56 protein-coding genes and 1 other RNA gene (2 of these 57 only partly in view) are annotated in these 55,977 nt (G+C 62.0%); 23 read left to right on the forward strand and 34 right to left on the reverse strand.

Going from position 1 to position 55,977, the window contains the following annotated elements; genetic code table 11:
* Positions 1–581, forward strand: the 3' portion of a protein-coding gene (locus tag AFE_RS00885) for a class 1 fructose-bisphosphatase (protein ID WP_012536009.1). It extends 439 nt beyond the left edge of the window; 581 of the gene's 1,020 nt are visible here — the last part of the coding sequence; its start codon lies beyond the left edge, outside the window; the stop codon is at positions 579–581.
* A gap of 3 nt (positions 582–584) precedes the next feature.
* Here the strand turns inward: AFE_RS00885 and traT are convergent, their stop codons facing one another.
* A complete protein-coding gene (gene traT, locus AFE_RS16975) occupies positions 585–788 on the reverse strand; it encodes a complement resistance protein TraT (RefSeq protein ID WP_111122559.1) in 204 nt (67 codons plus the stop codon).
* Between traT and AFE_RS00890 the strand changes: the two genes are divergently transcribed.
* Both AFE_RS00890 and AFE_RS00895 read left to right on the forward strand, forming a co-directional pair.
* Positions 776–1,201 (forward strand): ClpXP protease specificity-enhancing factor, encoded by a 426-nt coding sequence (locus AFE_RS00890; protein WP_009564520.1) that lies wholly within the window; start codon positions 776–778, stop codon positions 1,199–1,201. The two genes, traT and AFE_RS00890, sit on opposite strands and share 13 nt — an antisense overlap.
* Before the next feature lie 11 nt (positions 1,202–1,212).
* Positions 1,213–1,863, forward strand: a complete 651-nt coding sequence (locus tag AFE_RS00895; RefSeq protein ID WP_012536010.1) for a lytic transglycosylase domain-containing protein — start codon at positions 1,213–1,215, stop codon at positions 1,861–1,863.
* Here AFE_RS00895 and AFE_RS00900 read toward each other — a convergent pair.
* From AFE_RS00900 to AFE_RS00930, 7 genes are all read right to left on the reverse strand, one after another.
* Positions 1,845–2,087 carry a helix-turn-helix domain-containing protein gene (locus tag AFE_RS00900; RefSeq protein WP_012536011.1) on the reverse strand — a complete coding sequence of 81 codons (243 nt, stop codon included), beginning with the start codon at positions 2,085–2,087 and terminating at the stop codon, positions 1,845–1,847. The genes AFE_RS00895 and AFE_RS00900 overlap by 19 nt on opposite strands.
* 11 nt (positions 2,088–2,098) lie before the next feature.
* The gene (locus tag AFE_RS00905; protein ID WP_009564522.1) at positions 2,099–2,731 is read right to left on the reverse strand and encodes a zinc-ribbon and DUF3426 domain-containing protein; all 633 of its coding nucleotides are present in this window, start codon (positions 2,729–2,731) and stop codon (positions 2,099–2,101) included.
* Between the two features lie 2 nt (positions 2,732–2,733).
* Positions 2,734–3,612, reverse strand: a complete 879-nt coding sequence (gene prmA, locus AFE_RS00910; RefSeq protein ID WP_012536012.1) for a 50S ribosomal protein L11 methyltransferase — start codon at positions 3,610–3,612, stop codon at positions 2,734–2,736.
* Positions 3,609–4,955: an acetyl-CoA carboxylase biotin carboxylase subunit gene (accC, locus tag AFE_RS00915; protein WP_009564524.1), complete on the reverse strand. Its 1,347-nt coding sequence runs from the start codon at positions 4,953–4,955 to the stop codon at positions 3,609–3,611. Before accC ends, prmA begins: the two co-directional genes overlap by 4 nt.
* A 1-nt stretch (position 4,956) precedes the next feature.
* Positions 4,957–5,427: an acetyl-CoA carboxylase biotin carboxyl carrier protein gene (gene accB / locus AFE_RS00920; protein ID WP_012536013.1), complete on the reverse strand. Its 471-nt coding sequence runs from the start codon at positions 5,425–5,427 to the stop codon at positions 4,957–4,959.
* A gap of 19 nt (positions 5,428–5,446) precedes the next feature.
* A complete protein-coding gene (gene aroQ / locus AFE_RS00925; protein WP_009564525.1) occupies positions 5,447–5,908 on the reverse strand; it encodes a type II 3-dehydroquinate dehydratase in 462 nt (153 codons plus the stop codon).
* 167 nt (positions 5,909–6,075) lie between these two features.
* A complete protein-coding gene (locus tag AFE_RS00930) occupies positions 6,076–6,453 on the reverse strand; it encodes a winged helix-turn-helix transcriptional regulator (protein WP_012536014.1) in 378 nt (125 codons plus the stop codon).
* Between the two features lie 336 nt (positions 6,454–6,789).
* On the opposite strand from AFE_RS00930, the gene AFE_RS00935 reads away from it, so the two are divergent.
* Positions 6,790–7,647 carry a ferritin family protein gene (locus AFE_RS00935; protein ID WP_012536015.1) on the forward strand — a complete coding sequence of 286 codons (858 nt, stop codon included), beginning with the start codon at positions 6,790–6,792 and terminating at the stop codon, positions 7,645–7,647.
* Between the two features lie 121 nt (positions 7,648–7,768).
* Here AFE_RS00935 and ftsZ read toward each other — a convergent pair whose 3' ends face one another.
* The 17 genes from ftsZ to rnpB form a co-directional block, all read right to left on the reverse strand.
* Positions 7,769–8,932 (reverse strand): cell division protein FtsZ, encoded by a 1,164-nt coding sequence (ftsZ, locus tag AFE_RS00940; RefSeq protein WP_012536016.1) that lies wholly within the window; start codon positions 8,930–8,932, stop codon positions 7,769–7,771.
* Positions 8,933–8,990: 58 nt separating this feature from the next.
* Entirely contained in the window at positions 8,991–10,259 is a 1,269-nt protein-coding gene (gene ftsA / locus AFE_RS00945) for a cell division protein FtsA (protein ID WP_012536017.1), read from the reverse strand.
* Between the two features lie 30 nt (positions 10,260–10,289).
* Entirely contained in the window at positions 10,290–11,132 is an 843-nt protein-coding gene (locus AFE_RS00950) for a cell division protein FtsQ/DivIB (protein WP_012536018.1), read from the reverse strand.
* Positions 11,125–12,051, reverse strand: a complete 927-nt coding sequence (locus tag AFE_RS00955) for a D-alanine--D-alanine ligase (protein WP_009567097.1) — start codon at positions 12,049–12,051, stop codon at positions 11,125–11,127. Before AFE_RS00955 ends, AFE_RS00950 begins: the two co-directional genes overlap by 8 nt.
* Complete coding sequence (gene murB, locus AFE_RS00960; protein WP_009567098.1) at positions 12,044–12,931, reverse strand: UDP-N-acetylmuramate dehydrogenase; 888 nt, start codon at positions 12,929–12,931, stop codon at positions 12,044–12,046. Before murB ends, AFE_RS00955 begins: the two co-directional genes overlap by 8 nt.
* The gene (gene murC / locus AFE_RS00965; protein ID WP_009567099.1) at positions 12,928–14,322 is read right to left on the reverse strand and encodes a UDP-N-acetylmuramate--L-alanine ligase; all 1,395 of its coding nucleotides are present in this window, start codon (positions 14,320–14,322) and stop codon (positions 12,928–12,930) included. Before murC ends, murB begins: the two co-directional genes overlap by 4 nt.
* Entirely contained in the window at positions 14,315–15,397 is a 1,083-nt protein-coding gene (murG, locus tag AFE_RS00970) for an undecaprenyldiphospho-muramoylpentapeptide beta-N-acetylglucosaminyltransferase (protein ID WP_012536019.1), read from the reverse strand. Before murG ends, murC begins: the two co-directional genes overlap by 8 nt.
* A complete protein-coding gene (gene ftsW, locus AFE_RS00975) occupies positions 15,390–16,562 on the reverse strand; it encodes a putative lipid II flippase FtsW (RefSeq protein WP_009567100.1) in 1,173 nt (390 codons plus the stop codon). Before ftsW ends, murG begins: the two co-directional genes overlap by 8 nt.
* Positions 16,559–17,905: a UDP-N-acetylmuramoyl-L-alanine--D-glutamate ligase gene (gene murD, locus AFE_RS00980; RefSeq protein WP_009567101.1), complete on the reverse strand. Its 1,347-nt coding sequence runs from the start codon at positions 17,903–17,905 to the stop codon at positions 16,559–16,561. The genes ftsW and murD overlap by 4 nt, the downstream gene beginning before the upstream one ends.
* A 1-nt stretch (position 17,906) precedes the next feature.
* The gene (mraY, locus tag AFE_RS00985; RefSeq protein WP_009567102.1) at positions 17,907–18,989 is read right to left on the reverse strand and encodes a phospho-N-acetylmuramoyl-pentapeptide-transferase; all 1,083 of its coding nucleotides are present in this window, start codon (positions 18,987–18,989) and stop codon (positions 17,907–17,909) included.
* Complete coding sequence (locus AFE_RS00990; RefSeq protein WP_012536020.1) at positions 18,989–20,341, reverse strand: UDP-N-acetylmuramoyl-tripeptide--D-alanyl-D-alanine ligase; 1,353 nt, start codon at positions 20,339–20,341, stop codon at positions 18,989–18,991. Before AFE_RS00990 ends, mraY begins: the two co-directional genes overlap by 1 nt.
* Positions 20,338–21,789 carry a UDP-N-acetylmuramoyl-L-alanyl-D-glutamate--2,6-diaminopimelate ligase gene (locus AFE_RS00995; protein WP_009566305.1) on the reverse strand — a complete coding sequence of 484 codons (1,452 nt, stop codon included), beginning with the start codon at positions 21,787–21,789 and terminating at the stop codon, positions 20,338–20,340. The genes AFE_RS00990 and AFE_RS00995 overlap by 4 nt, the downstream gene beginning before the upstream one ends.
* Positions 21,776–23,560 carry a peptidoglycan D,D-transpeptidase FtsI family protein gene (locus AFE_RS01000; protein WP_012536021.1) on the reverse strand — a complete coding sequence of 595 codons (1,785 nt, stop codon included), beginning with the start codon at positions 23,558–23,560 and terminating at the stop codon, positions 21,776–21,778. Before AFE_RS01000 ends, AFE_RS00995 begins: the two co-directional genes overlap by 14 nt.
* Positions 23,557–23,820, reverse strand: coding sequence for a cell division protein FtsL (gene ftsL, locus AFE_RS01005; protein WP_012536022.1), 264 nt, complete (start codon positions 23,818–23,820; stop codon positions 23,557–23,559). The genes AFE_RS01000 and ftsL overlap by 4 nt, the downstream gene beginning before the upstream one ends.
* Positions 23,810–24,775, reverse strand: a complete 966-nt coding sequence (rsmH, locus tag AFE_RS01010) for a 16S rRNA (cytosine(1402)-N(4))-methyltransferase RsmH (protein WP_009562424.1) — start codon at positions 24,773–24,775, stop codon at positions 23,810–23,812. Before rsmH ends, ftsL begins: the two co-directional genes overlap by 11 nt.
* A complete protein-coding gene (gene mraZ / locus AFE_RS01015; RefSeq protein ID WP_012536023.1) occupies positions 24,772–25,227 on the reverse strand; it encodes a division/cell wall cluster transcriptional repressor MraZ in 456 nt (151 codons plus the stop codon). The genes rsmH and mraZ overlap by 4 nt, the downstream gene beginning before the upstream one ends.
* 322 nt (positions 25,228–25,549) lie before the next feature.
* Positions 25,550–25,895: RNase P RNA component class A (gene rnpB, locus AFE_RS15405), an RNA gene on the reverse strand.
* 147 nt (positions 25,896–26,042) lie between these two features.
* Here rnpB and AFE_RS15425 point away from each other — a divergent pair.
* Positions 26,043–26,309 (forward strand): hypothetical protein, encoded by a 267-nt coding sequence (locus tag AFE_RS15425; RefSeq protein WP_009569088.1) that lies wholly within the window; start codon positions 26,043–26,045, stop codon positions 26,307–26,309.
* On the opposite strand, the gene AFE_RS01020 is transcribed toward AFE_RS15425, so the two are convergent.
* From AFE_RS01020 to AFE_RS01030, 3 genes are read right to left on the reverse strand one after another with little or no spacing between them, the layout of a single operon-like run.
* Positions 26,254–27,624 carry an HD domain-containing protein gene (locus AFE_RS01020; protein WP_012536024.1) on the reverse strand — a complete coding sequence of 457 codons (1,371 nt, stop codon included), beginning with the start codon at positions 27,622–27,624 and terminating at the stop codon, positions 26,254–26,256. The genes AFE_RS15425 and AFE_RS01020 overlap by 56 nt on opposite strands.
* A 5-nt stretch (positions 27,625–27,629) precedes the next feature.
* Entirely contained in the window at positions 27,630–29,372 is a 1,743-nt protein-coding gene (locus tag AFE_RS01025; RefSeq protein ID WP_012606522.1) for an AMP-dependent synthetase/ligase, read from the reverse strand.
* Between the two features lies 1 nt (position 29,373).
* Positions 29,374–29,994, reverse strand: coding sequence for a glutathione S-transferase N-terminal domain-containing protein (locus AFE_RS01030; RefSeq protein WP_012536026.1), 621 nt, complete (start codon positions 29,992–29,994; stop codon positions 29,374–29,376).
* Positions 29,995–30,283: 289 nt separating this feature from the next.
* On the opposite strand from AFE_RS01030, the gene lpxC reads away from it, so the two are divergent.
* Positions 30,284–31,198 (forward strand): UDP-3-O-acyl-N-acetylglucosamine deacetylase, encoded by a 915-nt coding sequence (gene lpxC, locus AFE_RS01035; protein WP_009561081.1) that lies wholly within the window; start codon positions 30,284–30,286, stop codon positions 31,196–31,198.
* Here lpxC and AFE_RS01040 read toward each other — a convergent pair.
* The gene (locus AFE_RS01040; RefSeq protein WP_012536027.1) at positions 31,138–31,650 is read right to left on the reverse strand and encodes a DciA family protein; all 513 of its coding nucleotides are present in this window, start codon (positions 31,648–31,650) and stop codon (positions 31,138–31,140) included. The genes lpxC and AFE_RS01040 overlap by 61 nt on opposite strands.
* A gap of 52 nt (positions 31,651–31,702) precedes the next feature.
* On the opposite strand from AFE_RS01040, the gene secA reads away from it, so the two are divergent.
* From secA to waaA, 13 genes are all read left to right on the forward strand, one after another.
* Entirely contained in the window at positions 31,703–34,447 is a 2,745-nt protein-coding gene (gene secA / locus AFE_RS01045; RefSeq protein ID WP_012536028.1) for a preprotein translocase subunit SecA, read from the forward strand.
* Positions 34,448–34,456: 9 nt separating this feature from the next.
* Positions 34,457–35,683 (forward strand): bifunctional glutamate N-acetyltransferase/amino-acid acetyltransferase ArgJ, encoded by a 1,227-nt coding sequence (gene argJ, locus AFE_RS01050; RefSeq protein WP_012536029.1) that lies wholly within the window; start codon positions 34,457–34,459, stop codon positions 35,681–35,683.
* Entirely contained in the window at positions 35,683–36,672 is a 990-nt protein-coding gene (locus AFE_RS01055; RefSeq protein WP_012536030.1) for a Nudix family hydrolase, read from the forward strand. Before argJ ends, AFE_RS01055 begins: the two co-directional genes overlap by 1 nt.
* Positions 36,673–37,635, forward strand: a complete 963-nt coding sequence (locus tag AFE_RS01060; RefSeq protein ID WP_012536031.1) for a glycosyltransferase family 2 protein — start codon at positions 36,673–36,675, stop codon at positions 37,633–37,635.
* Positions 37,636–37,652: 17 nt separating this feature from the next.
* A complete protein-coding gene (locus AFE_RS01065) occupies positions 37,653–38,348 on the forward strand; it encodes a polysaccharide deacetylase family protein (protein WP_049756713.1) in 696 nt (231 codons plus the stop codon).
* The gene (locus AFE_RS01070) at positions 38,345–39,424 is read left to right on the forward strand and encodes a glycosyltransferase family 4 protein (RefSeq protein WP_012536032.1); all 1,080 of its coding nucleotides are present in this window, start codon (positions 38,345–38,347) and stop codon (positions 39,422–39,424) included. Before AFE_RS01065 ends, AFE_RS01070 begins: the two co-directional genes overlap by 4 nt.
* 254 nt (positions 39,425–39,678) lie before the next feature.
* Entirely contained in the window at positions 39,679–41,070 is a 1,392-nt protein-coding gene (locus AFE_RS01075; protein ID WP_009568275.1) for an ArnT family glycosyltransferase, read from the forward strand.
* Between the two features lie 77 nt (positions 41,071–41,147).
* The gene (locus AFE_RS01080) at positions 41,148–42,371 is read left to right on the forward strand and encodes an O-antigen ligase family protein (RefSeq protein ID WP_012536033.1); all 1,224 of its coding nucleotides are present in this window, start codon (positions 41,148–41,150) and stop codon (positions 42,369–42,371) included.
* 42 nt (positions 42,372–42,413) lie between these two features.
* The gene (locus AFE_RS01085) at positions 42,414–43,367 is read left to right on the forward strand and encodes a glycosyltransferase family 2 protein (protein WP_225487400.1); all 954 of its coding nucleotides are present in this window, start codon (positions 42,414–42,416) and stop codon (positions 43,365–43,367) included.
* Complete coding sequence (locus tag AFE_RS01090) at positions 43,368–44,165, forward strand: glycosyltransferase family 2 protein (protein WP_012606527.1); 798 nt, start codon at positions 43,368–43,370, stop codon at positions 44,163–44,165.
* Positions 44,165–45,217, forward strand: a complete 1,053-nt coding sequence (waaC, locus tag AFE_RS01095) for a lipopolysaccharide heptosyltransferase I (RefSeq protein WP_012536036.1) — start codon at positions 44,165–44,167, stop codon at positions 45,215–45,217. Before AFE_RS01090 ends, waaC begins: the two co-directional genes overlap by 1 nt.
* Positions 45,214–45,894 (forward strand): tyrosine-protein phosphatase, encoded by a 681-nt coding sequence (locus tag AFE_RS01100; RefSeq protein WP_012536037.1) that lies wholly within the window; start codon positions 45,214–45,216, stop codon positions 45,892–45,894. Before waaC ends, AFE_RS01100 begins: the two co-directional genes overlap by 4 nt.
* Positions 45,891–47,144 carry a lipid IV(A) 3-deoxy-D-manno-octulosonic acid transferase gene (gene waaA, locus AFE_RS01105; protein WP_012536038.1) on the forward strand — a complete coding sequence of 418 codons (1,254 nt, stop codon included), beginning with the start codon at positions 45,891–45,893 and terminating at the stop codon, positions 47,142–47,144. The genes AFE_RS01100 and waaA overlap by 4 nt, the downstream gene beginning before the upstream one ends.
* 5 nt (positions 47,145–47,149) lie before the next feature.
* On the opposite strand, the gene AFE_RS01110 is transcribed toward waaA, so the two are convergent.
* The 5 genes from AFE_RS01110 to AFE_RS01130 form a co-directional block, all read right to left on the reverse strand.
* The gene (locus AFE_RS01110; RefSeq protein WP_009566952.1) at positions 47,150–48,058 is read right to left on the reverse strand and encodes a lysophospholipid acyltransferase family protein; all 909 of its coding nucleotides are present in this window, start codon (positions 48,056–48,058) and stop codon (positions 47,150–47,152) included.
* A 100-nt stretch (positions 48,059–48,158) separates the two neighbouring features.
* Positions 48,159–49,316 carry a pyridoxal phosphate-dependent aminotransferase gene (locus AFE_RS01115; protein WP_012536039.1) on the reverse strand — a complete coding sequence of 386 codons (1,158 nt, stop codon included), beginning with the start codon at positions 49,314–49,316 and terminating at the stop codon, positions 48,159–48,161.
* Positions 49,313–51,421 (reverse strand): 5-histidylcysteine sulfoxide synthase, encoded by a 2,109-nt coding sequence (gene ovoA / locus AFE_RS01120; protein ID WP_009563113.1) that lies wholly within the window; start codon positions 51,419–51,421, stop codon positions 49,313–49,315. Before ovoA ends, AFE_RS01115 begins: the two co-directional genes overlap by 4 nt.
* Before the next feature lie 43 nt (positions 51,422–51,464).
* Positions 51,465–51,980 carry a tRNA (uridine(34)/cytosine(34)/5-carboxymethylaminomethyluridine(34)-2'-O)-methyltransferase TrmL gene (gene trmL, locus AFE_RS01125; RefSeq protein WP_012536040.1) on the reverse strand — a complete coding sequence of 172 codons (516 nt, stop codon included), beginning with the start codon at positions 51,978–51,980 and terminating at the stop codon, positions 51,465–51,467.
* Between the two features lie 10 nt (positions 51,981–51,990).
* Positions 51,991–52,704 (reverse strand): ComF family protein, encoded by a 714-nt coding sequence (locus AFE_RS01130; RefSeq protein WP_009563107.1) that lies wholly within the window; start codon positions 52,702–52,704, stop codon positions 51,991–51,993.
* Positions 52,705–52,815: 111 nt separating this feature from the next.
* On the opposite strand from AFE_RS01130, the gene bioF reads away from it, so the two are divergent.
* The 4 genes in view from bioF to bioD are tightly spaced (each overlapping or abutting the next) and all read left to right on the forward strand, a layout consistent with a single transcriptional unit that may run on beyond the window.
* Positions 52,816–53,985 (forward strand): 8-amino-7-oxononanoate synthase, encoded by a 1,170-nt coding sequence (gene bioF / locus AFE_RS01135; protein ID WP_012536041.1) that lies wholly within the window; start codon positions 52,816–52,818, stop codon positions 53,983–53,985.
* Complete coding sequence (bioH, locus tag AFE_RS01140; protein WP_009563104.1) at positions 53,982–54,746, forward strand: pimeloyl-ACP methyl ester esterase BioH; 765 nt, start codon at positions 53,982–53,984, stop codon at positions 54,744–54,746. Before bioF ends, bioH begins: the two co-directional genes overlap by 4 nt.
* The gene (bioC, locus tag AFE_RS01145) at positions 54,743–55,621 is read left to right on the forward strand and encodes a malonyl-ACP O-methyltransferase BioC (protein ID WP_012606529.1); all 879 of its coding nucleotides are present in this window, start codon (positions 54,743–54,745) and stop codon (positions 55,619–55,621) included. Before bioH ends, bioC begins: the two co-directional genes overlap by 4 nt.
* Positions 55,618–55,977, forward strand: partial view of a dethiobiotin synthase gene (gene bioD, locus AFE_RS01150; RefSeq protein ID WP_009563102.1) — the 5' portion only. Its footprint extends 345 nt past the window's final position; only the first 360 of its 705 coding nucleotides appear in the window; the start codon lies at positions 55,618–55,620; its stop codon lies off the right edge, out of view. The genes bioC and bioD overlap by 4 nt, the downstream gene beginning before the upstream one ends.

Below are 55,977 nucleotides of genomic sequence, written 5' to 3' on the forward strand. Positions count from 1 at the left end.
CCGATTTCCTGCAGCCCGGCGTCGAACAGGTCTGCGCGGGCTACGCCCTGTACGGCTCCAGCAACATGCTGGTATACAGCACCGGCTACGGGGTCAATGGCTTCACCCTCGATCCTTCCATCGGTGAATACATCCTGACCCACAACCAGATGCGTATTCCGGAGGATACCAGTGAATACGCGATCAATATGAGCAATCACCGGCACTGGCAGAAGCCGGTACAGCGTTATATCGACGAACTCAATCAGGGTACGGATGGGCCTCGCCAACGTGATTTCAATATGCGCTGGGTGGGTTCCATGGTGGCGGATGTGCATCGCATCCTGTGTCGGGGCGGTATTTTCCTGTACCCCTTCGATCAGCGCGACCCGAAGAAGCCGGGCAAGCTGCGCCTGCTCTATGAGGCCAATCCCATGTCCTATCTGGTGGAGCAGGCGGGTGGCGCGGCCAGCACGGGCACGACCCGCATCCTGGATATCGTCCCCCAGGGTCTGCACCAGCGCATCCCCGTGATTCTCGGCGCCAAAAATGAGGTGGAGCGGGTAGTGGCTTACCACCAGGGGTCATTTGTTATCCCGTAAAATCTACAGGATGCCGGAAAGGCTGTGGACCAGTTGACCCTGCAGGGGAGGTAAGGCTTCCTTGAAGTCCGGATTGACCTTGTTGGCGGTGGAGACGATACGGGTCCGGACTTCAGGGACGTGGGCCAGGTGTTGATTGGTCTTGAGAATTTTCGAAAACCGTCTATAAACGGTTTTAGGAGTCTGGAACAGACATGGGGGAAAAATTGCTACCTGAAAGTGCCAAGTCTTATCTGCTCAATGCCGTCTATCAGTGGTGCGTGGACCAGGGGCACACACCCTATATCCTGGTAGTGGTGGCCTACCCCGGAGTATCTGTCCCGAGCGGCTATGAAAAGGATGGACGGATGATTCTCGATGTCTCTCCGCGCGCCTGCCACGGTCTCCGCATGGCGGACGACTGGATTTCCTTCAATGCCCGCTTCGGCGGGGTGGCGCGGACCGTAGACGTACCCATGGCGGCGGTAGCGGCGATATACGCCGCAGAAACGCAGGAAGGAATGGGCTTTGCCGATCCGGAAATTCCGTCCGCGCCGCCGCCTTCTTCGGCGGGCGGCGGTGCAGAGAACGCGGAGACTTCCGGGAAGCGTGAGCGTCCCGCACTGCGAGTGGTGAAGTGAAGCCCGCTCTGATGGCCGCAGCGCTGTTGCTGCTTTACGGAGGTACGGCGGAAGCCGATATTTATGCCTATACCGATAGCAGCGGGGTGGTGCATCTTACCAATGTGCCGGCCGGGAATGACCGGTACCGGATGGTCATGCGGACCCCAAAAATGGCGGTGGCCGTGGCGCGCGCCGATTTCAATCGCGTCGCCCGGAGGCGTTATCAGGGCCTGATTCATGCGGCCGCCAATCGTTACCAGGTCAGCTCGGCGCTGATCAACGCCGTCATCAGCGCGGAGTCCGGTTATAATGCGGGTGCGGTATCGCCCAAGGGCGCCGTTGGCCTGATGCAGCTCATCCCCGCAACGGCGCTTCGCTTCGGGGTGGCGAATGTGTTCAGTCCGACGGACAATATCAACGGCGGCACCGCGTATCTGGCCCATTTGCTGCGGATCTTCAGCGGCGACCTGAAACTGGCCGTAGCCGCTTACAATGCGGGATCAAACGCAGTGATCCAGGCGGGTTATCATGTCCCGCCCTTCGCCGAAACCCAGGCCTACGTACCGCGGGTGCTCGCTTATTATCAGCACTATCTGAATGGCGGCGGCACGGTATCGGGCGAGAACCGGCAGCCCGTGGCAAATGCCGCCCCGCAGTTGATTCAGGTATCCAATCCGTAGGTTTGCAGCTTCTTCCGCAGGGTATTGCGATTGATGCCCAGCCATTGGGCGGCCATGCCGCGTTGTCCACCACAATGTTGCAGTGTATGCGCGAGCAGCGCACGCTCCACTTCTTCGACGATCAGCGCATGCAGGTTGCCAGGGACTTCACCCCCCAAATCCGCCAGATAGCGGTCCATGACGTGAATGACGCAATCGCCCAGGGACATATTCGTGCTATCCATGGTCCACCCCCTCAAGGACGGCTGAGGAGGGTGATTTGATAACCCGCCGCCCTTGTCAGGGCGGGGCTGCTGAGTACAAATGGTACTGGCGTACCCGGAACGAATCCCGCACGGGCGGGGAATTCTGCGCTCAGATATTGCGTCGCGGTAAAATGCAGGTGGGCAATGGGTGCGCCGTAGACGTTGCTGAGGGTGACTTCAATCACCGGGTAAGCCTGAACCTGATTGGCGACATTTTCAATATTGCCGGTGATCCGCGCCAGGTGGTCCGCCACAGGGGTGACCTGGCTGTTGAGAATACGGATGTCTTTGTTGGGACCAGGCCAGGGAATGGTGATATCCAGTTGCTCCGCGCTACTCAGCAAGAAGCGGCGGATGGGCGCGCTGGTCGCGGCGTAACTGTAACTGCGTGTCCACCAGAGTATCTGCCCGATCAGCGCGATAACCAACAGGATGATGGCCAGGATGAGCAGAAACCGACCCAGACGGCGTCCCAGGCTGCTACCCGCACGAGCAGTCTCTGCGGCGACATCCACATGAAAAATATGGTGGCAGACGCTGCATTTCACCCGATAATGGTGCTCGCGCAGGGCCTTGTCGTCCGAGAGAAAGGTCGATTCACAGCGGGGGCAGGTAATTTCCATAATCAGACTCCAGTGTTGCGCTGGCCATAGAGGAGTGACCAGTCTTCTTCGTGTTGCGCGACTGCGAGATCAAAATAAGGCTCGTAGGCGGCGTGAATCTCCGCTTCCTGATGGTGCAGGATGCCGGATAGTGCAATCCAGCCTCCAGGACGGACGGAATGGGCTAGGGCGGGCGCAAGGGTCAGAAGGGGGGTCGCCAGAATGTTGGCGACCAGGATGTCGGCCAGGGGCAGCCTGGCGTTTTCCGGCAGCGCGAGCTGCAGACCGGCGCTGACGCCGTTGCGTTCTGCATTGGCGGCCGCTACCTGCAGTGCAACGGGGTCGGTATCCACCCCGTATGCCTGGCCGGCGCCCAGCAGTAGCCCGGCGATGGCCAGAATGCCGGAGCCGCAGCCGTAATCGATAAGGCTTTCGCCTCCGCGGACCTGTGTATCCAGGAAGCGCAGGCAGAGCGCCGTGGTGGCGTGGGCGCCGGTGCCGAAGGCTTGGCCGGGATCGAGATGCAGCACACGGAGGGCGTTGGCGGGCGCCGCATCCCAACTGGGGGTTACCCAGAGGCGGCCGAAGCAGCGTGCGGGGAAGGCTGCCTGGGTTGCCGCTACCCAGTCCTGTTCCTCCAGCGCGGTAAAGCGTGCTGCGTATGACCGCCAGTCGTTGTCTCTGACCAGGTTTTGCAGGGTTGTTTCGCTGTGGCTGTCCGCAGCAAACAGGGCTTCGCACCGGCTGTTTTGCCAGATGTCGCCCGCATCGAACACTGCTTCACTGTCATCGCCTTCCAGAAAAGTGACTGCCTCTGCGCCAGCGTCCAGCAATTGCGCCTCGACGGCTGCTGCGGCTGCTGCGGGGACGCGCATGTCGAGCTGCCACCAGGCGATTTTCATAGGGCGAGCAATGCCTCCAGATAGTGGATATGCACACCGCCCGTGGCGTATTGCGCCTCTTCCAGTACCCGCCGATGCAGGGGAATGTTGGTTTGAATACCCTCGATGGTGGTCTCGCGCAGGGCGCTGCGCATGCGCATGTTGGCTTCCTCGCGGTCACCCCCGAAGGCGATGATTTTACCGATCATGGAGTCATAGAAAGGTGGTACCCGATAACCCGCATAAATATGACTGTCGACGCGGATGCCTGGCCCACCAGGGGGGTGCCAGGCGGTAATCTGTCCCGGTGAGGGTACGAAGCGCTCCGGGTCTTCGGCATTGATGCGGCATTCGACGGCGTGACCGCTGAGTACCACGTCCTCCTGGCGAATCCCGAGAGGCAATCCCGCCGCAATGCGAATTTGTGCTTTGACGATGTCGATGCCGGTAATCAGCTCCGTGACCGGGTGCTCGACCTGCACCCGTGTATTCATTTCAATGAAATAGAAGGTCTGGTTTTCCGGATCGTAAAGAAACTCGACGGTGCCGGCGCCCCGGTAGCCCATATCCTCACAGGCTTTGGCCACGGATGCACCGATTTCAGCGCGCTGCGCAGCACTGACGCCCGGGGCGGGCGCTTCTTCAATGACTTTTTGATGACGGCGCTGCACCGAGCAGTCCCGTTCCCCCAGGTGGATGCAATGACCCTGGGTGTCACACAGTATCTGAAATTCGATGTGGCGCGGCGTTTCGAGGAATTTTTCCATATAGAGGGTCGGGTTGCCGAAAGCCTTGTCGGCCTCCGCGCGGGTCAGGCTCGCGGCGTTGACGAGGTGTGCTTCGGTGTGTACGACCCGCATGCCGCGCCCGCCGCCGCCGCCGGCCGCCTTGAGAATGACGGGATAACCGATCTCCCGGGCGAGGGCTTTGAGGGCCTCGTTATCGTCGGGTAGCGGTCCATCGGAGCCCGGCACACAGGGTACGCCAGCCTTCTTCATCGCGGCCTTGGCGGCGATTTTGTCACCCATCCGGCGGATGGTTTCCGCGCGCGGCCCGATGAAGGTAAACCCGCTGTTTTCGACCCGTTCGGCGAAGTCGGCATTTTCTGAAAGAAACCCGTAGCCGGGATGAATCGCTTCGGCGTCGGTCACCTCGGCGGCGGCAATCACGGCGGGGATGTTGAGATAACTTTTATCGCTCGGCGCTGGGCCGATGCACACCGACTCGTCGGCCAGCTTGACGTGGAGAAGGTCGCGATCTGGTTCAGAGTGGACGGCTACGGTACGAATGCCCAGTTCGCGGCAGGCGCGCTGAATCCGAAGGGCGATCTCGCCACGGTTAGCGATAAGGATTTTCTCGAACATTTCAATCCCCGGGTGCGATGATGAACAGGGGTTCACCGTATTCGACGGGCTGACCATTGCCGGCGAGAACCTTGATCACTTTTCCGGAGACGTCGGCTTCAATTTCGTTCAGCAGCTTCATGGCCTCGATGATGCATAGAGTCTGGCCGGCCTTCACCATGCTGCCTTCTTCCACGAAGGGTGGAGATTCCGGAGAGGATGCGCGATAAAAAGTCCCGACCATGGGGGATTTGATCATATAGCCCTGGGGCGGCACTTCGACCGCTGCCGCGGGGGGGGGCGCTGTCCCCACGATGGTGGGCGTGGTCGCCATCGCTGGCGCAGGCTGGGCATAGGTGATGGCCGGTGCCGGATGGGCGGGCGCGGTGTGCCGCGTGATCCGGACTTTGCTGTCGCCCTCCACCACTTCTATTTCGTCGATGGCGCTCTTTTCCAGCAGTTCGGCCAGGCGACGGATGAATTGGATATCCATGCTCTTTCCTTGGTGTCAGTTATGGGTTATGGCGTTTCATGCGCCGATGAATGGCATCCAGCGCCAGGAAGTATCCATCCGCACCCAGTCCCGCGATGACGCCCTGGGCGAGCTCGGAGAAGTAGGAGTGACGGCGGAAGGGTTCCCGACCATGAATATTGGATAAATGTACTTCGATAAACGGAATCTGGACGGCAGCCAGGGCATCACGCAGGGCAACGCTGGTGTGGGTGAATGCCGCGGGATTGATGATGATGTCGGTGACGCCCAGGGGGAGGGCCTCCTGGACCGCATCGATCAGTACATGCTCAGCGTTGCTCTGCAGACTGTGCAGTCGCCAGCCCCAGCCCTGCGCGAGTGTCTGCATCCCGGCATCGATCTCGGCGAGGGTGGTCTGCCCGTAATGGCCGGGCTCACGACTGCCCAGCAGATTCAGATTCGGGCCATGCAGTACAAGGACATGAGGAGAGGATGCAGCCATAGATCCCGCGTAACACTAAGTATATCCGCGAAGTCTGCCCCAAATGGCCGGATAAATCTAGGTCATCCGCACCGGAGGCGGGTGCCGCGACACCCCATGGACCCGGGTTCGCCTACGGATCGAGCATGGAAATCCCGGCGAATGATCGGGACGGCCGCGGGTAACCGCTAATTGGTAACAGGCAGGACCGGTTCCCGGTGGATGCTTTTCCTGCCAGCGTCTTCGCTATCCCAGCGCCGGGCCAGGGTATCCAGGGCATCCAGCACTTCCCGCAGTTCCAGTCCACGCGGTGTCAGGCCATAGGTCACTTCCGGAGGAATGCTGGGACGATACACCCTGAATACCACTCCGGCCTCCTCCAGGGTGCGCAAACGCTCCGTCAGCATCCGGGACGAAATGCCGCGCACTTCCCGCTTGAGCATCCCGAAACGGGTGGGGCCGCGTTGCCTCAGCGTCCAGAGGATGTATGTGGTCCATGGCCCCATCAGCAAGCGGAGCAGTGCATCCATGGGGCAAGTCGTTTCCTGTTTGGTTTGGCTGTTCATGGTTACTCAATCGTACCGGATCTACAAAAATACACTAAAATGATTCCATCATGAACAACCAATGCAGGATGCCGCAAGGTGTGCTTGCCGCGCAGGAACCTGGTGCTCATCTTGGTCGGTCTTCAGGACCGTTGGCGCGTACCCGGGCATACATTGTCCGGGATTCGCCCGATGCCGGGATTTGTCGTAAAATGCCAAGCACATATTTTACGAAGCCTCACGGTGTTGTCACAAGGCTTTGTGGGGGTGCCTTCGCGACTTTCGTCTGGTGGGCGGAAGGGCGCCGAGGTGCTCCGGCACCCGTTATCGAGAACGCCAGAGAGAGGTTGGTTCGCCATGTTATACCCTGAGTTGTTCAAATCGCTGGAAGCCGCGCGCTGGAACATGGCCACGGACATCCCCTGGGAGCAGTTTGACCGTAACCTGGTCAGCGATGAGCAGTTGCGCACGATCAAGATGAATGCGGTCACCGAGTGGTCGGCACTCCCGGCGACGGAGATGTTTCTCCGCGACAACCGGAGCGACTCCGATTTCTCGGCCTTCATGTCCATCTGGTTCTACGAAGAGCAGAAGCACGCCCTGGTGCTCATGGAATACCTGCGCCGCTTCGCGCCGGAATATCTGCCGACGGAAGAGGAATTGCACAATGTACGCTTTGAATTTGATCCGGCGCCAGCAATGGAAACCCTCATGCTGCATTTTTGCGGCGAAATCCGCCTGACACACTGGTACAAATGCGCGGCGCAGTGGCATAGCGAGCCGGTGATCCGCTCGATTTACGAGGTGCTATCCAAGGATGAGGCGCGGCACGCCGGTGTATATCTGAAATATATGCGGCGCGCCATTGATCGCCTCGGGGACAGCGCGCGTCTGGCTTTTGCCAAGATCGGTGTACTCATGGCCAATACCAAGACGGCGAAGGCATTGCATCCCACCAATCTCCATGTGAACAAGGCGATGTATCCCGAGGACAGTGTGCAGAGTCATCTGCCGGATCCGGGTTGGCTGGAGCAATGGCTGGATACCCAGATTCATTTCGACGCGATCTGGGAGGGCAAGGTGGTCAATGGCATTTTGCGCAATCTTTCCGCTCTGCTCGAAACGCCCATTCAGAGCATCAAGGATCTCAGCCGTTACCGCAAGGTGATGAGCGCCGCCGCCCATGATGCTTCCGGGCACTTGGTGGCGGGTTGAGCGCGCTGTAACGGTTCCTCATGGGCACGGTAGTGGCCATGGCGGCAGGCAGGCGGTCCCCCCACCAGGCGGGAAACCTGGCCGCCCGGGGTCAACGCCTGCGCTGACCCGGCCTACGCCCTTAGTCCGCCTGACGGCGCAGGAAGGCGGGAATGTCCAGGTCCGCGTAGTTCGGCGTATGGTTGCCGCCATGGGCGGGCACGCTCGAACCCGTCGGGCGTTCGGTCTGGCGCATGCCGGTGGGCTTGTCAAGGTTGCGCCAGTCTGCCGCCGTAGCCGGGATGGCTGCCGACCGTGGCCGGATATTCTCGACCGCCAGCCGCACGGGTTCCCGTTGCAATCCGGTGGCGACCACCGTAACCCGTAGTTCCCCTTCCAGTTCCGGATCCAGCACGGTGCCGACCTTGACGTTGGCGTCATCTGCCGCATAACCACGGATCAGTTCGCCGACTTCTTCGAACTCGCCCAAAGTCAGGTCCATGCCGGCGGTGATGTTGACCAGAATGCCGCGGGCTCCCGCGAGATTGATGTCGTCCAGCAGCGGGCTGGAGGCGGCGCGGGTGGCGGCATCCTTGGCGCGGTTTTCGCCGCGGCCGCTGGCGGTACCCATCATGGCCAGACCCATGCCCGACATGACGGTACGGACATCGGCGAAATCCAGGTTCATCAGGCCGGGGCGGGTGACCAGCTCCGAGATGCCCTGCACGGCGCCGAGAAGGATGTTGTCGGCGGCCTGGTAGGCGTCCTTGAGGCTGATGTTCTTGCCAAGGACGGACAACAGTTTCTCATTGGGGATAATGACTAGAGAGTCCACGTACTGGGAGAGCTCGTCGATGCCGGAGAGGGCGTGCTGCTGGCGTTTCTTGCCTTCAAAGTTGAAGGGTCTGGTGACCACGCCGACGGTGAGGATGCCCATGTCGCGAGCAATGGCTGCCACCACGGGGGCGGCGCCGGTGCCGGTGCCGCCGCCCATGCCCGTGGTGATGAAGACCATGTCGGCCTTTTCCAGGGTCGCGCGGATTTCGTCACGGCCTTCCTCGGCGGCCTTGCGCCCGACTTCGGGATCTGCGCCCGCACCGAGGCCGCGGGTGATCTGAGCGCCGAGCTGGATCGTATGGCTGGCTTGGGAGTGGCGCAACGCCTGGGCATCGGTATTGGCGCTGATGAACTCCACGCCTTCCAATCCTGCCGCGCACATGTTGTTGATGGCGTTGCCGCCCCCGCCCCCGACGCCGATGATTTTGATGACAGCGCCGTCTTGTTCACATTCATTGAGTTCAAACATTGTCTTTCTCCTTCTTGAAGTCTTGCAAAATTGTGTGCCTCAGCCCTGCAAGCAGAAATCAGCCAAAGCTCGTCTGTACCCAGGAGCGCATCTTGCGAAAAACGCCGCCGAAGCTGGTATCCATATGGTTTTCCCGGGCCGCGATGGCCGGGTTCTGAAGTGGCTCGGCCTGACTCGCCACTTGATTGTGCAGCCCGTACATGACCAGACCGACACCCGTGGCATGGCCCGGAGTCCGGACGACGGTTTCCATACCCGGCAAATGCATGGGCTCGCCGACGCGCACCGGCAGGTGGAGGATTTCTTCGGCCAGTTCGGCCATGCCTTCCAGTTTGCTGGAGCCGCCGGTAATGACCACTCCGGCGGCGACCATGTCTTCGTAGCCGGTGCGGCGCAGTTCCGCCTGGATCAGCTCGAAAAGCTCCTTGATGCGGGGCTCGATGATGTCGCCGAGAATACGCCGCGAAATGGTCCGCGGCGGGCGGGTGCCGACGCTGGGGACGGGGATTTCATCATCCTGCTCGATCAGATCACCGAGGGCGCAGCCGTAGAGCTTTTTGATCTGTTCGGCTTCGACGGGCGGGGTGCGCAGGCCGAGGGCGATATCGTTGGTAACCTGATCGCCGGCAATGGGGATGACGGCGGTGTGGCGAACGGCGCCATCGCGGAAGATAGCGATGTCCGTGGTGCCACCGCCGATGTCCACCAGACAGACGCCGAGTTCTTTCTCATCAGCGGTGAGGACGGCATCGGCGGAGGCGAGCTGTTCGAGGACCAGATCCTGTACCTGCAAGCCGCAGCGTTCGACGCACTTGGTGATGTTTTGTGCCGCACTCACGGCACCGGTGACGATGTGCACCCGTGCCTCCAGGCGCACGCCGGACATGCCGACCGGCTCACGGACGCCCTCCTGACTGTCGATCATGAATTCCTGGGGGAGGATGTGGATGACGTTCTGGTCCTGGGGAATGACGATGGCACGGGCGGCGTCCATGACCCGACCGACATCCTCATTGCTGACTTCCTTGTTCTTGATGGCGACGATGCCGTGGCTGTTGTAGCCGCGGATGTGGCCGCCGGCAATACCGACGATGGCGCCGTGAATCTGCACACCGGCCATCAGTTCCGCTTCCTGTACAGCGCGGGTGATGGCTTGAACGGTGGATTCGATGTCGACGACCACACCCTTTTTGAGGCCCCGGGAGGGATGCTGACCGACGCCGATGATCTCTGCCTCACGGCCGCCCCTGGACTGGGCGACGATGCAGGCGACCTTGGAGGTGCCGATGTCCAAACCGACGATGAGTTCCGGATTGCTGCGTTTCATTTCGTTTCGCTCCTTCGGATCGGTGATCCGTTACTGACTGCTGACGGTGGCCGCCGCGGGCATGGCGACCGCAAAGCCGTTGGTGTAGCGCAGGTCCATGGTGGCCCCCGGCACGAGGTATTCCTTGACCTGGGGGGCGATGGCCACCCAGCGTTTCAAGGCGGGAAGGATGTTTTCACTGCCCAGCAGCAGGCGCACCTGATTACTGAGAATGCAGCGCCAGCCGCCGCGCCGGTCTTCCTGAAGGGATGTCACCTTGACGCCGAGCGGGGCGACGATACCGTTGAAAGTGGCGAGTTGGGCGATCAGTTCACTACCGCTGTCGGCCGGGCCTTCGAGGTTCGGAAGTCCTGCCGGTACCTGCCGGGGGGGAACGCTGAACACCTGACCCTGGCCATCCACCATCTGTCCCGCACCGCTCAGCCAGCGGGCTACGGGTGTGTAGGATTTGATCCGGATCTGCAGCCGGTCGGGCCAGACCCGGCGGACTTCGGCATCCGCTACCCACGGGAGGGCGTCGATTGCCCGTCGCACCTGATCCGGATGGATCCAGAGAAAACCCTGACCCACGTAGGGTCTGAGGGCGGCGTTCACCTCGGGCAGCGGGATCCGCGCCGATATGCCAGAAATGGTCAAGGTGCTGATGGGCATGACCTGTGGTTCACGCACCCAGTTCCAGCCCATCCAGCCCCCCCACGCGAGGGCGCTGATACCGATTCCGCCAAAGAGCACGCGGCCATAAAGCCGCCACGGAATGGCCCGGCGTACTTTGGGCGGAGCCGCCTCGGCTTTGGGTCTGGGCGGTTTTCTGAGGGTGGCGGCAGGATGTTGCGGTTGCTGCCCATGTCGGTAATCGCGCATGACGCTAACCATGTTTCACTCTCCTCTGCGCGGTGCGCAGTATGGTGGCGCATAATTCCGGGAAGCCCATGCCGGTGGCTTTGGCGGCCATGGGAATCAGGCTGTGGCTGGTCATGCCGGGCACACTGTTGACTTCCAGCAGATGGGGTCGACCGTCGCCGCCGATCATGAAGTCGACCCGCCCCCAGTCGCGGCAGCCGAGCTCGGCAAAGGCTCGGAGCGCAAGTGCCTGCAACTGCTGCTCCAGCGGAGCGCCGAGGCCGGAGGGCAGGAGATAACGGGTATCGTCGGCGAGATACTTGGCGGTGTAGTCATAGAAGGCCCGGGGCGTTTCGATGACGATCGGCGGCAGCGCCTGGCCATCGAGGATGCCGACGGTGACTTCGTGACCGATGACGGCACCCTCGCAGAGGACTTCATCCTCGATGGCGAAGGCGCACTGCAAGGCCGCATCCAATTCCGCCGGGCCGCCGACTTTGCTGACCCCGAGGCTGGAGCCACCGTGGTTCGGCTTGATGTACAGGGGCCAGCCGAAGCGGGCGCCGAGGTCGGGCGTATGGCTGCCGCGATGCAGCAGGATGCCGTCGGTCACCGGTAAACCGGCGGCTCGCCAGAGCTGCTTGCAGCGCCATTTATCCATGGCGAGAGCGGAGGCGAGGACACCGCTGCCGGTGTAGGGCATATCCAGAGTCTCCAGGCAGGCCTGCAACAGACCGTCTTCGCCTACCGCGCCATGGCAGACGTTGAAGGCGATCTGTGCTCCGCTTTCGGCCATTTGCTGCTGGAGGATGGCCGGCTGGATGTCGACGCCGACGGCATCCATGCCCAGCCCCTGCAAGGTTTGCAACACGGCGTGACCGCTGTCGAGAGAGACTTCGCGTTCTCCGGAGGGGCCTCCGTAAAGTACGGCGATGCGGGCTAAATCAGACATCGGCCACCTCCCCGATGACCCGCATCTCCGGCTGAAGCTCGATGCCGAAGCGGTTGAGGACCTCTTGTTGTACGTTGGCCACCAGTGCCTCGATCTCCTCGGCGCGGGCGGCACCGCGGTTGATGATGAAATTGGCGTGCTGGGTGCTGACTTCGGCGTCCCCATAACGCAGGCCCTTGAGTTCCGCCGCTTCGATGAGCCGGGCGGCATGATCGCCGGGTGGATTGCGGAAGACGGAACCGCAGCTCGGCCATTCCAGGGGCTGAGTGGCGGCGCGGCGTTCCTGCCAGGCACGCAGGCGCTGCAGGACGATGTCGCTGTCTTCGGGCGACAGGCGCAGTCCCGCGGCGATGAAGCACGCAGCGCCCTGACCCTGCACCTCGCGGTAACCCACCTGGAACTCGGAGCGGGACAGGCGTTGCACCCGGCCATCGGGGTGCAGGACCTCGGCCCATTCCACCAGGCTCCAGGTGTCGCCGTCGTTGGCTCCCGCATTCATCGTCAGACAGCCGCCCAGGGTGCCGGGTATGCCGGCGAGGAACTCGGCGCCCGCAAGCCCGGCTTTGGCCGCGAAATGAGCGATCTTGACGGCGCCGGCGCCGGCGCCGGCATGAATCAGGCCGGACGCATCGAGGGTGATTGCATCCAGGGTGTTGGCCAGGCAAATGACGGTACCGCGCAGGCCGCCATCCCGCACCAGCACATTGCTACCCAGCCCGAGCCAGGTGATGGGGGCAGTGGCGAAATGCTGTAGGAAAGCCTGCAAATCTTCCAGTGTGCCGGGCAGATAGAAGCGGTCGGCCGGCCCGCCGACCCGCCAACTGGTGTGGCGATGCATGGGTTCCCCCAGGCGCAGACGGCCACCAATGGCATGCATCATGAGGGGTCCTCCCCGAAAACCTGGGGCCATTGTGCCGCCAGACTGGCAATGCTGCCGGCACCGAGGGTCAGTAGTACGGCCCCGGCGGGGAGTTCGGCGCGGATTTGTTGCGGCGCCGTGAGTAAATCAGGCAGGAAACGGACGCTCATGCCCTGGGCGGCCATGGCCTCGGCGAGGGCGCGGCCGGTGACGCCGGGCAGGGCCTTTTCGCCAGCACTGTAAATGTCCGTCAGAATCACCCGGTCCGCTGCCGCCAGGCTGCTGACGAAATCAGCGAAGAGCGCTTGGGTGCGGCTGTAGCGGTGGGGCTGAAAGGCCACCACCAGCGGCCGTTCCGGCCATACGGAGCGGGCTGCGGCGATGGTGGCGGCGATTTCCCGGGGGTGATGGCCGTAATCATCCACCACGGTAATTCCGTCGAATGTACCGACCAGCTCAAAGCGGCGGCCGACCCCACGAAAGTCGGCCAGAGCAGTGGCAATGGTGGATTCCGGTATGCCCACCTTGCTGGCGATGCCGATGGCGGCGAGGGCATTGAGGACGTTGTGGCGGCCGGGGATGCCCAGTTCTACGTCCAGCCAGTGGACATAGTCGCTGTCCACCCGTCGCCACACGGCGAAGCGACTGCCGATGCCCTGCACGGTGACATCACGCGCTTGTAAATCCGCATCGGCACCGAAACCGTAGCGCAGCACGGGGGTGCGCAATTCGGGGATGAGGCCGGCGACCACGGCTTCATCGGTGCAGAGGACGGCGAGGCCGTAGAAGGGCAGGCGCTGGAGAAATTGCAGGAAGGCGCCGCGCAGATTGTCGAGGCTACCGCCGTAGGTTTCCATGTGATCGGCGTCGATGTTGGTGACGACCGCCATGACGGGCGAGAGATAGAGGAAGGATGCATCGGATTCGTCCGCTTCTGCCACCAGATATTCGCCACTGCCGAGGGCGGCATGGGTGCCGGCGCTCTTCAAGCGGCCGCCGATGACGAAGGTGGGGTCCAGTCCGCCCGCGCCGAGGATGCTGGCCACCAGGCTGGTGGTGGTGGTCTTGCCGTGGGTGCCGGCGATGGCGATGCCCTGCTTGAAGCGCATTAGTTCCGCCAGCATCTCGGCGCGGCGGATGACGGGGATGCGCAGTTCGCGGGCGGCCTGCACCTCGGGATTGCTTTCGGGAATGGCCGAAGAAATCACGACCACATCGGCGCCGCGCACATTGGCTGCTTCGTGGCCGCTGAAGATCCGCGCCCCCAAATCCGTCAGGCGCAGGGTGGAATTGCCGGGTCGCAGATCAGAACCGGAGACGGCATAGCCGAGATTCAGCAGCACCTCGGCTATGCCGCGCATGCCGCTGCCGCCGATTCCGACCATGTGGATTTGTCGTACCCAGTTACGCATCTATGCCTCCCGCACATTCTATACATGCTGCCGCAACGGTGGCGGCGGCGTCGCCCTTGGCCTGCCGGCGTGCCGCCTCCGCCCAGCGCAGGCGGAGTTCCGGGTCGGCCAGCAAGGGACGCAGCACATCGCGCAGTTGCAGGGCGTCCAGTCCCTCCTGACGCAGCATGCGGGCCGCACCGGCCTTTTCCAGGAAACGGGCGTTAGCGGCCTGATGATCGTCCACTGCGAAGGGGAAGGGGATCAGGATGGCGCCGAGACCTGCGGCGGCCAGTTCGGCGATGGTGGCGGCACCGGCGCGGCAGAGGGCGAGGTCGGCCCAGCCCAGCGCTGCTGCCATATCGTCTATGAAAGGTTCTACCTTGGCGTCGATACGCGCCTGCGCGTAAGCCGCCCGGGTGCTTTCCGCGTGATCCCTGCCCGTCTGATGCCAGATGGCAGGGCGCTCGGCGTCGGTCATGCCGCTCAGAGCGGCGGCACTGACTGCGTTCAGTACCTGGGCACCCTGGCTGCCACCCATGATGAGCAGGCGCACCGGACCTTTGCGGTCATGAAAGCGTTCCTGTGGTGTCGGCAAGGCGTGAATGGCCTCGCGCACCGGATTCCCCACCCACTCACCGCGGGCCAGGCGGGCGCCGGGGAAGCCGAGAAAAACACGCCTGGCCAGTGGGGCCAGCAAACGGTTGCTGAGCCCGGCGACGGCATTCTGTTCGTGCAGACAGAGCGGGCGCCCCAAGGTCCAGGCGGCGATGCCGACGGGTGCGGTGACATAACCCCCCATACCCAGGACCACATGGCTCCGGGTCTGCCGCAAAATCCGGCGTGCCTGCAGAATGGCCCTGCTCACCCGCCACGGCGCGCGCAACCAGCGTCTGATGCCCTTGCCGCGCAGGCCCTGCATATCCAGAGTATGTAACGTGTAGCCACGCTCAGGCACGAGGCGCGCTTCCATTCCGGTGGCCGTCCCCGCAAAAGTCACTTCCACGCCCTGGGCGCGCAGCGCATCGGCGACCGCCAGTGCCGGGAAGACATGGCCTCCGGTGCCACCCGCTGCGATCAGGACGCTGTCAGCCATTCTGGAGTTCCTCCCGGATCACGCCTGCGCCCTTGGGTACGGCCGGATAGCGGCGGCTGACGCCGAGGACGACGCCCAGCGCGGCGCAGAGAAAGACCAGGGCGCTGCCGCCGTAACTGATCAGGGGCAGGGCAAAACCCTTGGTCGGTAAAGCGCCCAGATTCACGCCCATGGACATCACCGCCTCGCCCCCAAACCAGGTCAGCGTGCCGTAGCAGAAAAGAGCGAAGAAGGCATCTCCAGCCGCCGCAGCCCGCCGGCCGACGCGGTAGATCCTCCAGCAGGCGACGCCGTAGAGAATCGCCAGGGACCACACCCCGATCATGCCGAGCTCTTCGCCGATCACCGCCAGGATGAAGTCTGTATAGGACTCGGGCAGGTAGAAATATTTCATGATTCCATCGCCCAGACCGACTCCGAAGACGCCACCACGCCCAAAGGCAATGAGAGATTGCACCAACTGGAATCCGGCGCCGTAGGGATCTGCCCAGGGATTCTGGAAGGTCGTGATGCGGGCCAGGCGATAAGGCGCCGATACGGCCAAAATCCCCAGAGCGCTACCCGACACGATGCCGGCCAGGAGGACGTAACCCAAGGGCAGTCCACCCAGGAAAAGCATCACTCCGGTAAGGAGCACCACCATCGCATAGGAGCCGAAATCCGGTTGCAGGAGTAAAAGCAGACCCAGCAGACCCAGCACTACGAAAATCGGCCAGAGACCTTCCTTGATGCGTCCCAGCAACTCCCCCTTGCGTACCACGTAGCGGGCGAGGAAAAGCAGCAGGGCGAATTTCAACAACTCGGAGGGCTGCAGGCGGACGATCAGGAAATTGATCCAGCGGTGGGAGCCATTCACCGATACCCCGACGAATGGAATAAAAACCATGACCAGGGCGATAAGAGAAATGCCCATCAGCGGGAAAGTGATGCGCTCCCAGAAGTCCAGATCGACGCGGCTGGTATAATAAAGCACGGCGGCGGCGAGGCTGGCGTAGATGCCCTGCCTTTCCGCGAAGAAGAAAGGGTTGCCGGTTTCGTGCTGGGCAATGGGGGCGCTGGCCGAGTACACCATGATGAGGCCGAATCCCAGCAGAATCAGGATGATCCACCACAGGACCGTGTCTGCAGGCCCGTCTTCCGCCAACCACCAGTCCGGCCTGGTCATGCCAGATCCTCCGTCAGGGCCCGTACCGCCACGGCGAATTGACGGCCGCGATCCTGATAATCGGTAAACATATCGGTACTGGCGCAGGCGGGCGAGAGCAGCACCTGATCGCCACGCTGCGCCAGCACCGCCGCCTTCTCGACAGCCTGAGCCATGTTCCGGGCACTCTCGACGGGCAGTATTCCGGCGAGCAGGGCGGAGATTTGTGGCCCGTCCTTACCGAGGACGACAACGCCACGCTGCCCGCGACAGGCCTCCCGCAGGGGGCTCAGGTCGGCCCCCTTGGCATCGCCACCGAGTATCATCACCAGGGGTCCCGGCAAGCCGGACATGGCTTTGAGGGTCGCGCCCAGGTTGGTGCCCTTGGAATCGTCGTAGTAACTCACTCCGTTGATCTCGGCGATCCGGGCAAGGCGGTGGGGTAGACCCGGGAAAGTACGCAACGCCTGGCGGATGGCCGTCACAGGGACGGCCATCGCGCGGGCCAGCAGGGCGGCGGCCAGCGCATTTTCGGCGTTATGCGCGCCGCGCAGCGGGAGTTGATCCAAATCCAGCAGGGGACCATCGCTACGCAGGCAGAGCCGGTCCCCGGCGATGCTGGCGTCGTGTTCGTCAGCGCCGCCAAAGAACTGCACCCGCACGCCCGCAGGGACCTGGGGCGGTAGGGCGGCCGTAAAGGTGTCTCCGGCGTTCAGTACCAGCGTGTCCCCTGCGCCCATCGCCCGGAAAATGCGGGTTTTCGCGGCAGCATAGGCCGCATAGTCACCATGCCAGTCCAGATGATCCGGGCTCAGGTTGAGAATGGCGGCGGCGCGAGGGTGGAAATCATGACAGGCCGCAAGCTGGAAGCTGGAAAGCTCGAGGACATAGAGATCGGGCTCGGGCCCTGTTTCGGGCAGAAGGTCGAGGGCGGGAGTGCCGAGGTTGCCGCCGACGGCGGCGCGCAGCCCCGCGGCCCGTGCCATTTCGCCCACCAGGGTGGTGACGGTGCTTTTACCATTGCTGCCGGTGATCGCGACGATGGGCGCCCGGGTGATCCGGCCAAAAAGTTCGATATCGCCCAGAATTTCGATGCCGGCCCGTCTGGCGCTGACGAGAGCGGGCAGCGACGGCGCCAGCCCCGGGCTGAGCAGAAGAATATCCGCCTCCAGAAACAGGTCCTCGGGCATGTCACCAAAATGAAAATCGACTGCTGGATAACGGCGCCGCAAGTCGGCGGCGTCTTGTAGCAGACGCGTGTCGGCCACTCGGCAATGAGCGCCCAGGCGCAGGGCCGTACGCAAGAGGGAGTGTCCCGTCTTGCCCATGCCGAGGATGTATGCCTTTTTCCCGTTCATGTCCATGTCAGCGGATCTTCAGACTGGAAAGGCCAACGAGGACCAGAATCACGGTGATGATCCAGAAACGGACCGCCACCCGGGGTTCGGGCCAGCCTTTTTTTTCAAAATGATGATGCAGGGGCGCCATGCGAAAGACCCGTTTGCCGGTGAGCCGGAAGGAGACCACCTGAATGATGACGGACAAGGTTTCTACCACGAATACGCCGCCCATGATGAATAGCACCAGTTCCTGACGGGCGACGATGGCGACGATGGCCAGCGCCGCACCCAGCGCGAGAGCGCCGGTATCGCCCATGAAGACATCCGCCGGATAGGTGTTGAACCATAGAAAACCCAGCCCCGCACCCACCAGTGCCCCGCAGAATATCAGCATCTGGCCGGAACCCGGCACCCAGGGTACGTCCAGGTAGCGGGCAAAGACGGCGTTGCCCGATACGTAGGCAAATACGCCCAGTGCGCCGGCGACCATGACCGTCGGGACGATGGCCAGGCCGTCCAGACCGTCGGTCAGGTTCACGGCATTGGAGGTGCCGACAATTACGAAATAACTGAAGACGATGAAGCCGGCGCCCATCGGGATCAACACATGCGGTATAAAAGGCAGAATGAGGCTGGTCTCCACGGGATTGCTGGCCAGGGCATAGAGCACCCCCCCCGCGGCAAAGGCCACCAGCGACTGTAAACCGTATTTGGCCCGTGCCGAGAGACCCTTGCTGTTCTGGCGTCGCAGCTTGCGCCAGTCGTCGACGAAACCGATGGCACCAAAGGCCAGGGTGGTGAGCACCGCCACCCAGACCAGCGGATTGCCCAGATCCGACCAGAGCAGGGTTGTCAGAATGACCACCAGCAGGATCAGCGCGCCGCCCATGGTCGGCGTACCCTGCTTGATCAAATGGGTTTCGGGACCGTCATTGCGAACCATCTGACCGATTTTGTAGCGGCGCAGGCGGGCGATGAAGAAGGGGCCGATGAACAGCGAAAGGACCAGCGCGGTGAGGGTGGCGAGCACGCCGCGCAGGGTCAGATACTGAAAAACGTAAAAGCCGTGATAGAGGCTGCCGAGCTGCATGAAGAGGGCGTAGAGCATCAGGCATCCCCCTCGCCGAGGGCTTGCACGACACGCTCCATCCGGGCGGCGCGGGAGCCTTTGATCAGCACCACCGTTTCTTCATCCAGACGACGGTGTAGCGCGGCCAGCAGAGGAGGCAATTCGGAGAATGCCTCGGCGTTGGTCCCGAAGGCATTGGCCGCTTCCTCCGCCAAAGACCCCAGGGTGTAAAGCCGCTCAACGCCGAGCTGGCGGGCCAGCAACCCCGCCTGGTGATGATAGAGTGCGGCCTCGGGGCCCAGTTCACCCATGTCGCCTAATACCAGAATGCGCTGACCCGGCTGTGCGGCGAGCACGCGCAGGGCAGCCTCCAGGGATGCGGGGTTGGCGTTGTAGGTGTCATCCAGCATCCGGCTACCGTGCGGACCGGAGCGCCACTGCAAACGTCCGGGAATGGTTTGCAGCCCCGCCACCGCCCGTTGAATCTGCGGAATGGGAATGTCGAGCGCCAGCGCCGCGGTCGTGGCCGCCAGGACGTTGCGGCCATTGTGTTGACCGGGCAAGGGAATCTCCAGAGTGAATTGCCCTTGCGGAGCGCGCACCTCCAGATGTCCGCCACCCTGTTCGTGGGCGCGCCAGTGTCCCCGCACCCGCGTCGGGCGATGTTCCAAGCTGAAGCGCCAGACTTCGCCGGGCGCCCGTTCCGCCCAGAAATCCGCGAAGGGATCGTCGCCATTGAGGATGGTGAGACCGCGGTTGTCGAGACCGGAGAGAATTTCGCCTTTGGCTGCGGCAATGGCGGCAACGCTGCCGAGGCCTTCCAGATGCGCGGGGGCTGCATTATTGATCAGGGCCAGGGTGGGCCGCGCCAGCCCGCTGAGGAGGGTGAGTTCGCCGGGATGATTCATGCCCATTTCCAGCACCGCGTAGCGATGTTCCGGACCGAGCCTGGCCAGCGTCAGAGGCACGCCGACATGATTGTTCTGGTTACCGCGAGTGGCGAGTACCGGGCCGGACTGGTTAAGGATGGCGGTGAGTACCTCCTTGACCGTGGTTTTGCCGCAGGAGCCGGTCACTGCCAGCAGCGGCAGGCTGAAACGCTGCCGCCAGTGGGCGGTCAGTGTCTGCAACGCGACCAGGGTATCCCTCACCAGGACACCCGGTGCCGACACCGGGATATCCACCAGCACGCCTCCGGCACCCTGTGCGATGGCACCGGGTACGAAGTCCGCGCCATTGCACCGGGTGCCGCGCAAGGCCACGAAAAATTGTCCGCTCAGAACCTCGCGGCTGTCCGTAGTGACACCCTGAATCGTCTGGCTGCCATCGCTGCCGGGCAACAGCGCGCCGCCGGTAATTTCAGCTATTTCCTTCAGCGAATAGCGGATCATACGCGCAGTGCCTCCGTGGCGACGTCGCGGTCCTGCGGAACGGGTTGGCGCTGTCCCATGATCTCCTGGGTGCGCTCGTGTCCCTTACCGGCGATGAGCACCCAATCCCCCGCCCGCGACGCGGCGATGGCGGCCCGGATGGCCGCCGCGCGGTCATGAATCACCGTAGCCTGACCGGGCTGTTCCATACCGCCCAGGATGTCGTCGGCGATAGCCTCGGGCGCTTCGCTGCGCGGGTTATCGTCGGTGAGAATGACGTGGTCGGCAAGGCGTTCGGCTATCCGCCCCATTTCCGGTCGTTTGCCACGATCCCGGTCACCGCCGCAGCCAAAGACCACGGTCACGGCGCCTTTGGCAACTTCGCGCAGGTCGGTCAGCACCCGCCGCAGCGCGTCGGGGGTATGGGCATAGTCGATCATCACCTGCGCCTTGCCGGGGACGGGAGCCAGGCGCTGATAACGACCTTCCGGCAGGTCGAGTCCAGCAATGGCTGCATCGCTGACCGGCCAGCCCATACCTTCGGCGGTCGCCAGCGCGGCCAGTAGATTCTGAACATTGCTGTTACCGATCAGGGGGCTGCGTATGCGTCGCGAACCCGCAGGGGTTCGCAGGTCGAGCAGGGTACCGCTGGCGCCGGGGTGCAACGCGACCGCCTGGTAGTCTCCACTCCCCACCCCGAAGCGTAGCTGCCGAACTTCTGGCGCCATGGCAGCAGCGATCTGCCCGGTGAATGCATCATCACCGTTCAATACGGCCAGGCGGAGGCCTGGCGTCTGGAAGAGACGGGTTTTGCTGGCACCGTAGCGCGCCATATCCCCGTGAAAATCGAGGTGATCCCGACTGAGATTGGTGAATACGGCGGCGGCAAACGGTACTGCTGCCACCCGTTCCAGGGCAAGGGCGTGGGAGGACACCTCCATGGCGATGACCTTGGCGCCCTGATCGCGCAGGGTGGCCATGGTCTGCCACAAAGGGACCGGGTCTGGTGTGGTATTGGCCTGGGAGATCAGCGCATCGACGCGGCCATGGCCGAGGGTGCCGATGATCATGGCCGGCTGCGGGGCGAGTTCGGCAATGAGGCGGGTCACGCTGCTCTTGCCGTTGGTGCCGGTAACGCCAACGATGACGGGCGCCAGACCCTCGTCCCAGCGGTACCAGCGGCGCAGTGCCATACCGAGCAGGGTTCGTGCCTTCGGGCTTTGCCAGACGGGATGATCCTGTCCGCCATGCACGTCCTCGTCACTGCTCTCCAACAGGGCGGCAGCCGCACCCGCCGCCCACGCCTGTTGCAAAAATTGCTGTCCATCGCCATGACGGGTGTTCAGTCCGACATAGAGCATGCCGGGTCGCAGGCGACGGGTGTCGGTTTCAATGCCCTGCAGGGCAATTCCCGCCAGGGCCGCAGGAGCGGCCGGCAGCAGGCGGGCAAGCGTCTCAGTGCGCGGCATCACCAGCCCCCTCGGCCCAGCGCCGCTCCTGTTCCGCCGTCATGGGTTTCCCTGCGGCGGCGTTCCAGCCCTCGGCACCGATATCGGGTTGTACGCCCATTTGGTGCAGGGCGGTGCCCATGGTTACCCGAAATACCGGCGCGGCGACCACGCCGCCATAACGCCATCCCCGAGTTGGTCCACGCACCACTACCGCCATGACAAATTGCGGATTGCGCGCGGGGGCGAAGCCGACAAAGGTGGTATTCACCTGATGCTTATGAAAGCCGCCCTTGCCATTCGCCATGATGGAGGTACCCGTTTTCCCGGCCACCGAATAGCCGGGAATCGCGGCGAGAAAGCCGGTGCCACCCCGGCCGGTCACCCCCGTGAGCCAGTCGCGCAGGCGCGCTGCGGTGGCGGCCGGCATGATTTGCTGACTGTGCGAAGGGGTATTGCCGGTATTGCGCAGCAGGGTGGGCTGGACGTAGACCCCGTTGTTGGCGATGGCGCCATACGCCGCCGCGAGTTGCAGAGGCGTGACCGAGAGGCCGTAACCATAAGCCATGGCCGCGCGTCGCGCAATATCCCAACCCTGCCAGGCGGGAACGGTACCTCCCGCCTCCCCAGGCAGGCCCAACCCGCTCACCTGTCCGAACCCGGCATTGCGCAGCATCTGGTACAGATCGGCAGGCGGTGTGCGCAGGGAAATCTTCGCTGCGCCAATGTTGCTGGAATACTTGAGTACCTGAGCGAGGTCGAGAGTGCCGTGGCGGACGTCATCCTGAATACAGTAATGGGCCACCCGGAAGCAGTTGGTGTCCACATCAAACGTGGAATCGGGCTGGATGCTGCCATCATCCAGCGCAGCAGCGATGGTGAAGGGCTTCATCACCGAGCCGGGTTCCAACGTGTCGGCGACAGCCCGGTTGTTATAGAGGCTGGGCTGAAAGTCCCCACGATCATTGGGGTTGAACGAGGGATAGCTGGCCATGGCCAGGATTTCGCCCGTGCGTACATTCATGAGCACCGCCGCCCCGGAGCGTGCCTGAAAACGCTGAACGGCCGAGGCGAGAGCCGTGTAAGCCACATACTGGATGTTGCGGTCGATACTCAGGGTCAGCGTCTGACCGGGTTGTGCCGGTCGGGCTGTGCCCAGGATCGCCAGGGGGTGCCCCAGATTGTCGCGCAGCCCGGTTTCTTCCCCCGCCTTACCCCGCAGCCACTGATCGTATGCCAGTTCCAGCCCTTCGATGCCGCGCCCGTCCACATTGGTGAAGCCGAGCAACGGCGCGGCGATGCTGCCGGACGGATAGTAACGCCGATTTTCGTTGAAGCTATATAGGCCGGGTATGTGCAGGGCGAGAATGGCAGCGGCACGTTCCGGAGCGATCTGCCGGGCGAGGAAGGCGAACCGGCTGCCGCCGCTATGAATTCGGGTGGCGAGGGTGGCTGCGCTGACCCCCAGAAGGGATGCAATCTGTGGCCACAGCGCCTGCTGGGCATCAAACAACCGGGGATCTACCCAGAGGGTTTGTACCGGGACGGACAGCGCCAGTGGTTTGCCGGAACGATCCAGAACAGCACCGCGCTGCGCCGGCAGGGCAAAATGTCGCAGATAACGCTGGGCACCCTGGCTGCGCAGAAACGGGCCGCGCTCCACCTGTGCCTGCCAGGCTTCTTCCATCACCGCTGCCAGACCCAGCGCGACGATCACCCACAACGCCGTAGCCCGCCATGCGGGGAGCATGACGGTTGGAAGCGGGAGGAGTGGGGCGCCGGGCTGGGTCATCGTGTTCTGACCATGATGATCTGATTGCTTTTGGGGGCAGAAAGCCCAAGCTTCTGGCGGGCAATATCGCCTACACGGGCATTGGAGGCGAGAGTGGCCTGCTCCAGCTCCAGCTGACCCCAGCGATTGTCCAAGGCAAAATGTTTGGCCTGGGCCTCCTGTAACGCAATGAACTGGCTACGGGTATTTTGCCGTGCCGCGACGATGCCGAACAGCGAGGCGGTAATCAGCAGGGCGAGAAGGATGGTGCTACGCCGCATGACGCTCACTCCTTTCGGCAACCCGCAGTACGGCAGAGCGGGAGCGGGGGTTGTCGCGAGTTTCCCGGGGACCGGCACGCAGCGCCTTGCCGGCCGGATGCCATGGCAGGGGCGGGAGTTCGCTGGCGCGCAGCGGGACATCAGCACTGATACGATAATCGTCCGCGCGGAAAAAACGTTTCACCAGACGGTCTTCCAGGGAGTGAAAGCTGATGACCGCCAGCCGGCCCCCGGCGCGTAACGCATTCATGGCCTGAGGAAGGAAGGCCTCCAGTTCTTCCAGTTCGCGGTTGATGAAAATGCGGATGCCCTGAAAACTGCGGGTTGCCGGATGCTGTCCGGTTTCGTGCCGGGGCAGTACCTGGGCGATCAACTCCGCCAGTTGCAAGGTTCTGGTAATGGGCGCCTGTTCCCGGGCCCGCAGGATGGCGCGGGCGATGGGGCGAGCAAAACGTTCTTCGCCGTACTCGCGCAATACCCGCGTCATATCTGCTTCCGTCGCAGTCGCCAGCCACTCTGCCGCACTCCTGTCCGCTCCCGGGTCCATACGCATATCGAGGGGGCCATCGCGCAGGAAACTGAAGCCGCGCGCTGCCTCATCCAGTTGCGGAGAGGACACGCCGAGATCAGCGAGGATGGCGTCCACGCGCTCCCACTCCAGCGCAGCAAGCACTTCGGCCAACTGGCTGAAGCGTGCCTGGCGGATATATACCCGGGAATCCTGCGCGAAGCGCGCGCGCAATGCGGCGATGGCGCTCGGGTCGCGGTCAAGGATGAGTAGGGTGTCCGCCGCGCCGAGTTCCGCCAGCAGCGCTGCGCTATGGCCACCCCGACCACCGGTGGCATCGACGCAGCGCACGGCGGCGCCGGTATGGAGCGCGGGACGCAGGGCGACGATGGTTTCTGCCAGAAGAACGGCAACATGGGTTGCATCTGGCTCATTTGCGCTCCTCACAGGACCAGATCCCCCAAACAGGCAAAACCATCCGCACCGGACAGCCAGGTTTCCTGGCAGGCATCCCAGCGTGCGGCATCCCAGATTTCAAACTTGTCGATCTGACCGACCAGTACCAGTTCCTTGTCGAGTTCCGCAAATTTGCGCAGGTTGGGAGAAAGCAGGATACGGGCCTGGGCATCCAGACGAAGTTCTTCGGATTGTCCCACAAAAAGACGCTGGAACTGCCGGGCCGCGGGGTTGTTGCTGGGGAGTTCGGCGATACGGCGCTCCACCTTTTCCCAGGTGGGCAAGGGGTAGGCTACCAGGCAGCGCTCTCCTTTCTGGCTCTGGGCGTCAATGGTGACGACCAGTTGACCATCACAGTGGGCGTTGAGCCAGTCGCGGAAGCGTGCCGGGACATTCATGCGCCCCTTGCTGTCCAGACTGTGCCGATGGGTTCCCCTAAACATGTCTGTATGCTTCCTCCAAAATCTTCCACTTCAACCCACTTTATCCCACATCTTGAAGATTAGAGGGAAGGCCGCCCGCTGTCAAGGAAAAAACGCGAATAATTACGGCATGTTAGAGCGTGTTTATAAAGAGTAAACAAAATACTTGAAGGGACTTCCGCAATTATCGGATTATATGGTGCAAAATATACTGCATGGAGGACTTTCCAAGGCGGGGGATGCGTGGGCACCATTTGGCGAATACGCTCTATCAGGCTAATTTTAATTGGTGTTTTCAATGATGCTACGGGCACTGTCGGGATGGCGCGCGGCATGTGGTAAAAATTGGAGTGGGCCGATAAGCCGGGTTCTGTCGTGGACGACCATTCCTCTAGGCCTGAACTTACGCGCAGGCTCCAGCAACCTACCCGCATGCACCGCGGGCCACGGTATCGCACGCCTATTTGGTCTTGCTCCAGGCGGGGTTTTCCCTGCCATTCCCGTCGCCGGAAATGCGGTGCGCTCTTACCGCACCTTTTCACCCTTACCGGCGCTTACGCGCTTTGGCGGTATATTTTCTGTGGCACTTTCCGTAGGCTCACGCCTCCCGGCCGTTAGCCGGCGCCTTGCCCTGTGGAGCCCGGACTTTCCTCCCCGGATTGCTCCGCGGCGGTCGTCTGGCCCACTCCGTTGCGGATCATACGCGTTTTGAATCCTCCTGTCAGAAGAAAAACGCGGAGCCGGATTCCCGCACTATACTTCTTACGCTGGGTGCGCAGGTGTAGGTCGCGGCAGGACGCTGTTCAGTGCGGGTCTGCGGAAAGGAGCGAAATGACATGATCAACGATAGTTTTCTCGACGAATCAAGGGAAGTGCCATCGACAGCGCCAATGGAACGGGTGGTCGCGTGGTCCGTTTTCCGGAGCCGTGAGGAGGCGCGGAATCTGGTGGAGCACGTCCATCTGGCTCCAGGGCAAAGCCTCGTCGGTGGCCATGGGCAGGATAGTGTTGCGCCGTACTGGTGGGTGGGAGTGCAGGTGCCAGACGTCAGCCATTGGGGGAACGTGACCGCGGTCCATAAACACGGTCGCCTCGGAGACTGAGTTCGGGCAGGCGTCGGCGCAGTTCCGCCATCAGGCGCTTGCGATCATGGCAAGCACCCACCAGTTGCAGTTCGTGGGCAAGGGCCAGCGCCTTGCCCAACTGCGGTCCGGGGGTGAGTCCCAGTGCCATCAGGTCCGGCCCCTTCAGCAACGGTTTCGGCAGACAGGGCCAGGCATTCATCTCCTGCCAGAGCCTGCGGGCGGTGTCTATGGCCGGTGGGTGCTCCCCGCCTGCCCCGCGCGCGTCTGCCACGGCGACATCCAGCAGCAAGGAGAGGTCCGGAACCTGCAGCGCAAGGTGGGCATAGGCAGCGCGCCCGGCGCCATCGCGGTACAGGGCGTAGGGAGCGCCGTGCCAGCGAATGACCGGCAGTATCTGACGGCTGAGGTGTCTGCCCGGAAAATAGCGGCTCAGAAAAGACTCGGCGGCGGTGCGTGCTCGTTCATGCCCGAAGGCGCGCCAGCGGCCCTGAGGATCGCGCCGGGTGGTGCCGGCTTTGCCGAGATCGTGCAGCAGGGCGCCAAGCATGAGGATGATATCGCGCGACCGGTCGCCGCTGCGCAGTTGGCCGGCAGCAGCCAGTACTCGCCCCGTATGTATCCATACGTCGCCTTCCGGATGGGCATCGGGGCGCTGGGGTACGGCCTGCAGGGCATGGAGTTCGGGGAATCGGGTGACGGCTCCGGTAAGGGCGAGACTATCCCATGCCCGGATCAGGTGCTGGCCGCGCAGAAGCAGCGCCTCCCACTCCTTGCGCAGACGTTCCTCGGGAACGTGCTGGAGGCGGGGCGCCAGTTGGCGGCAGAGGGCGGCAGTCCGGGCTTCAATGGAAAATCCGAGCTGCCCCGCCAGTCGGGCGGCGCGGAAAACGCGCAGGGGGTCCTCGCCGAAACTATCCGCCGACACCATGCGCAGTCGTCGGGCGTGGAGGTCGTCCACACCACCAAAGTGGTCCAGCAGACGCTGCGTCCGCCAGTCCCAGATCAGGGCGTTGACCGAAAAATCTCGCCGCTGTGCGGCGATCTCCCAGGGCAGATGAGGGTCGATACGCCCGCCTTGGGCCTGGGGCAGGGCAATCTCCGCACCCGCTACCACCCACACTGCACAGCGGCCGCCTACCCGATGGGCGCCAAAAGGCATCAGGCACTCCCCCAGGCGTGCCTCGCTCAACCCGTGAATTTCCAGATCCCAGTCGTGGGCGGCCATACCCAGCAGGGCATCCCGCGGCGTGCCGCCCACCACCAGGATTTCTGCCCCGGCCCGCTGCAGGGCCGTGAGAACGGGTGTCAGCGCGGCAGGTGGTTCGAGGCGCATGGTGATCAGCTCTTGCCGCTGCCCATTTGCGTCAGCAGAGCAGCGTAATGTTCGGCGACGACGCGCCGTTTCACTTTGAGGGTGGGTGTCAGTTCGCCATTGGTTTCACTCAGTGCTTCCGGCAGCAGAGCGAAACGCTTCACCTGTTCATGGGAGGGCAGGTCGGCGAGGGCGGTCGCAATGGCCTTCTGGACGGCCTTGCGGGTGGCGGCTTCGTCCGCGTGGTCAACGGCACGCGCTTTGAGGACTTCCTGATTGGGAAAGATGAGCGCCACGAGATAGGGCATTCGGTCACCGAAGACGACGGCCTGTTCGATCAGCGCTTGTGCCATCAGCCGCATCTCGATTTTTTGCGGCGGGATATTCTCGCCGGCGGAGTTGACGATCAGGTCTTTCTTGCGGTCGCTGATTCGCAGGTAACCGTCCGGGTCCAGACTGCCCACATCGCCGGTGTGCAACCAGCCGTCTACCAGTGCCTCGCCCGTCGCACTCTCGTTATTCCAGTAGCCCAGCATGACGGACGGGCCGCGCACCAGGATTTCGCCATCTGCGGCCAGGCGCCCCTCGAGATTGGGCAGAAACCGCCCCACGGTTCCCGGATGAATGGCTTCCAGTGGATTGGCGGCGATCACCGGACTCGCTTCAGTCATACCGTACCCTTCCACAATGGGCAATCCCAGGTCAACGAAGAAGCGGGTGATCCCGGCGTCCAGCGGCGCGCCGCCGGAGACGAAGAAACGCAGGCGCCCGCCCAGTTTCTTGCGGAGACTGCGGATCAGCAGGCGGCGGGTAAGGGAACGTTGCCAGCGCGCCGCCGGACGCCCGTGCGGATCGAGCCCTGCCCCCCGGCGCAGAAAACGCCCGAGCAGGCCCGGTCGGTCTTCGATACCTCGTCGTACCCGACCATAGAGTAGTTGAAAAACGCGCGGCACGGCGACCACTATGTTCGGATGCGACGTTGCCATGTCGCGGAGGACGGTGTCCGGGCGCTCCGCGTAGGCCACTTCCAGGCCCAGCAGGTAGGCGCCGAAATGCCCGGTACCGCGTTCAAAGACATGGGACAGAGGCAGTATGGAAAGCAGGCGTTGTCCAGCATGCAACGGTACCAGTGGCAGAAAGCCTTCGATGTTGCTGAGGATGTTGCCGTGACTGAGCATGACGCCCTTGGGCCAACCCGTCGTCCCGGAAGTGTAGACGATGGTTGCGGTTTGCTGGCGCTGCAAGCCCGCCAGACGTTCTTCCAGCCCGCTATCCGGTACCGTTGCTGCCTCGTTCTTCAGTGATGCCCAATGGCGCAGGCCGGCGTTCTGCGCGGCCGCCGCGTCGCGCAGCAGGATACGGTCGTCGGCCACGCCCCAGCCCCCCTCGCCCCCCAGTCGTTGCCATTCCGCAGCGCCTTCCAGCAGTATCAACCCGGCGCCGCTGTCACCCAGTACAAAGTGAATCTCGCGCGGGCTGAATGTCGGGTAGAGAGGGACGGTAATGGCGCCAACGTTGAGGATGGCAAAATCCATGATAGCCCAGTCCACGGAGTTGGGCGCCATCAGAATGACCCGCTCGCCCCGGCGCACCCCCAGGTGCAGAAGTCCCCGCGCCCGCGCCCGTACCTGTCCGGCGAAGGCTGCTGCGGTCATCGGCTGAAAAACGTCGTCCTGTCGTTGCAGGGCGATGGTCCCGCCGGGAGCGCGGGCACAGCGTGCGAAGAGGCCCTCGGGCAGGCTCTGGAAATGGCCGAGATCGATGGTCATATCAGCGCATGGCCTTCTCGGCAGGCGTCAGGCTGCGTTTGAAGCTCTCCATGCCGAAGATGCGATCCATATAATTCTGGGTGGCACGGGCTGCGGCGGGTAGAGAGATGTCCAGTACCGGCATGCGCCACAGGAGTGGGGCGATAGCACAGTCGAGTACCGAAAGGTCGTCACCAAAGAGGTAACGCTGTTGGCTGAAGATGCTGTTCAGCCCGGCGAGGGTACTGCGAATCTGTTCCTTGGCGGTTTTGACCTGCTCGGCACCGTAGCCGGGCTGAAAGAGCGGTGCAAACCAGTCACGGTCGAAACGCAGGAGACCCAGGCGCACCTTGGCACGGGATATGGGGTCTACCGGAATCAGTGGCGGATGGGGGAACCGCTCGTCAAGGTACTCCATGATCAGGACCGATTCGTGAATGGCCAGATCGCGATCCACCAAGGTCGGCACTTGGTTGTAGGGATTGAGTTCCGCAAGGTCTTCGGGCCGGTTGCCGAGATCGACGTCGATGATCTGGTATTCCATAGCCTTCTCTTCCAGCACGAAACGCACACGGTGCGCGAAGACACAATCGTTGCTGGAGTAGAGCGTCATGAGGGTTTTTTTGCTGCTGGGGGTGGCCATGATCTGTGTCCTTCTATCGGAGAAGCCTGGTTACTATGCGACGGCCGCTGAGCGATCGCGCATCCGGCAATTATACATAACCGGACGCGCCTTTGGGTGATCGGCGCGGCGGCCGGCGGGAAAAAGCTTCTATGGCATGTGTTAACAAATGTCAACGGCATATTGTCAAGACTGACCAGCCCCTGTAAACTGCCTGACCAGTCGGTTAGTTGTATAGAGACAACAAAAGTTGTAAAGTAGAGATACTTATTCAGTGGGAGGGCGATCCCTCAGGTCGCGGAAGAAGGCTATGATACGTCAGCGTACACTTAAGAACATGATCTGGGGTACAGGAATCGGTTTGCACAGTGGCAAGAAGGTCTACATCGGCCTGCGCCCGGCACCTGTAAACACGGGGATCGTATTCCACCGCAGCGATATCGAGGGTGGCGCCTGGATCAAAGCGGACCCGCTCCATGTGGTGGATACCCGCCTTTCCACCAATATCGGCGATGGCCATATCCGGGTTGGCACCGTTGAACACCTGATGTCGGCCTTGGCGGGTCTTGGTATCGACAATGCCTATGTGGATCTCGACGGACCCGAAGTGCCCATCATGGATGGTAGCGCTGCGCCCTTCGTATTCCTCATCCAGTGCGCGGGGATTGAAGAGCAGAATGCCCCGAAGCGATTCATCCGCATCACCAAACCGCTCAAGGCGGAAGATGGCGATCGCTGGGTACAACTGGAGCCATTCGAAGGCTTCAAGGTGAGTTTCGCCATCGATTTCGACCATCCGGTGATGAAAAACGGCGGTCAGGAGGTGACGGTGGACTTTGCCCGCACTTCTTACCTCAAGGAAGTGGCCCGTGCGCGAACCTTCGGCTTCATGCGCGAAGTCGAAGCGTTGCGGCGGATGGGCTTGGCCCTCGGCGGCAATCTGGACAACGCTATCGTGGTCGACGATTACCGTGTGCTCAACGAAGAAGGGCTGCGCTACACCAATGAGTTCGTGCGCCATAAGGTGCTGGATTCCATAGGTGATCTCTACCTGCTCGGGCATCCGCTGGTCGGCCATTTTTCCGGACACAAGGCCGGACACGCCCTCAACAACAGTCTGCTGCGGGCGCTGCTTCTCCGTCAGGACGCCTGGGAGTTTGTGGATTACGCCGAGCGGCGTGCGCCGTTTTCCTTTGCCGACACCTTGGTGACGGCCTCCGCCTGAAGACGGTCCATGGTGTTGGCCAGGCGCTGCAGGGCGGCGGCGACGGCCTGGGGCACCTGCCCGGTCACGGCGCGCAGCGCCTCGGGTGCCTCTGCTGAAATCTGAGGCGCCCGCTGAATTCCTGCCGACTGCGGCAGCCGGTATGACCAGGGCCGGACTGTGGCGACGATTTGCCTCGCCGACGTTTCCGGGAAACGGGTATTCCATCGTTTCAGTATGTTTTTTTCATTTCTTCGCAGCCAGGAAATCCATACCGGGCTCTGACAAAGTACGCTCAGCACCCCCCCGGACCAGTCAACCAGCCAAGTTTGATCCTGTGCTTCCAGTGCCAGTAACCCGTTCCAGTCGACCTGACGCTCGCGCAGCAGTGTTCCGCGACGGCAGACCTCTGCGATGGGTCCTGAAGAACCTTGCGTCATGGTGCGCCAGGCGTGCCACCGTTTATCATCCATAGGCTTTCATGCTACCCTGCTCGATATTTTTTACTAGGTTCGTGTACTCATCATGTTTGGAACTATCATCCGCCATGTCGTCGGCAGCCGCAATGACCGACTGATCAAGAAGGCCCGTGCCATTGTAGCGCAGGTCAACGCCCTGGAAGACCGCTTCAAGGCCATGGACGACGCGACCCTTGCTGCACAGACCGCGATCTTCCGGGAACGGCTGGCCCGTGGTGAACCCCTCGATGCCCTGTTGCCGGAGGCGTTCGCCGTGGTGCGTGAGGTGAGCCGGCGGGTAATGGGCATGCGCCAGTACGATGTGCAGATCATCGGTGGTTTCATGCTCCATGAAGGTAAAATTGCCGAGATGCGCACTGGCGAGGGCAAGACCCTCGTTGCGACCTTGCCGGCCTACCTCAACGCCCTGCAGGGTAAGGGTGTGCATGTGGTGACCGTCAATGACTATCTGGCCAGCCGCGATGCCGAGTGGGTCGGCAAGATTCACCGTTTTCTGGGCCTGAGCGTAGGTACCATCATCTCGGATCTGTCCAGTGAGGAGCGCCGCGCCGCCTATGCGGCCGACATCACCTACGGCACCAATAACGAGTTCGGTTTCGATTATCTGCGGGATAACATGGCGTTTTCTCCGGCCGATCGGGTGCAGCGCGGCCTGCACTACGCCATCATCGACGAAGTGGATTCCATCCTGATCGACGAGGCGCGTACCCCGCTCATCATCAGTGGTCCCACCGAGGAAAATACCGACCTTTACTACCGGGTGGACAAACTCGTCGGGAGTTTTGTCGTCGATGAGGACTATACGGTCGATGAAAAGGCCCGGCAGGTCATGCTTACGGAGGAGGGGATCGAAAAGGCGGAACGCCTGATGGCGGAGAGCGGTCTGCTGGTCGACGGCGACCTCTACGATCTGGCCAACGTCACCCTGGTCCATCACCTCAACCAGGCGTTGCGGGCCCATGTGATCTACCGGCGGGAGACGGATTATATCGTTCGCGACGGAGAGGTCTGTATCGTCGACGAATTCACCGGACGCATGATGTCCGGGCGGCGCTGGTCTGATGGCCTGCATCAGGCGGTGGAAGCCAAGGAAGGGGTGGCGGTCCAGAATGAGAACCAGACCCTGGCCTCCATCACCTTTCAGAATTATTTCCGCATGTACGAAAAGCTGTCGGGCATGACCGGGACTGCTGACACAGAAGCCTTTGAACTGAATCAGATTTACGGTCTGGAAGTGGTGATCATACCGACGCACAGGCCGGTGTGCCGGACGGATTTCGCCGATCTTATCTACCGGACCAGTCAGGAGAAATGGAAAGCGATAGTGGAAGACATCCGCGGCTGTCAACAGCGCGGGCAGCCGGTACTGGTGGGTACCACCTCTATCGAACACAACGAGTTTCTGTCTCATCTGCTCAAGCAGGCGCGGATTTCCCATGAAGTGCTGAACGCCAAACAGCATCAGCGCGAGGCGGAGATCATTGCCCAGGCGGGCACGCCGGGGGCGGTGACCATCGCCACCAACATGGCGGGACGGGGTACCGACATCGTGCTGGGCGGCAATGTCGGCCATCAGGTGGATATGGTGCTGGCCAATCCGGATCTGGAAGAGGAGGAAAAAACCCGGCGGATCGAGTCTCTCAAGAGCGGTTGGCAGGGACTGCATGACGCGGCGATAGCGGCGGGCGGATTGCATATCATCGGTACCGAACGTCATGAATCGCGGCGGATAGACAACCAGTTGCGCGGGCGGTCCGGCCGCCAGGGCGACCCCGGCACCACCCGTTTCTACCTTTCCCTGGATGACCCCCTGATGCGCATTTTCGGCAGCGATCGTCTGAGTGGCCTGATGCAGAAGCTGGGCATGAAGGAGGGGGAGGCGATCGAGCATCCCTGGGTGACCAAGTCCATCGAGAATGCCCAGCGCAAGGTGGAAAGCCGCAACTTCGATATCCGCAAACAATTGCTGGAATACGACGACGTGGCCAACGAGCAGCGCCGGATCATCTATCAGCAGCGCAACGCCTTCATGGATGCCGATGATGTCAGTGCGGAAATCAGGGCGTTGCGCGACGATGTTCTGGACGCAGTGCTGGCCGCCACGGCGCCTGAAGGCGTTATGGAAGAGCGCTGGGATCTGCCAGGTCTGGAAGCGGCACTGGACCGGATTTTTGGCCTGCAGGTCCCGGTCGGGCAATGGCTGGAGCAGGATAAAGGGCTCACTCACGCGGCGCTACGTGAGCGGATCATGGAGATGGTGTTGTCCGCTTACGCGGCCAAGGAGTCTCTCATGGGCAGCGAGATGACCCGCCACTTCGAAAAGTCCATCCTGCTGCAGGTCCTGGACAGCCAGTGGAAGGACCATCTGGCGAGCATGGATCATCTCCGCGAAGGCATTCACCTGCGTGGATATGCCCAGAAGAATCCCAAACAGGAGTACAAGCGGGAGTCTCTGATCATGTTCAACGCCATGCTGGATCAGTTGCGCGAAGAAGTGGTCAGCACCCTCTCGCGCCTGCATGTGAGTCCGGCTCCGGCGGAGCCGCTGGATTGGGACGCCATCGCCCGTGCCGCCCAGCCTCGACATTTGCAGTTTTCCCATCCGGATTTTGCAGCGGCGGCGGCACCGCTTGTCGAGGATGCCGGCCTCGCACTGACAGGGCTGGGCGTCATTGGTGAACAGGAGGCCGGTCACAGCCCCGCGATCAGTGACGACAAGGTGGGACGGAATCAGCCGTGCCCTTGCGGTTCCGGCAAAAAGTACAAGCATTGTCACGGGCGCCTGCAATAAGGATAGCGTATGGCCGTCGGTCTTGATCCTCCCCGGAATATCCTGCCCATAGCCGGGGTTCGCCTGAGCGTGGCGGAGGCGGGTATTCGTTATGTGGGTCGCCGTGATCTGACCCTGATTCATCTCGCCGAGGGGTCCCAGGTGGCGGCCGTTTTTACCCGCAACCGCTTTTGTGCCGCGCCCGTACTGGTGGCACGGCATCATCTGGCGGAAGGGCCCGGCGTGCGGGCGCTGGTGATCAATACGGGCAATGCCAATGCCGGTACGGGTGTGGCTGGTTTGCGGGCGGCAGAGGCGAGTTGCCGGGAAGTGGCCGAACAGTTGGGCTGCGCGCCCGGAGCGGTGCTGCCCTTCTCCACCGGGGTGATCGGTGAGCCTGTGGCGCTGGCGGAAAAAATCGCCGCAGTCTTGCCGGCCTGCGTTGCCGGACTCGCCGAGGACCAATGGGAGGCCGCTGCGGCGGCGATCATGACCACCGACACCGTCGCCAAGTGCTGTTCCCGGCAGATCGAGATGGACGGCGTTACGATCACGGTGACCGGCATGGCCAAAGGGTCGGGGATGATCCGTCCCGATATGGCCACGATGCTGGCCTACATCGCCACCGATGCCCCGCTGCATGGGGCAGCCTTGCAGCAGTGCCTGCGGGAGGCCATGGCGCAGTCCTTCAACCGCATCACGGTGGACGGCGATACCTCCACCAACGATGCCTGCGTCCTGATGGCGACGGGACGGGCGGCGCTACCGCCCGTTACGAAGGCGACAGATCCCCGCTACGGGAAACTGAGAGACACCATCACCCTCGTTGCACAATGGCTGGCACAGGCGGTTGTGCGCGACGGCGAGGGGGCGACCAAGTTCATTCCGATCCGTATTTCGGGCGGGTATGATGAGGCGGAGTGCTTGCGGGTGGCCTACCGCATGGCCCATAGCCCCTTGATCAAGACCGCGTTCTTTGCCTCTGACCCGAACTGGGGGCGCTTGCTGGCGGCCATTGGTTCAGCCGGCGTCGACGACCTGGATGTGGCGGGCGTGCAGGTCTGGCTGGGCGATACGCGCATCGTGCGGGATGGTGCCCGCGACCCCGCTTACAGCGAGGCGGCTGGACAGGCGGTAATGGTTCAGGAGGAAATCCCGGTGCGGGTTGATCTGGGCAGGGGGGCCGCCGAAGCGCAAATCTGGACCTGCGACTTGTCCTATGACTATGTACGTATCAATGCCGATTACCGTAGCTGATGCCCACCGTTCCCGTCGCAACCGGAATCATTGAAGACGCCTTCGGGCGCCTGCTGGTTGCGCTGCGCCCGGAGGGCAAGCCCTGGCCGGGGTTCTGGGAGTTTCCCGGCGGCAAGGTCGATCCCGGCGAAACGCCGGAACAGGCGCTGGTCCGGGAACTCTGGGAAGAGTTGGGGGTTACGGTAACCGCGCCGGAACCCTTCCGGGAGCTGGAATATACCTATCCGGAACGGACGGTGCGCGTGCATTTCTACCGGGTGCGGCACTGGACGGGCACGGCCCATGGTCGCGAGGGACAGGAAGTACGCTGGCTTTTTCCCTGGGAGATCCCGGCGCTGGAGTGTCTCCCCGCGAACCTCCGTCTGACTGCGGACGTGTTGGCGGAGGCTCTGCCCCAGCCGCCCCTCTGCCTGATTGCGGATCCGGGAAGGTTGCCCCTGCCCGATTTCCGGCGCGCACTGGAGGCGGCCCTTGATGCCGGATTGCGCTGGCTGGTGTTGCGCTGCAAAGCGGTGCCTGACGGCTCCAGCGCCGACGTGTTGGCGGCACTATGCGCCGGGGCGTTGGCGGGGGGTGTGCAGGTCTACCTCAATCATCCCGACCCCTTGCCCGGCTGGCCAAGGACCGGTCGTCACCTGACCCAGGCGCAGTCAGACGCGGGCGTAAAACCCGATGAGGCATTCGGGGTATCCTGCCATGACGCTGCGGGCTTGCAACAGGCGGCGCGTCTGGGCGCGCGTTATGCCTTTCTCTCGCCGATTTTCCCCACTTCCAGCCATCCGGATACGGAGGCGCTGGGACCCGAGGTTTTCGCGGCGATGGCCGCTGAGTCTTCTCTACCCCTCATTGCGCTCGGCGGAATGACGGCGGCACGGGTGCCGGAGGCGCTGGCGGCAGGTGCACGGGGTGTGGCGGTGCTCTCCGGCATTCTCGAAGCGCAGGATCCCGCGGCCGCTACCCGCGCCTTGCTTCGGCACTGGGAGCGATAAATGGCCCTGGTTTCCGTCGTGATCCCGCTCTACAACGAGATCGACAATGTCTCACCGCTTTGTGCGGCCCTCGGCAACGCCCTGGGAGACACCGACGCCGAAGTGATCGTCGTCGATGACGGCAGCCGGGACGGGAGTGCCGCCGCGCTGGACCGGGAGGCGGAGGCGCGCGGCCCGCGTTTCAAGGTCATCCACTTGCAACGGAATTTCGGGCAGACAGCGGCGATGCAGGCGGGGATCGACGCTGCCCTGGGCGAGGTGATCGTGACCCTGGATGCGGATCTGCAAAATGATCCGGAAGATATCCTGCCTCTGGCGCGGCGTCTGCTGGAGGAGAATCTGGACGTGGTGGCCGGCTGGCGGAAAAACCGGCAGGATGGTCTGTTGTTGCGCAAGATTCCGTCGCGGATTGCCAATCGTCTGATCCGCCGCCTCACCGGGGTTTATCTGCACGATTATGGCTGTACCCTCAAAGCCTATCGGGCCTCGGTGATCAAGGGGGTGCGCCTGTATGGCGAAATGCATCGCTTTATCCCGGCCTGGCTTTCCACCCTGACTTATACGGATCGCATCGTCGAGGTGCCGGTACGGCACCATCCGCGCCGGGCGGGGCACAGCAAATACGGCATCACCCGTACCTTCCGGGTGCTGGTGGATCTGCTCTTCGTCAAGTTTTTCCTGGGCTATAGTCAGCGGCCCATGCATTTTTTCGGGGTGATCGGATTGATCCTCCTGAGCAGCGGTTCGGCCATGCTGCTGTATCTTTTTGTGGATAAATTTGGCTATGGCGCTACGATTTCCGGACGCCCCATGCTGATTGCCGGTGTGCTGTTTTTCCTTGCCGGGTTGCAATTCCTCAATACCGGCATCCTCGGCGAGATGCTGGTGCGCGTCTACCATGAGTCTCAGGATAAAAAGACTTATGTGGTCCGCCATACCGTACATCTCGATCCGCCCGCGTGAAGCCGGTTCCCATTCTGATGTACCACAACATAGCGGTGGCCCCGAAAGGGGTTGGGCTGCGTGGCCTCTATGTTTCGCCTCGGCGCTTTGCGCGGCAGATGGCGCTGCTGCACTGGTTGGGTTACCGCGGTTTGTCCATGTCCGCGGCGTTGCCCTATCTGCGTGGTGAGCGCGAGGGCAAGGTAGCGGTGATTACTCTGGACGACGGTTATCGGGATAACTTCGAATGCGCGTTGCCGGTGCTGCTGCACTACGGGTATACCGCCACTTGCTACGTGGTGAGTGCCGCCATCGGTACCGACAATCATTGGGATGCGCAGCAGCTTGGTACACATAAGCCACTGATGAACCTGAATGAATTATGCCGATGGCGGGATGCCGGGATGGAGGTCGGGGCGCACAGCCGCCATCATCCCCATTTGCCGGAACTGAGTGAGCCCGAATTGGACGACGAGGTGGCAGGATCCAAGCGCGAGCTGGAAGGGCTTTTGGCGGTGCCGGTGACCCAGTTCTGTTATCCCTACGGTGCGGCGGGGCCGCGCGAGCAGGAGGCGGTCCGGCGCGCCGGCTTTGCCGCCGCGGTGACCGTGCGGCGGGGTCGCGCCCGGCCCGGTGGGGATCTCTTCGGCTTGCCACGGGTGATGGTCGGCGGACACCACGCGCCGCATGTGTTTCCCCTGCAACTGCTGACCACGCATGAGGACCACCATTGATCGCAGTTCCGCGTCGCCTGCTCTGGGTGGGCACCAACCCCGGCGGTGGTGGCACGGAGACGCACATGATCACCCTGAGTCGCGCCCTGGCCGATCAGGGGGCGGAGGTGCATTGTCTGGTGCATCCGCAAGGACGGATCGCGCAGGCGCTGGAGACCGCGCCGGTCACCAGGCATTTCGGAGTCTTCCGCAACAGCGCCGATCCCGGCGGCATCCGTGCCTTGCGTCGGGCTATCCGTATGGTGCAGCCGGACTGGGTTATCGGCAGCTTCAGCAAGGAATACTGGCCGCTGGCACTGATCAGCCGCAGTGAGGGGCGGCCTCTTGCATTGTTCCGGCACATGGATCTGCACCTCAAGCCCGGTACCCGCTGGCTGCTCTCGCGTTGGCCTCTGCGCTTGTTCGCGATCTCCGCCTATCTGCGGGAGCGGCTGATCCTGCAGGGCGTGCCCGCCGAACGTGTCGAAGTATTGGCGAATCCCCTGCGTCTGGCAGATTTTCAGCGTGATTTCACGGCGCGAACGCGGCAGCGCGCCGCCTTGGGATTGACGGATGAGGATTTTCTCGTGGGCTTTGTCGGCGCCTGGCATCGTGGCAAGGGTGTGTTCCTGCTTGCCGATGCCATCGACGCCGCGCATGCCACCGATGCACGGGTGCATGGACTGTGGTTGGGGGGAGGCACCCATGAAGCGGAGTTGCGCGCGTATCTGGAGGATAAGCCCTGGCATCATCTGCTGGGCTGGCAAGATCCGGCAACGCCCTGGTACAGCGTCATGGATACCCTTGCCTTGCCTTCCATCGAGCCGGATACCTTTGGCCGCGTCTGTCTGGAGGCGCAGGCCTGCGCGACACCGGTGCTGGGTGCGGCCATGGGGGGTATTCCCGAGAGCTTTGCGGCGGATCGGAGCGGTTTGTTATTGCCTGCCGGAAACATGGCATGCTGGCGGGACGCTATCCTCCGCTTGACGGCGGATCGGCATTTGTGCGCGGAGTTCGGTGCCGCCGGTCCGGAATATGCCCGGCATTTTGACGCCGGCATCATCGCCCGTGATCTTCTGGCCAGCCTGCCGCGATGACACCGATGCGTCTGCACTTTATGATGGGCGGCGTATTCTGTTCGCTGAGCCGGGAGGAAAGTGCATGCAAGTAACGATATTGCGGTGGTTGTCTGTCAAGGAGCATGTGGCTGGACAGCTCTATACCGGCGTAGACCTGCCTTTGGCCGCTGAGACCGATGGAATGCCGCGCTGATGCCAGGTCCCGCCGATAAGGGGGCTCCAGCGACTCAGCAGGTGTTGCACATGCTTGCCACCCTGGGGTACCGGATCGAATGACCACAACGAACACCAGAAACTACTGGCTGCTTTTCGCTCTCGCCGCGGCCAGCTTCGTCTTTACCTTCCATAACGTTCAGTATACCGGTGAAGAAGCGGTTTATCCGCTCATGTCCTATGAAATGTGGTATCACGGCCATCTGCTCACCCCAGTCATGTACGGACAGGACTATTGGCGCCCGCCCCTGGATAATTGGCTCATCACCATGGTGTCCATGTGGATTGGCTGGTCTCACATGCTGGTTGCGGCACGATTGATCGCGGCTTTGGCGACGGTGGGTTCCGGACTGCTCGTGGGATGGTTCGCAGGAAGAATCTGGAAGGAAAGGAGGTTGGCTGCTTTCGCTGCCTTGGTGTATATCACCCTGGGGGACGTGCTCTTTTACGATGGCTGGCTGGCGTATAGTGACCCGCTGTTCGCCTTTTTCTGTTTGGCGGCCATGCTTCTCGGGTGGCTTGCGGTGATGGAGCGGCGTGTTGGCTTCTTCGCTATTGCCGTGCTGGCGTTGTCTTGTGCGTTTCTTACCAAGGCTCTGACCGTCTACGTATTTTACGGTGTGGCGGTATTGGTGGTGACCTACCGAACCCGTGGCTGGCGTTTTTTGTTTTCGTGGCCTTCCTGGGGCATACATCTTCTGGCGTTGGTGGTCCCCGTCCTCTGGTATGCCATGGCCCCTGCCGGCGGCACCATGGCCCATGGAATGTTCGACGACATCATCGGCAAGTTGCAGGGACAGGGATTGCTGGATTACCTGCATCAGTTTTTCGTCTTCCCTGCGCAGACTTTCGGGCAGTTGCTTCCGGTCGGAGGCGTCGTGTTATATGCCCTGTTGCGCCGTTATCCGATTTCCCGTATGAACGATCCGCAGGTGCGGACGGCTCTATGGATAGCGGGAGTGAATTACCTGCCCTATTGGCTATCGCCGCAAAGTGGGATCCGTTACCTGATGCCGCTCTATGGAATCGTGGCACTGGTGTTGGCGGGGTGGGTCGTTGATGCCGAAAAGACACGGCGTTTGGCCGTGAAGTGGATGATGGCAGCCATCCTTCTCAAGTATTTTTTCGCTCTATGGGCCTTTCCCGCGTATACCGATCGGTTCCGCCCGCATATCAGCGCCATAGCGCGGGATGTGCTCATGCAAACCCATGGGGCGCCCCTCTATGTTTCGAACGCTGCATGGGTAGGTATCGGCGTGACAGCCGACATTGATCTGGCGATAAGGCCGCATCCTCCACTGGTAACGCCGCCATCCAATTTGGCCAACGGCTTCGTCATCAGCTACCCTGGGGCGGTGCCGCCAGGCTATACCGTTGTGTCACGGTATCAGGGTGTGTGGCTGCTATGTCGCGGCACGGTTTGCGGCCAGAAGGACAGAAGCCATGAATGAACCACAAAAACGTAAAGATATGAATAAGAAAATGCGGCGGCCTATAATTGAATATAAACCGCGCTGACGCTACGCTTATGAAAGCACTTTTACAAAAAACCATGTTCCTGTTTTTTTGTCTGCCGATTTTTTTCTTTCCGTTAAGTACCGCGGCAGCGGGTATTAGTGGCGGTATCTTCGTACTGCTATATATCATGAGCGGGTACTGGAAAAACTTGGGGCAGATACCGACGCGCCCATGGTTCATACCGCTGACCCTGTTGATATTATGGACGTTGCTAGGCACCATTTGGAGCAGAGCGAACCCTCACGATACCTGGATAGCCATAAGTCGACTCGGATATTTCTTTTTTGCGTACGCAGGAACAACACTGCCTTGGAACAGAAGCAGGTTCCGGATGATTCCGGGTTTATTTCTGGCGGGATTGATATTGAACTGGATAGTCGGCCTATGTCAGTGGCTTGGAATATGGAAATGGAGTCCGTTGATTCCGAGGCTTGGCCCTGTCGGTTATGCCAATCATATTTTTCTCAGCATGACGCTGACCATGGCATTGCTATGGATAGCCTACGATATGCGGGATAGGGTTTTGTTACCGAGATGGGCAAACGCAATTCTCGCGGTAGCCTTCCTGCTGCAATTGGGCATGGGTGCCGGACGTACTGGTCAGTTGCTTTTCGTCATCCTCATGCCGCTTGCGGTATGGGTGTTATTCAGGGGGCAGTGGCGTTATTGGGCGTTGGGAGGTATTGCGCTGACAATAATTGGGATGGGAATGTCTCCCATTGTTCAACATCGAGTGCAAGAAGGATTGCAAAATTTACAAGTTGTCAGCAAGGGTGATTACGATACCAGTTGGGGACTGCGTGTTTTGATGGCCCAGGGCGCACTGTACATGGGTTTCCAGCATCCTATCCTGGGGGTTGGTACAGGCAATTACGCAAACGAGATGGCACAATTACAGAAAAATCATATTCTACCTGAGCTGCCATCTCCGTTGATCATGAGCCAGCCTCAAAACAGTTATCTCCTTGAACTGGCCATGCTAGGCATTCCCGGTCTGTTGCTGCTAGTGTGGTTCTTGTGGGCTGTAACGGCACCAGCATGGCGACTGAAGGCGGTTCCCGAAGGCTGGTTTGTTTTAATTTATATGGCGGTATTTATAGCTGGTAGTTTTTCTGACACATTGATTTGGGGGTATGCCAATGTGTTCTCGCTGGCGATACTGACCGCCTTGCCAATCCCCCTTGCCCAGGATGGCTTACATGGCGCGACTACCACTGACAATCGCTTCGCGTAGGGAGTACCAGCGGTGATATGCGGTGACAACAAGCCAGGGCATATGGCTATGAAATTTTGCGTTATTATTGTTAACTATAATGGCGTATCAAAAACACTTGACGCAATTTCTTCCTGTCTTGCGGAGGGCGTGTTGGCGCAACATTGTATCGTCATCGATAATGGTAGCGATGACGGGTCGGTGGAGGTGATTTCGCAACGGTTTCCCGACATCAAGATATTGGCGAACAGTTGTAATGCCGGCTTCGCCCGTGCGGTCAACCAGGGGTTGGCGGTCGCTGATCGTGATTTCGTCATGGTTCTGAATAATGACGCGCAACTATTATCGGGTACGCTGGAGGCTGTGACATGCTGTTTTCTGGCCTGGCCTCGAGCGGCCCTCGTGGGTGCCCGTCTGATTGATCCGGTCGGTCGTACACAAAATGTCGTGGCGGCATTGCCGCGATTCTGGCACGAAATATTGCCAAGGGCACTGCTCAAAAGAGTGGCACCAAAATACTTCGGTGGGCGTCTATCAGGGGAGCGTCAATCGGTAAATGTTCCCAGCCTGATCGGTGCAGCAATGACGGTACGCCGTTCTTTCTTGCCTCAATTGGGCATGTTGGACGAAGATTTCTTCTTTTATCTGGAAGAAACGGAATGGTGCGCACGTGCCCATCGTCTTGGATTCGACGTGGTGTTTTGTCCAGATGCCAGGGTAGAGCACGCCCTTGGTGGCACCGCCAGGAAATTTCAGGTAGGGTCGCGCATTGAATTTCAGCGCTCACGGTTGCTCTATGCCCGTAAGGTGGAGGGCCGCATTCCCTGGGTGGTTTTATCTTTGTGGATGCCAGTAAAAGCGGCAATTGACTTTCTTGCCAATGGAATAGCAATGGTGCTTACTCTCGGGCTTCTTCCTCGTCAGCGGAAACGTTGTTTGACCTACGGAGGAATACTGATGTGGCATCTTCTGTTCCGGCCAGCACACTGGGGCCTGCCGGGGAAGTGCGGTAAATAAATGAGTACTTCTTATGGAGATCGGGTGGCCGTGGCGGCTAGTGCTCTATCAGTCATTTATATTACCAGAGATGCCGGGCGGTTGCTGCGTGCATCGCTGGGCAGCGTAGCGCCGTTAGGTGCAGAAATTGTTCTGGTAGATAGTGGTTCTACGGATGATACGCTGGCCATCGCAACGGAAATGGGTGTAAAGATCATTCACAGGCCCTGGCCCGGCTTTGGTGCGCAGCGGCAGTTTGCCGTGGAGTCGGCGGAAAATGACTGGATACTGATGTTGGACGCGGATGAAATTTTGCGCGATCAGGCGCGTTCTGCCATTGTGGATGTGGTGCGGAATAGCGACCCTCATGTTGCTTATGCGCTAAGGCGTTATAATTACCTTCACGGCAAGGCCATACGCCACGGAGACTGGAGCCGGGATTATGTGGTGCGGCTTTTTAACCGACGCTATGGGCACTATCGTCCCGAGGATACGGTGCATGAAAGCTGGCATGGTCAGGGGGAGACGCGGCGTATGCAGGGATATATCCTGGACCATCATTCTTTTCCCAGCTATGCGGATATGCTGGATAAACTGCGCCTTTACGCCATCCTCAATGCCCAGCAGGTCCACCAGCACGGCAAAATGCTCCATGCTTACATGCCCATGACCCACGCGCTGGCGGCTTTTTGGCGCGGCTATTTCTGGCGCTTGGGATTTCTGGATGGTGTGGAGGGTGCCGCCATCGCGTGGACTACGGCACTGGGGGCATTCATGAAATATGCCATGGCGCTGGAACTCAGAGACCATAGTCAGTGATGAAGATTCTGCTACTGCGCCTCAGTTCCATGGGCGACGTGCTGCATACCCTGCCCGCGGTGACGGATATGTGGCAGGCCCGCCCGGATCTATGCTTACACTGGTTGGTTGAGCCCGCATTCGCGCCCATCGCCCAGTTGCATCCCGGGGTCACGCGGGTGATCCCCTTCTCTCTGCGCGTGCATAAAGAACGGTGGCGAGGCTTGGCGGCTGCGCTGCGGGACTTACGCCGGAGTCTACGGAGCGAGCGTTACGAGCACATTCTCGACGCCCAGGGCCTCTACAAAAGCGCCTTGCTGGGGCGTCTGGGTGGTTCGCCCCTGTGGGGTCTGGATGCCGCCAGCGCCCGCGAACCGGGTGCCAGCCGGCTTTATCATCGCCGGTTTCGCGTGGCCTGGGGACAGCCAGCCATCAGTCGGAATCGCCAGCTGTTCGCACAGGCTTTGGACTATCCCTTACCGGAAACGCCGTCAGATTATGGTTTGCAGGTGGCTGCCGCGCGCCTGCGTAAAGACACACTGGCGCAGCCTTGGGGTGAACTGGTGCAGCAGCCCTTTGTGCTGGGTTTTCACGGAACCTCGTGGGAGAACAAGGAGTGGCGGGAAGACTATTGGCGGGCATTGGCCACCCCCCTGAAGCAGGCGGGATTGCGCTTGTTGCTGCCCGCAGGCAGTGCGCGCGAGGCGGCGCGCGCCCGGCGCATTGCGGAACAAGCGGATAATGTGGTCGCCCTACCCCCCGCCACGTTGCTGGAGCTTGCCGCCTTGATCGTGCGGGCTGATGCCTATGTCGGTATGGATACAGGCCTTTCTTATCTGGCCGGTGCCCTGGGTCTGGCGGGGGTTACTTTGTACGGACCAACGGCCAGCGGGCGGTTTTCTGTGGCAGAGAGCCGTCAGGCCACCCTGCAAAGTTCCGAGCCTTGCTCTCCTTGCGGTAAATCCCGATGCGCGTTGCCGGAAGCGAAAAATGGCCTGATAGTCTGCCAGCAGTCCTTGCGCCCGGAGCAGGTCTGGACGGCCTTATCCCCTTTGCTGGAGCACCGATCATGAAAACCCCTCTGGTGCTCCTGCCAGACGAGCGCCGCCGCTATCGGCGCCATCAGTTCTGGACGGATCACGGCATTTTCCGCGAACTGTTTTATGCAAACTTTCACGAGATTGCGCCAGGGGTGTTTCGCTCGGCCCAGCCGTCGCCGGTCCAGTTACGGCACTGGCAGCAAAAGTATGGTCTCTGCACGGTATTGAACCTGCGTGCCCCGGCACCCCACGAACCCCATTACCGTCTGGAGCAGGAGGCTTGTGATGCCCTGGGCATGACGCACCTGACCCTGCACGGCTTCGGCTCCCGGGATCTGCCGGAACGCGACAAGTTGCTGGCGGGCATAGCGGTGCTGGATCAATTACCCCAACCTTTTTTGCTGCATTGCAAATCCGGCGCGGATCGGGCCGGTTTCATCAGCGTGCTCTATCTGCATCTGGTGCTGGGGATACCCCTCAGCGCGGCGCAGCGGCAACTGCGCTTGTGGCCTTTCGGTCATATCCGGCACGCCAATACCGGCATTCTCGACTGGTTTTTCGTCAATTACCACGATGCTGCCGCCTGCCAGCCCGGCTTGACCCTGCGTGCCTGGATCCAGGACGGGTATGATCGCGAGCACATCCTGAAAAACTTCCGGCCCTGGTATCGTCTGGACTGGCTGACCGACCGTATTTTGCACCGCGAATGATGAGTCGCCGCCTCTACGCCTTTCTGCTCTGGCTGCTCAGCCCTGTCGTCCTGGGTTTTACCCTCTGGCGAGCCTGGCGCCGGCCTGCCTACCGGGAGCGCTGGTGGGAGCGTTTCGGCTGGGGGCCGCGCCGTTCGGATCGGCCTATCTGGATTCATGCGGTGAGTGTGGGGGAGACCATCGCGGCGATCCCCCTGGTGCGGGCGTTGCAGGGACGTTATCCGGAGCTGCCCATTCTGATGACCAGCACAACGCCGACGGGTGCTGCTGTAGTCCGTCAGCGTTTGGGTACGGAGGTGCTGCAGCATTACCTGCCTTATGACCTGTCCGCGGCGGTCACACGCTTTTTGCGCCGCCAGCGGCCGCGCCTGGGGATTATCATGGAAACGGAGATCTGGCCCAATCTCTGTCATGCGGCCCGCCGCCAGGGCGTGCCCCTGATGCTGGCCAATGCCCGGCTCTCGCAGCGCTCACTTCGGGGTTATGCCCGTTTCCGGATGCTCTTTACCCCCGCATTGGCCAGCATGAGCGCTGTTGCGGCCCAGAGTTCGGAGGATGCGGCGGCTTTTCGCCGCCTGGGCGCAGAGCATGTGGTGGTGACCGGTAATATCAAATATGACCTGCCCGAACCCGTCGCCGCGCGGGAGCGGGGGGGGCAGTGGCGGCAGCGCTTCGCTGGGCGACCGGTCTGGGTATTCGCTTCTACGCATGCCGGTGAGGAGCAGATGGCGCTGGCGGCGCTGGAAGACTTGCAGCGCCAATGGCCGGATCTGCTGCTGGTGCTGATTCCGCGTCATCCCTCGCGGCGACTGGAGGTGATGGCACGGATGCAGGCAAAGGGGGTGTCCTTTGCCTTGCGCTCACGTGCCGAGGATGTGGGGGGGCATGCGGTTTTTCTGATAGATACACTGGGTGAGGTGATGGACTTCTACGCGGCGGCAGATGTGGTGACCATCGGTGGCAGTTTTGTGCCGGCGGGGGGGCATAATCCCCTGGAAGCTGCGGCACTGGCCCGGCCGGTTACCTTCGGCCCGCATATGGATAATTTTAAGGGCATCACCCAGGATTTGCTGGCGGCCAACGCCGCGGTTCAGGTGGTGGATGTCGAGGCCCTGGTAGCGCAGTTGGCTGCGTGGTTGACTACCCAGGGGCCAGCGACGGAGATGGGCGACCGTGCCCTGGCGTTTCTGCAGCAGCAGCGTGGTGCGCTGAGGCGTACTTTGTCCCTGCTGGATCATCTCGTTCCGTAAGTTTTTTAATAGGGATAGTCCCAGCCTTCCGGCTGATCCTTGAAACGACGGTGAACCCACCAATACTGTTCAGGGGCTTTACGGATGGCAGTCTCCAGTGCCGCATTCATCGCCGTGGCATCGGCTGTGGCATCCCCGCTCGGGAAGGATTCCGGCATGGGCACAATCTCGATATGAAAACCCTCACCACCCGGCAGCCGATAGGCGAAGAGTCCGAACACCGGGCTCCCGCGCCGCGCCGCCAGCCGGCCCAGCAAAGGTGTCGTGCAGGCAGGACGGCCGAAGAACGGGGCATAATCCCCTTCGCGCGGATCGACGTTCTGATCCGGAAGTATACCGATGGCCCTGCCCTGATGCAGCGCGTGGAGCAGGGGGCGGATACCTCCCTCCTTGGGGACCAATTGCGCACCACTGCGCCCGCGCCCGGCCACAATGCGTGTGTTGACAGCCGGGTTGCGGGTCTCCATGTAGAGTACGGTTACCGGCCAGCGCTGCCCGATGTAGAGCACCGCGGCTTCCCAGGCCCCGAGGTGCGCGGTGAAGAGAATCACCCCATGTCCTTTGGCTAGAGCGGCGTCCACCAGATCGTCCCCACGCACTTCGCGGATCAGGCCGAGGGCGCGGGGCAAGGGCCAGTACCACAGTGGTCCCAACTCCAGGGCCGCCTGGCCCAGTGCCCGGAAATGCGCGCGCCGCAGAGTATGCCGCTGGGCCAGACTCATCATGGGGAAAGCAATGGCGAGGTTGGTGTCCACCACTTTGCGCGCCCGGCTCATACTGAGCCGCACCAAATCACCGAGCATTGCACCGAGGGCTGCACGCCAGCGCTGCGGCAGGTAACCCGCCCCGCGCAGAATGCCCGCTGCCAGCGTGGCCACCGCTTTTTGCTTCAGGCTACCCTGCACCTCTGTCACTTTTCTCTGGTCTCCTCCGTTCGGTGGAACGTATTGTAGGGTAGGGCAAGCCGTTCCGATACCGTCGTCGGGGCGGTTGCCTGTGGAAAGTTTTCCCGGACTAGCGGTGCAAGGCCTGTCGCAACCGCCCCAGCCCTTCTTCCAGCATGCTTCGGGGGGTGGCAAAGTTCAGTCGCACGAAACCCTCGCCGCCCGATCCGAAACTGGGGCCGGGATTGAGGCCAAGACCCGCTTGCAGCAGACGCCGCGCCAGCGTCTCATCGTTGCCGTAATGATGCACGTCCAGCCAGGCGAGGTACCCGAACTCCGGTTGCCGATAGCCGACCTCGGGTAGCTCCCGCACCAGGTATTCGCTGATGAAACGGGCGTTGTCCGCCAGATAACCGCGCAATGCGGACTGCCATTCTGCGCCGCGGTGCCAGGCGCAGGTCATGGCGGTCAGGGCGAAGAGGTTGGTGTGCTGAATCTGACTGCGCCGGACTTCAGTCAGAAAGGTGCGACGCAGCCCGGCGTCGGGGATAACGCTGACCCCGCCACCCAGTCCCGCCAGATTGAAGCTTTTGCCGGCAGAGGTCAGGAGGATCGAGCGTGGGAAGCGACTGGGGAAAGGGCAGTGCGGATGCTGACTGAGGTCGGCATGGATTTCATCGCTGACCACCACGCAGCCGGCATCGGCGCAAAGTGTGCCCAGTCGTTGCAGTTCTTCCGCTGTCCAGACTCGCCCCACCGGGTTGTGGGGCGAGCAGAGGAGCAACAGTTTGGCCCGCTGGACGGCGATTTCCAGGGCATCCCAGTTCATGCGGTAATGGCCGGTGTCATCCGCGATCAGCGGAGCCAGCAGCAATTCCCGCCCGTTGTCCTCCACTGCAGTCATGAACGGCGGATAAATGGGAGGCATGACGATGATCGCCTCGCCCGGTCGGGTGAAGGCACGTACGGCTGCGTAAAGGGCGGGAACGACACCGCTGATGCAGGCGATCGCGTCGTTTTCCGGCCGCCAGTCATGGCGTCTGGCCAGCCAATCGGCGGCGGCCTGCAACATGGTCCCTTCATTGCCCGGATAACCGAAAACGGGATGATTCAGGCGTTCCTGCAAAGCGGCGATGACCGCGTCGGGTGCGGCGAAATCCATGTCCGCCACCCACATGGGCAGCACTTCGGCGCCAAAACGTTCTGCCGCACCATCCCATTTGAGGCATCCGGTTCCGCGTCGTGGAATGACCCTGTCGAAGTCGGCGCCGCCCCGTTCCGCGCTCATAAGCGTTCCCAGATGGTCACCTGCGCGATGCTGTGCTGATATTTGCGCGCCGTTTCGCGGATGACGAAGGGCAGATCCTGCGGGCTGCCATCGCGCAGACGGAATGGTCCGGACAAAATTTCCCGCAGGGCGTCGAAGGTGCTCAGATTCTCTCCATCTCGTTTGAAACCGCCGAGCCACTCCGACCGCGCGGTATATTCTTCCAACCAGGTGTAGGGCGACGTGATGACCAGTAAACCGCCGGGAAGGATGCGGTCGGCGATGTCCTCCAGAAATTTGCGGGGGTGGTGCAGACGGTCGATGAGGTTGGCCGCCACCACCAGATCATAATCCCGGTACAGGGGCTTCAGATTGCAGGCGTCGGCCTGAAAGAAGCGGACCCGGTTTGCAGCCCCGGTTAGCCCCAGGGTGGCGAGATCCGCCGTTTGATAGCTTTGCAGTTCACCCTCTTCGGTCAGGGTGTAGGAGAAGTGTCCGCGCTCGCGCAGTTGCACGCCTACGCTGATGAAGCGTGCCGAGAAGTCGAGGCCGGTGACCTCGGGGCAATGCCTTGCCAGTTCAAAACTACCGCGGCCTACGGCACAACCGATGTCCAGAGCGCGACGTAAAGGCCTGCCGGCCATAGCCTCCACCGCGATTCCCACGACCTTTGCCGCAAAATTGGCCACCCCATAGTATTCGCGCCCATAGTGAAATTCCGCATACTGGGAGACCAGGGCGTCACTCTCATAGACCGGTACCTCAGGCAGCGCATTGGGCGAGGCGACATAGCGGAATCCCGCATGCTGGAAGAAATGGCGGCGGAAGGCATAGCGGGCCTCCCGCTGCATTTCGTTGCCGAGACTGATGAATGAGCCGCCCTTGATGAGATTGTGCTGCTGGTCGAAGGTGGGCACCGTGAAGTCATCATAAACCGGATGCACCTCGAAACCGGGAAAGGGGTAGATGGGCGTCGCGGTCCATTGCCAGACGTTGCCGACCGCATCGTAGAAATCCCCTTGTCTGAATTGATCTACGGGGCAGGGCGAGCAGCCTGCGGCGAGTCCGATATTGCCAGGCACCGCATCATCCCAGGCATCACTGTCCGCCAGTCCGCTGAGGTCACGCAGACGCCGCCACTCATCCTCGCTGGGCAGACGCAGGCTCTGACGGGTCCCGGCCGATTTCCAGCGGCAGAAGGCGTCGGCTTCCAGCGCGTTCACCTCCACCGGCCAGTTCCACGGCATGGGGCGTTCCTCCGCGATCAGGCGCAGCCGCCAGGTGTCCTGATCCGGGACCCAGAAAGTCGGGTGCCGCGCCTGGCTGAAGCGGCGCCAGCGATCGCCCTCCGCGGTCCACCAGCGGCTGTCGCTGTAGCCATCCTGCTCCACGAAAGCCAGGAATTCCTGATTGCTCACCAAAAAGCGGGAGGCATGAAAGGGCTGTAGTGCCGCCTGATGAAGACCATATTCATTATCCCAGCCATAACGGGGATCAGCGCGTTCTTTGCCCAGACGGACGGCGCCACCCGCCACGGCCTGCAGGATGTTGTCCGGCGCGGCCCCCGCGGGGGTCCAGGGACGGAAGGCTTCCACGGGGCGGACGCGGGACAGGGGCAGTTGCCGCATGAGCACCGAACTGGTTTCCAGATGGATGTTTTCATGCTCAATCCCCATGAGGATCACCCACCACGGCGAATCCCAGGTGATGGGCAGGGACAGGGGCGTCTCGCCGATCAGGCCGTCCACCAGTTCCCGCACCCGCTGCCGGTACTGACGGACGTCATCGACGGAGGGCCAGTCATAATGGGTTTCGTCCAGGTCATCCCAGGACATTTCATCGACGCCGACCGCAAAAACGGACTCCAAACGTGGATCGAGGCGCCGTCCGATCAGGCCGGCCACCTGGAGCTTGTTTACATAGAAGGTGGCGCTATGGCCGAAATAGAAGATCAGGGGATGACGCAGGGGAATGGCCTTCTCATACCACGCCGCCGGTTCTGCCAGGTGATCGAAAAGCTGTTCATACAGCGAAAAAGTCTCGTGAAAGGTCCTGCGAATCTCTTCCCGCTTTTGCTCTGCATCCTCGCCATCGAGACGGAGCGCAGCGATACGTGTACGCGCCATGGATTCCCCCTGTTATGAGCTCTTGGTGTTCTGACCGATCAGTTTACCACAGGATACCATCTGATCCTGTGCCCCGGGGTGAATGTAGACCACCGCAATAGTCCATCTGCCGCCAGGCCTCGAAGACGGCGACAGCACAGGCGTTGGACAGATTCAGGCTGCGTTGGCCGGAGCGCATGGGCAGGCGCAGTACCTGCCTGGCGGGCAGGCTGTTCAGGAGGTGGGCAGGCAAGCCGCGGGTCTCCGGGCCGAAAAGCAGCGCGTCGCCGGGCTGGTACGCAACGTCGTGATAGAACTGCGTTCCCTTGGTGCTGAATGCAAAGACATGCGCATCGCCTAAAAATGCCCGGCAGCTCGCCCAGTCCGCATGGCGATGCACTTGCGCAAATTCGTGGTAATCCAGCCCGGCGCGGCGCAGGCGGCGGTCATCCCAGGCGAAGCCCAAAGGCTCGACGAGATGCAGGGTGGCTCCGGTATTGGCGCAAAGGCGGATGATATTGCCGGTATTGGGGGGTATTTCCGGCTCATACAGGATGACGTGCAAAAATGACTCAAGCATCAATGGGCTCTCAGAGGGCACGGGCGAGCACCCAGACGTCAATGCGCTGTACACCGGCAGCCCGCAGGGTGCTGGCAATCTGGGCGGCAGTGGTTCCGGTCGTGAGTACGTCATCGACGACGGCGACATGATCCGGAACGCGCTCGCGCAGGGCAAAGGCTGCATCCAGGTTCTCCCGCCGGGTGGCCGCGCTCAGTCCAAGCTGATGGCCGGTACTGCGGCGCCGCCGTAACGCACCAGGAATGACCGGGATTCTCCAGCGCTTGCCCCAGTGGCGGGCGAGCAGCATGGACTGGTTGTAACCGCGTTCGCGCAGACGCCGGCGATGCAGGGGCACGGGCAGCAGCGCTTCCGGGCGGGACGGCGGATGTTCGCCCCAGGCACTGGCCCAGGCGTCAGCCAGAGGTCTGGTCCAGTCCAGACGCCGCTGAAACTTCCACGCGATGATGGCGGTGTTCAGGGGTTCGGCATAGATAAACGGGGTATAGACATGGTCATAGGCGGGGGCTTCCACCGAGCAGACCGGGCAGTCCCCATTGTCCAGCAAAGGTAGCGCGCAATAGCTGCAGCGCTCGGCGGGCAGGCGCGGCCAGTCGCCGAAGCAGCCGGCGCAGAGCGGAGCGCCAGGCGCACCGCAGGCACGACAGCGTTCCGGGAAGAGCCAGTGGTTGAAACGCCCCGCTGCGTCATATAGCCGGGACAGGTGTGGAAGAATCCGTTGCAAGAAGTTCCTTGGGTTGTTTAGCCATCTGGCAGGGCGAGTATCGTCACCGGCTACGATTCTCCCGCTCCAGCACTCCATTGACAAGGCACAGGCCCCTCCCTATAAGAAACTATGCATAGCGAACGGGAAGAATCATGGCGCGCTGAATTGTCCGCCTTGCGTGCACACGACCTCTGGCGGGAGTTGCAGGTACTGCAACCTGCGCCGGAGCGCGGGCCGCCCACTTTTGTGGGGACGCGGGGCGAACCGCTCCTGTCCTTCGCCAGTAATGATTATCTGGGCCTGAGCGCAGAGTCGGCCTTACGTGATGCCGCCATCGCCGAGATTCAGCAGAGTGGGGTAGGGGCTGGTGCCGCGCCCTTGCTCGGTGGCGAGCGGCCCGCCCATGCCGTGCTGGCGAACGCCCTGGCCCGCTGGCTGGGAGTGGAGGCGGCGCTGCTCTTTGGTAGCGGTTATCTGGCCAATCTGGGGGTCATCTCCACGCTGGTCGGGCGCGGTGATCGGGTCTACGCCGACCGTCTCAACCACGCCTCTCTGGTGGACGGGGTGCGTCTCTCCGGCGCGCGCCTGCATCGCTACCGGCATGGCGATATGACCCATCTGGCGCAATGGTTGGAACGCGGCGGCCGGGGGCAGGCCTGGATCATCACGGACGGGGTGTTCAGCATGGATGGTGACATCGCCCCGCTCCCTGAACTCGCCACCTTGGCGCAGCAGTATGGCGCAGGGATCATTCTCGACGAGGCCCATGCCTTTGGAGTGTTGGGGACGGAGGGACAAGGCACCGCGGCGCACTGGAATATGGACATCCACGGGGTAGACGTCATCATGGGCACCCTGGGTAAGGCCTTCGGTGTTTACGGCGCCTTCGTGGCGGGGAGTCAGGACGTGGTGGATCTCCTGCGTAATCGCGCCCGCAGCTTCATCTACCATACCGCCCTGCCCTCCGCCCTGGCGGCCGCCGCCCTCGTCGCGCTCGACCTTTTACGGCATGGGGATGCCAGGCGCGAGCGCCTGACACAGCACCGGCAGCATCTGCGTGCGCAAGTGCCCGATGCCCCCTGGTTGGCCAGCGAGACACCTATTCAGGGTCTCCTGTTGGGCGATGCGCGGCGGGCGCTGACGGTCAGCGCCCAATTGCGCCGTGCCGGCCTTTACTGCCCGGCGGTGCGGCCGCCCACGGTGCCTGCCGATAGCGCCCGTCTGCGTATCACCCTCAGTGCGGCGCACAGTCATGATGATATCGAGCTTCTGGCTACCACGCTCCGGGAGGTCCTGTGAACTGGGCGCGTCAGGTCAGTGGTCGGGGACGTCCGCTGGTGCTGCTCCATGGCTGGGGAATGGAAAGCCGGGTCTTCGCTTCCTGGCGGTCCCTTCTGGATACCCATTTCACCTGCATCAGCTACGATCTCCCCGGTCACGGACAGACGCCCTGTGCGCCCTCCGGTCTGGCTTGGTCTGCCAGTCTGGAGAGTCTCCGCCAGATGCTTGCTCAGGAGGCCCCCAAGCCCCTGTTGCTCGGCTGGTCTCTCGGGGGCTTGTTGGCCCTGGGCATCGCCTTGCAGCACCCCGAATTATTGGCGGGACTGGTGCTGGTATCCAGTTCTCCCGCCTTTTGCCAGCGCCCCGACTGGTCTCCGGCCATCCCTGCCGCGACTCTGGAGGATTTCGCGCAACGCCTGCGCGTAGATCCCCAGGGTACCCGGCGGCGCTTCCTCGCCCTGCAAGTGTTGAACGATCCACAAGGACGCCGTGTTCTGGAGGGCCTCAGCACCTCCTGGCCCATGCCGGATCAGGCCTGTCTTGCCGATGGGCTGGGCCTGCTGCGGGAGGTGGATTTGCGCAGCCAACTGAGCAGAGTGCCCATGCCGGTGCATATCGTGCATGGGCGACAGGATCGGATCGTACCCGTCGGCGCCGGTGAGTATCTCCACCAGCATCTGACCGGCAGCCGGTTTACTCTCCTGGAACAGGCTGGTCACGCCCCTTTTCTGTCTCACCCCGAAGCCTGCGCCAATGCGCTGCTGGAGACCTGGGGATGAGTTCCGGCAACCCGTCCTTTTTCATGGAAAAACGCGCCGTGCGGCGGGCTTTCGAGCAGGCAGCGGCCGGGTATGAAACCAGTGCCGTCTTGCAGGATCAGGTCGGCGCGCAGCTCATTGAGCGACTGGACCTCGTCAAGCTGGAACCCCAATGGATACTCGATATGGGCAGTGGTACCGGCTTGCAAAGCCGCCGTCTCAATCGCCGTTATCCGCGTGCGCGGCTGCTTGCCCTGGATCTGGCGTCGAACATGTTACAGCAGGCCCGGCGTCGTAAAGGCTGGCGTCAACGTCAGTATTTCTGCCAGGGCGACGCGGAAAATTTACCGCTGGCGACGGCCAGCATCGACCTGCTCTACGCCAACATGTCCATTCAGTGGTGCAATGATCTGGATCAGGTATTACGCGAGTTTGCACGGGTGCTGCGTCCCGGCGGCCTGCTCATGTTCAGCACCCTCGGTCCGGACACCCTCAAAGAACTGCGTCAGGCCTTTGCGGCAGTAGACGACCAGTCCCATGTCAGTCACTTCATCGACATGCATGATATTGGCGATGCCTTGGTGCGTCAGGGCTACGAAATGCCCGTCCTGGATGTGGAACGTTATCAGCTCACCTATGCGGCGGTAGACGATCTCCTGCGGGATCTGCGGAATATCGGTGCCACCAATGCCGCCGCAGGTCGCGCCCGTGGCCTGCTCACCCCCCGCCGCCTGCAGGCACTGCGGCAGGCCTACGAGGATTTTCGCGCCGACGGCCGCCTGCCTGCCACCTATGAAGTCGTCTACGGACATGCTTGGGGCAGCGGACCGCGCGCCCTTCCGCGTGAAGACGGTAGTATCGTTTTTCCTCTCACGCGGCTGCGACGCCGTCCATGACCGGGGAGCATCCCTCGCCGCGTCGGCATGCGGGTCCACTGCGTGGACTATTGGTTACCGGTACGGATACGGGTGTCGGCAAAACCGCTGTCACCGCTGCCCTCGCGCACAAATGCGCGCAGCACGGAATGCTGGTGGCGGCCCTCAAACCCATTGTTTCTGGAGTCGAGGCCGACGGTACCTGGGAGGACGTGGAAATTTTGCGCGCCGCCAGCCAGCCCCCGCGCAGTGTTGCCGAAACGGGTCTCTATGCTTTCGACCCGCCAGTGGCGCCCCACTGGGCGGCACATCAGGCGGGCGTCACCGTCGAGCGTGGGCGGGTGGCGGCTTTCGTCCGGATGCAATCCGCGGCGATG

Source organism: Acidithiobacillus ferrooxidans ATCC 23270, from assembly GCF_000021485.1.
Lineage (GTDB): Bacteria > Pseudomonadota > Gammaproteobacteria > Acidithiobacillales > Acidithiobacillaceae > Acidithiobacillus > Acidithiobacillus ferrooxidans.

Excerpts from the sequence above, each read along its gene's own strand:
- AFE_RS00890 (WP_009564520.1), top strand. The coding sequence starts at position 776 with ATGGGGGAAAAATTGCTACCTGAAAGTGCCAAGTCTTATCTGCTCAAT.
- AFE_RS00895 (WP_012536010.1), top strand. The coding sequence starts at position 1,213 with ATGGCCGCAGCGCTGTTGCTGCTTTACGGAGGTACGGCGGAAGCCGAT.
- AFE_RS00900 (WP_012536011.1), bottom strand. The coding sequence starts at position 2,087 with ATGGATAGCACGAATATGTCCCTGGGCGATTGCGTCATTCACGTCATG.
- AFE_RS00905 (WP_009564522.1), bottom strand. The coding sequence starts at position 2,731 with ATGGAAATTACCTGCCCCCGCTGTGAATCGACCTTTCTCTCGGACGAC.
- prmA (WP_012536012.1), bottom strand. The coding sequence starts at position 3,612 with ATGAAAATCGCCTGGTGGCAGCTCGACATGCGCGTCCCCGCAGCAGCC.
- accC (WP_009564524.1), bottom strand. The coding sequence starts at position 4,955 with ATGTTCGAGAAAATCCTTATCGCTAACCGTGGCGAGATCGCCCTTCGG.
- accB (WP_012536013.1), bottom strand. The coding sequence starts at position 5,427 with ATGGATATCCAATTCATCCGTCGCCTGGCCGAACTGCTGGAAAAGAGC.
- aroQ (WP_009564525.1), bottom strand. The coding sequence starts at position 5,908 with ATGGCTGCATCCTCTCCTCATGTCCTTGTACTGCATGGCCCGAATCTG.
- AFE_RS00930 (WP_012536014.1), bottom strand. The coding sequence starts at position 6,453 with ATGAACAGCCAAACCAAACAGGAAACGACTTGCCCCATGGATGCACTG.
- AFE_RS00935 (WP_012536015.1), top strand. The coding sequence starts at position 6,790 with ATGTTATACCCTGAGTTGTTCAAATCGCTGGAAGCCGCGCGCTGGAAC.
- ftsZ (WP_012536016.1), bottom strand. The coding sequence starts at position 8,932 with ATGTTTGAACTCAATGAATGTGAACAAGACGGCGCTGTCATCAAAATC.
- ftsA (WP_012536017.1), bottom strand. The coding sequence starts at position 10,259 with ATGAAACGCAGCAATCCGGAACTCATCGTCGGTTTGGACATCGGCACC.
- AFE_RS00950 (WP_012536018.1), bottom strand. The coding sequence starts at position 11,132 with ATGGTTAGCGTCATGCGCGATTACCGACATGGGCAGCAACCGCAACAT.
- AFE_RS00955 (WP_009567097.1), bottom strand. The coding sequence starts at position 12,051 with ATGTCTGATTTAGCCCGCATCGCCGTACTTTACGGAGGCCCCTCCGGA.
- murB (WP_009567098.1), bottom strand. The coding sequence starts at position 12,931 with ATGATGCATGCCATTGGTGGCCGTCTGCGCCTGGGGGAACCCATGCAT.
- murC (WP_009567099.1), bottom strand. The coding sequence starts at position 14,322 with ATGCGTAACTGGGTACGACAAATCCACATGGTCGGAATCGGCGGCAGC.
- murG (WP_012536019.1), bottom strand. The coding sequence starts at position 15,397 with ATGGCTGACAGCGTCCTGATCGCAGCGGGTGGCACCGGAGGCCATGTC.
- ftsW (WP_009567100.1), bottom strand. The coding sequence starts at position 16,562 with ATGACCAGGCCGGACTGGTGGTTGGCGGAAGACGGGCCTGCAGACACG.
- murD (WP_009567101.1), bottom strand. The coding sequence starts at position 17,905 with ATGGACATGAACGGGAAAAAGGCATACATCCTCGGCATGGGCAAGACG.
- mraY (WP_009567102.1), bottom strand. The coding sequence starts at position 18,989 with ATGCTCTACGCCCTCTTCATGCAGCTCGGCAGCCTCTATCACGGCTTT.
- AFE_RS00990 (WP_012536020.1), bottom strand. The coding sequence starts at position 20,341 with ATGATCCGCTATTCGCTGAAGGAAATAGCTGAAATTACCGGCGGCGCG.
- AFE_RS00995 (WP_009566305.1), bottom strand. The coding sequence starts at position 21,789 with ATGCCGCGCACTGAGACGCTTGCCCGCCTGCTGCCGGCCGCTCCTGCG.
- AFE_RS01000 (WP_012536021.1), bottom strand. The coding sequence starts at position 23,560 with ATGACCCAGCCCGGCGCCCCACTCCTCCCGCTTCCAACCGTCATGCTC.
- ftsL (WP_012536022.1), bottom strand. The coding sequence starts at position 23,820 with ATGCGGCGTAGCACCATCCTTCTCGCCCTGCTGATTACCGCCTCGCTG.
- mraZ (WP_012536023.1), bottom strand. The coding sequence starts at position 25,227 with ATGTTTAGGGGAACCCATCGGCACAGTCTGGACAGCAAGGGGCGCATG.
- AFE_RS15425 (WP_009569088.1), top strand. The coding sequence starts at position 26,043 with ATGATCAACGATAGTTTTCTCGACGAATCAAGGGAAGTGCCATCGACA.
- AFE_RS01020 (WP_012536024.1), bottom strand. The coding sequence starts at position 27,624 with ATGCGCCTCGAACCACCTGCCGCGCTGACACCCGTTCTCACGGCCCTG.
- AFE_RS01025 (WP_012606522.1), bottom strand. The coding sequence starts at position 29,372 with ATGACCATCGATCTCGGCCATTTCCAGAGCCTGCCCGAGGGCCTCTTC.
- AFE_RS01030 (WP_012536026.1), bottom strand. The coding sequence starts at position 29,994 with ATGGCCACCCCCAGCAGCAAAAAAACCCTCATGACGCTCTACTCCAGC.
- lpxC (WP_009561081.1), top strand. The coding sequence starts at position 30,284 with ATGATACGTCAGCGTACACTTAAGAACATGATCTGGGGTACAGGAATC.
- AFE_RS01040 (WP_012536027.1), bottom strand. The coding sequence starts at position 31,650 with ATGGATGATAAACGGTGGCACGCCTGGCGCACCATGACGCAAGGTTCT.
- secA (WP_012536028.1), top strand. The coding sequence starts at position 31,703 with ATGTTTGGAACTATCATCCGCCATGTCGTCGGCAGCCGCAATGACCGA.
- argJ (WP_012536029.1), top strand. The coding sequence starts at position 34,457 with ATGGCCGTCGGTCTTGATCCTCCCCGGAATATCCTGCCCATAGCCGGG.
- AFE_RS01055 (WP_012536030.1), top strand. The coding sequence starts at position 35,683 with ATGCCCACCGTTCCCGTCGCAACCGGAATCATTGAAGACGCCTTCGGG.
- AFE_RS01060 (WP_012536031.1), top strand. The coding sequence starts at position 36,673 with ATGGCCCTGGTTTCCGTCGTGATCCCGCTCTACAACGAGATCGACAAT.
- AFE_RS01065 (WP_049756713.1), top strand. The coding sequence starts at position 37,653 with ATGTACCACAACATAGCGGTGGCCCCGAAAGGGGTTGGGCTGCGTGGC.
- AFE_RS01075 (WP_009568275.1), top strand. The coding sequence starts at position 39,679 with ATGACCACAACGAACACCAGAAACTACTGGCTGCTTTTCGCTCTCGCC.
- AFE_RS01080 (WP_012536033.1), top strand. The coding sequence starts at position 41,148 with ATGAAAGCACTTTTACAAAAAACCATGTTCCTGTTTTTTTGTCTGCCG.
- AFE_RS01085 (WP_225487400.1), top strand. The coding sequence starts at position 42,414 with ATGGCTATGAAATTTTGCGTTATTATTGTTAACTATAATGGCGTATCA.
- AFE_RS01090 (WP_012606527.1), top strand. The coding sequence starts at position 43,368 with ATGAGTACTTCTTATGGAGATCGGGTGGCCGTGGCGGCTAGTGCTCTA.
- waaC (WP_012536036.1), top strand. The coding sequence starts at position 44,165 with ATGAAGATTCTGCTACTGCGCCTCAGTTCCATGGGCGACGTGCTGCAT.
- AFE_RS01100 (WP_012536037.1), top strand. The coding sequence starts at position 45,214 with ATGAAAACCCCTCTGGTGCTCCTGCCAGACGAGCGCCGCCGCTATCGG.
- waaA (WP_012536038.1), top strand. The coding sequence starts at position 45,891 with ATGATGAGTCGCCGCCTCTACGCCTTTCTGCTCTGGCTGCTCAGCCCT.
- AFE_RS01115 (WP_012536039.1), bottom strand. The coding sequence starts at position 49,316 with ATGAGCGCGGAACGGGGCGGCGCCGACTTCGACAGGGTCATTCCACGA.
- ovoA (WP_009563113.1), bottom strand. The coding sequence starts at position 51,421 with ATGGCGCGTACACGTATCGCTGCGCTCCGTCTCGATGGCGAGGATGCA.
- trmL (WP_012536040.1), bottom strand. The coding sequence starts at position 51,980 with ATGCTTGAGTCATTTTTGCACGTCATCCTGTATGAGCCGGAAATACCC.
- bioF (WP_012536041.1), top strand. The coding sequence starts at position 52,816 with ATGCATAGCGAACGGGAAGAATCATGGCGCGCTGAATTGTCCGCCTTG.
- bioC (WP_012606529.1), top strand. The coding sequence starts at position 54,743 with ATGAGTTCCGGCAACCCGTCCTTTTTCATGGAAAAACGCGCCGTGCGG.